The organism is Acinetobacter sp. 2JN-4, assembly GCF_003687745.1.
GTDB lineage: Bacteria > Pseudomonadota > Gammaproteobacteria > Pseudomonadales > Moraxellaceae > Acinetobacter > Acinetobacter halotolerans.
In genome coordinates, this window is the sequence record NZ_RDNY01000002.1 from 1 (window position 1) to 57,671 (window position 57,671).

The following is a 57,671-nucleotide window of genomic DNA, read 5'->3' on the forward strand; positions in this document are numbered from 1 at the left end:
TAGGCAATTTAGATATTTTTAAAACTTATTCTTAAACACAAGATTTAAATCTTTCAATCCAAATCCTTGTTTCTCAACAAGTTTTTATCCGCATCACCGCCGATGGATGTGCATTCTACAGCATTTCCAATACCACACAACCCCTTTTTTTGATTTATTGTGACGAGTGGGTGTTTTTTGAACTGACGAGTTACTTTTTATTCCTTTTCTTTGTAATTAAGAACTATTTTTAAACAATTAAGTCAAGTAGAATATGTTGATTGGTTCACACTTTTGGCATTTTTGATTGAAAATACGGTCTATTTTAAAAAAAACGCAATATTTATTGCTTGTAGTCTTATGTTCTACGAGCCAGTTTTCCTATGCCTCATCAAGTCATAACTTCTATGAGTTAGCTTTATCAATATTAAGTTATAGTAAATGGTCAAATACAACTCGCCCAACAATCTGCGTCATTGACAATTCTGAAGCAGCAGCTCAATTTCAAGTGAATATTCGACAGCTTGCGTATGATTATCAAGTGCAACCGATCAACGTGAGAGACTTTGTAAAAACAGATTGCCATGTCGTTTACTTTTCTACGACATCCCCACAACAGCAGCATAATTTAATTCAATCACACCCTTCTCGCTCGTTGCTGTCATTAAGCACCAACAATCCAGCTTGTGAGGTTGGGAGTATTTTTTGTTTATATAATAAAAAAACGTTTTCAACATTTAAGGTTAACTTGGATGCTTTGAGTGATTCCAAAGTTCATATTGATCCTCGAGTTTTACTCTTGGCAAAGAACACGGAGTAAACCGAGTGATTTCAAGTTTATACCAATCCACTTCTTTACATGCTTTATTCCGTAAATCCCAATTTACCATTTTTGCGATTACTTTTGTTATTTGCTCATTTACTTTTGCTACGATTTCTATGTTTACCATGGAAACTTACGCAAAACAGAATTTACAACTATTAAGCCAAACGGTACTCGAGCGGATTCAACCAGCGGTTGTTTTTAAAGATAAAGGCACGATTGATCAAATCCTAGCTGACTATACAACGGGACATGCCATTCGCAGTATTCATGTCTACGATCCTCAAAAAAAATTACTCGCCGAAAGTCACAAAACCATAGAACATACGTCTTTTCTACAAGATTTATTGGATAAATGGTTTTTACATGATCCAGTGCAGCTCAGTATTATTCATCATAAAAAGCAAGTTGGTGAGTTGGTACTATATGGTAGTTCTGAAAATATTTTACATTTTCTAAAAACCATCATCATTGGCTTAGCAATTTCAATGCTTTTTATTGTGATTGCATTGTTGTGGTCGATCAATCTGACCTATCGTCAAATTATGCAAGCGATTAAACCATTGACGCATATTGCTCAATTGGTGAGCGATCAAAAGGCTTATAATTTACGTTTCCCGAACAATCCGATTAGAGAGTTTCAAAATTTAAATACGGTATTTAACGAACTCTTAGAAGAAATTCAAATTTGGCATACACATTTGCAGAAGGAGAATCGCCAGCTTTCATTCCAAGCACATCATGATCAACTAACTGGTCTACCAAACCGCAATTATTTCTATCAAGAATTGTTCAATATTTTTGAAAACCCGCAATACCGTCATAACTCTGCACTGTTATTTTTAGACAATAACAAGTTTAAAATTATTAATGATCAATATGGCCATTTAGCAGGAGATGCAGTTTTAGCCGAAATGGCTTTACGCTTGCAACAATCTGTTCGCCAAGAAGACTTTATTGCTCGCTTAGGTGGTGATGAATTTGCAATTATTCTGCATGCCATCCACCACGCAGACCATTTACAAGCAATTGCAGAAAATCTACTTGCAAGTTGCAAAGAACCATTAATTTTTAATGATCAAACCATTCATTTTGGCTTTAGTTTGGGAATCGCCTTTTCTCAGTTTGCTGAGAACCCTGAAGATTTGGTGATGCAAGCCGATCAAGCCATGTATAAAGCTAAAAACTTAAACCCTCATTGGTTTCTTTATAAACCAGAAATTTAGGATATGTTATGCGCACTCACACCCTTAAAATTTCATTTATTGCATTACTTTGCCTAACATTGGCTGGCTGTTTGAGTTTTGGCCCTTTGAAGTATCGTCAGGTCAAAATGTTAAAACAAGAAGGTTTCGTTTTAACAGACGAAGGTTGGAGCCTAGGTCTACCTGAACGTTTACTCTTTGATTTTAATAAAGCAGACATCAAATCTGATCATGAGAAAGAGATTGCTCGCCTTGCGAAGCAGTTAAATAAATACAATCTGCAAAAACTTAAAATTGTGGGTCATACCGATGATGTTGGTAATGCAGAATATAATCAGAAACTTTCTGAGGAACGTGCTCAAAGCGTTTCAATGATCTTTCTCAATCAAGGCTTCAAGCAAAATAATTTAACCGTGATTGGTCGTGGCTCAAGTCAGCCTTATTTAGCAAATACCTCAGAGGAAAACCGTGCCAGCAATCGTCGAGTTGCTGTGATCATTATTCCTTAGTTCTACGATCAACTCCATTTCAAAAAAGCCGACTCAATTGCAGTTGGCTTTTTTATTTAAATCAATTCAATAATGTCTATCGTTGGTGGGACTCTGAAACGGAATGGTACTCCGACCATTCCTGTGCCTACAGTCACAAAAACATCGGCATGTTCATGTGAGTAAAAACCTTTTTTATGTCCAAGAATAGATACTTTTTTCATAATATAACTGGTGATCCATGGCAACTCGATTTGTCCGCCATGAGTATGACCAGAAAGCATCAATGGCCGTATCGGCAACTCTGGGACCATATCAACGGTATCTGGATTATGCGATAAAATTAACCATGGTTTGTCCTGAGGCAAATCTGGCATAAAGCGCATATTCGCCTTACCTGCCCATAAGTCGCCAACGCCAATCAAACGAAATTCTTCAAAATCAACGATCTTACTTTCAATATCAATAACATTATTTTGCGCCAATGCTTCACTTAACAGACTTTGAATTGGTGGACCTGGATATTGTTCATCATGATTTCCAGGGACAGAGTAAACAGGCATTTTTAGCTTCTTCAGAACTTCAAGTTCTTGAACCAATCGATTTTCTGGCTCATAAGTCCAATCACCAGCCACCACGACCAAGTCTGGCTGTGCTTTATTCAGTTTTTTGACAATACTTTTTAATTGCCGCTCATGGCCTGAAAACAATCCCACATGCATATCAGCAACCAATGCAACCTTAATGGGTTGCGTGAACTCACGTTTTGGATTTAAACGAAATTGATGGTATTTGACATGAATTTGATGTGGCTCAATAAAGCGAGCATAGACCAATAGGCTACTGAGTAGAAAAACGAAAGCAGCTTGATGTAAGTTGTAATATCCAGACCAACCCGCATAAAGACTAAAGAACCAAAGTGGTACCAGTAAATAGGAGAGATAGAAAGCAAGTAAATGTACAAAAGCTTTGAAAGGATGAATCGTTTCTGTACGTGCTTGATGGATCCACGCTTGAATAAATGCCCAAAGCGCTAGAATGGCAAAAATAAGATAAAAACCAATAATAATAGGATCTGAATTCGACATTAACGTCCTCTTTAACTTTACTTTAGGGACACCCCATCGCATCTTATATTTATCTTTTTCGATGAAATGGTATACTCAAGCCCAACTTATAACCAGTAACGATTATGGCGCAATTTTCTCATTTTAATCGTAAACATACAAAGATAAGCACAAGCGCTTACAATAAAAACATGCTTGCGATTTATTGCACCATTGTACTTACTACGACAGGTTGTAGCACTTTACCGAAACATAAAGCACTCCCAACTCCACAAGCGACTATTCAAGTTGATCACACCGAAACATCACTCGCGCAAATCATTCAACCCTTACAAGAACAACATCCAGACCTCACAGGCTACCATGTTTTATTTGAACCATTAGAAGCCTTATCTGCACGTTTGAGTTTAATTGACAAAGCTGAGAAAAGTTTAGATTTACAATATTATATCTGGGACAATGATAAAGTCGGTGCGCTCGCCTTACATGCATTGATTCGTGCCGCAGATCGTGGTGTCAAAATAAGACTATTAATTGATGACAATAATGCAAAAAAGACCGAAGGGATTTTCCTCGCTTTAGCGCAACATCCGAATATTGAAGTCAAATTATTTAATCCCTATCGTTTCCGCAAATATCGTGCCGTTGATATGGTCTTGGACTTAAAGCGTATCAATCGACGGATGCATAATAAAAGTTTTATTGCAGATCATCAGATTGCACTGATCGGTGGGCGCAATATGACCAACCAATATTATAATGTCAGTGAAAATTATCAGTTTTCTGATGTAGATGTCATGTTATTTGGTACGGCGGTAAAAGATATTTCTGAATCTTTCGACGATTACTGGAAGCACGAATATGCCTATGATGTGCGAGAGGTTGTTAAGCAACGTTCACACCGCCTGAGTTATGAAAGCTTAAAACATCAGCTTGATGAACATTACAAACTGGTCACAGTACAAAACTATTTAGACATCACCAATCACTCTCAAACCATTAATGCACTGATGAAGCAGGAGATTTCGCTTAATTGGGTCAAGGCAGAAGTCGTTAAAGACTCGCCTGACAAAATCAAGGCGAAAGCAAAAAAAGAAGAACATCTCAACTTCCAGTTACTCAATCATTTGGAACAGCCAGAAAAAAATATTGATTTAATTTCTGCTTATTTTGTGCCAGAGAAAAAAGGCACAAAAATCCTAACTGATTTGGCTCAAGATGGTATAGAGGTTAGAGTGCTCACCAATTCATTTAAAGCCAATGATGTTGCTGTCGTACATGCTTTTTATGGCAAATATCGTCAAGAATTACTTGAAAATGGCGTGCAACTTTATGAGTTCCTACCTGCCATAGACAAAAGTGATCTGGATAAGCGTACTGAAGAACTTGCTAAAAAAGCCAAAATCAGTATCAAAGGTTTAAGTCGTTCTAGTTTACATGCCAAGCTTATGGCTTTGGATGACAAACAAGTTTTTATTGGTTCTTTTAACTTTGACCCTCGTTCTGCCTATTTAAATACAGAAATTGGGGTGTTGTTGAATAGTCCTGCCCTAGCAAAAGAAGTGCATGCCACCATGGACCAAAACTTAACTAAATTTGCATATAAATTGGTCTTAGATGCTAACAACAAAATTACTTGGCATCGCCAAACTTCACAAGGACCTAAAATTTACAGCAAAGAGCCTAAAATGAAATGGTGGCGAAAAGCAGGAATGAAAATAGTTTCATGGCTACCAATCGAAGGTTTTATGTAGTTTATTGATCTTGCGGAAGTGTTGTGAGCACTTTCTGTTGCAATTGCTTTAACCCTTCGCGCATCCGTAGATCCACTTCTTTTGTCAGCGTTTCTACGGTATGTCCCTCTACAGGAATCGCGGGAAGCGTCAACAAATGTGCTGTCACTCTCGGCATTTCCAAAACACGTTGCACATGTTCCACAAAAGACATATTACCAATAAATGGCGCAACTAAATCTAGCTCCCCGTGTTGACTTTCATAGCAAATCACACAGATTTGTACAGGTCGTTGCGCCTCAATTGCCGCTCCTAATAATCGCCCATGTACTTTTTTGACATTCCGACCATCGGTTGTGGTTGCTTCGGGGAAAAACAGCACTGGAATGTCTTGTTTTAAAAACTCGGTAATCTGCTCTCGAATCCGCAGTGAATCACCCGAGCCACGCTTAATAAATAAAGTTCCGCCACCCTTAGCAATATTGCCCAGAATTGGCCATTTTTCCACTTCAGCTTTGGCCAAAAAGAAAACTCGAGCACCCGAACCCAGTACAGCAACATCTAACCATGAAATATGATTGCTCACCCATAACGCAGGTTCGCGCGGAATAACACCATGCACTTGTACATCAATATTAAAAACTTCACACAAACGGCGGCAGAAATATTGTACATAACGCGTATTTACAGGATTATTCGGATCTTTATATAAACCATGGCGATAAATAAGATAAAAGCCTTCACCAATGGTTTCTAAGCCTGAAGCCAACTTTCTACTATATAAATTAAATTTTGAGAATAAACTTAATGGTGAGTTGTCTTTTTCTACTGTTGCATCTTGAGTCATAAAATCATTAAAACCATAGAGTCAGTCAAAACTGAACATATATACATCGGATTGATCCAGTTATATCACGCCAATATCCACTTATAAAAGTTAGCTCGATAATAAAAACCGAATGTCAGCATAATTTTTTTCAATTTCAAATGACCTACCAGATCGATTATTGTAAATTGATCGAATTTACAGATTAATAGGTAGTCACATGAATCAACCTATCAACACAACTGAGCAACAAAACACAATACCTTATGGCTATGCTTTAAAAATGATTTTGGGTTGGTCTATTTTATATATGGGAAGTCTTGTTGCTTTTATTCAACTTATCTATCGCAATACAATATAAATCAACGAAGACTTTGCCCTTTGGTTTCAGTTTATCTTAGAATAGGACTTTAATGTCAAAGGTATGACAACAGCGTGGAATATTTAGAGCAACATCAAGGCGGTGAACGTGCAATTTTGGTGAGTGTATCTGTCCAATTGCTTGATGATCTTGATGCCGAGGAATTTCGGTTACTCGCTCAATCCGCAGGTGCTGACATCCTAGAACATATTTCTGTACAACGAAATAGACCCGATCCAAAATTCTTTATTGGTTCTGGCAAAGTCGATGAAATCGCAGAATTAGTCCAAAGCCTCGAAGCAGAATTAGTTATTTTTGACCATGCATTATCCCCTGCACAAGAACGCAATTTAGAACGCATCCTGAAATGTCGTGTCATTGACCGTACAGGCTTGATTTTGGATATCTTCGCATTACGTGCCCGTACTCATGAAGGTAAATTACAAGTTGAACTTGCTCAACTCAAACATTTATCGACACGTCTAATTCGTGGTTTTACTGGCAATCTAGAACAACAAAAAGGTGGTATTGGGCTACGTGGTCCAGGTGAATCACAATTGGAAACAGACCGTCGACTCATCCGAGTCCGTATTACTCAGCTCAAAGATAAACTGGTCAAAGTACAACAAACCCGTTCACAAGGTCGTGCTGCACGTCAAAAAGCAGCGATTCCCACGATTTCTCTAGTGGGTTATACCAATGCGGGAAAATCAACTTTATTTAATATTTTAGCAAAAAGCGATGTCTATGCAGCAGACCAACTTTTCGCAACACTAGATCCGACTTTACGTCGTCTCGATTGGGATGGCATCGGTGCCGTTGTGATCGCTGATACCGTCGGATTTGTCAGAAATCTACAACATGATTTAGTCGAATCATTTAAAGCAACATTAGAAGAAACACTGGAAGCAACCTTACTGTTGCATGTGATCGATAGCAGTAGCGAGAATATGGCTGAGCAAATCGAAGCTGTAGAATCTGTTCTGAAAGAAATTGGAGCGGACGCACCAATTTTGCATGTTTATAATAAAATAGACCTGAGCGGAGATACCGCAAAAATCCTGTATAAAGCACCTGATCTCCCAGATCGTGTGTATTTATCAGCTCATTCTGGTCAAGGATTGGAGTTACTCAGTCAGGCTGTACAGCAATGTTTGATGGGACAATTACAACAATTCGATTTAGTTCTAAAACCTGCTTATGGCAAACTACGTACACAGTTATATAGCCTCAACGTTATTCAATCTGAATATCATGATGATCATGGTGATTTGCATTTGTCGATCCGTATTGCGCCACAAAAATTGGAGCAACTGATTAAGCAAGCACATTTGCCTTTAGACGAAATTTTAGGAAAAAAAGCATCCTTGTTCCAGCGCACTTTGGAAGAGTTTGAGATACAGCATCCACCACTATAATTGCGATCAACCATCATTCAGATAGACGAGAGTAAGAGATCATATGAAAGAGATTGACTGGACCGCTTGGTTTTACACGATTTTATTAATTATTGTATTTCGTGAGGGTGCTGTCGCAATCACCAAGGTCTTTCATCATCCAGAATTAGGAAATCTCGTCGGACTGATTGCTTTACTGGCAACGTTATTGATTTGGAGAAAATATAGAAAAATTTCCAATCGTCTGATTGATACCAACAACAAGATCATGAAAGAAAGTGCCTTCGCATTCCTGCCTATTTGTGCGGGTTCATTGATCATGTTGGTTCACTTAGGTAAAGAAATTCCTGTATTTTTATTTATCTTAACCTTAAGTACGTTATTGCCATTGTGGATTTACGCCAAAATGGCAAAACGCTGGTTATAGAGGTCCTATATATGTTTATGATTATTTACGGCTTCGTTATTACACTTATCAGCTATCTCATCGCAAAACCGTTGAATAAAAAAATCCCTCAGATTCCCTTAATTGTTTTTGCCATGTTTATCGTGATTGGACTATTGTTGATTTTAGGCATTCCTTATGAACAGTATATGAATAGCGTCGATAGCACCTTTAATCATTTACTTGGCTATGTCACTGTTGCCTTAGCAATTCCTTTGGCAGCAATGCGTTATGATGATTTACCGATTAAATCCATGCTTGGAATTTTAGGCTTTGCAAGTATTAGTGCTGTAGCCCTCCCAATGGGACTGGCTTACTTATTACATATGTCTGAGCCAACGATCATGGCATTTGCAACACGCGCAGTAACCACTCCTATCGCACTGAATATTGCCACTTTATTACATGCTCCGTTAATGATGGTGACCCTGATCGTGATTTTATCTGGTGTTATTGGCGCAGCATTTTCACCTTGGATCTTGAAACACATTAATGATGAACGTGCTTCTGGTTTAGCTTTAGGATTAGCAGCGCATGCCATCGGCACTGCTCAAGCATGGCAACGAGGTCCAGTAACTGGGAGATATGCAGCATTCGGTATGGCTGTTAATGGGGTGTTTACAGCCATCTGGCTACCAACCTTTATTCTATCTTTATCATAATTTTTGTCACAAATCTCATATTAATGTTGAACTAGTTATTACAAATCACCCATAATAGAACACTTGAACATTAAATGGATTTTTGGTCATGGGGAAAAAATTAATAAGTGCTTTGTTTTTATCGACAGTCAGCAGTTTTGCTTTTGCAATTGATATTACAGGTATGTGGCAGAGTATTGATGACAAAACGGGTGCACCCAAAGCTTTAGTCGAAATTCGCCAAGAATCGAACGGAACTTATACAGGTAAAATTGTAAAACTGACACCTCGTATAGGCTATACACCAAAGGAAATATGTGTAGACTGCCCACCACCTTATACCAATAAGCCTATTGTAGGCTTAGATGTAGTTACAGGATTAAAATATAGTCAAGGCTTAAACTATACCAATGGTCGTATTCTTGATCCGAATACAGGCAAAATTTATAGTATGAGAGCTAAACTGAATGCCAACGGCAAGCGCTTACACTTACGTGGTTATTTAGGTGTTTCTGCGTTAGGTCGCAATCAGATTTGGATTCGTGCAGATTAAAATCGACCTCGTCCCGAAACAGAAAAGCCCTATTTTCAAATAGGGCTTTTCTTATGAGGGGAAATGACTAAATTAACGTCCTTGTAACTTGGCATAGTCTAGAAGCACATTGGCAGCTTCGGCCACAAAAGTCTCCTCTTCTGGCAATGCTGGGCGTTGATGCGCTTTCATCTTGGCACGCGATTCAACTAGCGCATCAATTGACGCTTGATAGCTTTCCCAATTTGCATACGGCTTTTGACCTGTTGCTAAACGACGTTGGTTTTCTGCATTTAATGTTTGTTGCTCTAAATCAATTAACTCTGCACGACGTTGATTGATATCCAAAACAACTTTCTTCTGAGCAGAGGTTTTCTGAGCGATCGCTTTACGTGTTTCTAAGTATTTGAACTGAGAATCTGCTGCAACACGTTGAGCAGAAAATTCAGATAACTTCGTTACATAAGGTTGTACTGAACCTTCACGTTTAAACGGTGCGGTTGGAATCGTATCCCATTTCAAAGCATTCTTCGCTTTACGCTCACCAAATTCTTCATTGTAAATATCAACCAGCTTAATGTCTGGAATCACCCCTTTATTTTGGGTACTTCCACCAGTAACACGATAAAATTTACGCTGTGTCAGGGTCGCTTGACCATAAGCCAATGAATCTAACTGAACCTGAGCCGTGCCTTTTCCTGTCGTCGTGCTACCAATCACGATGCCACGCTCATAATCTTGAATCGCCGCAGAATAAATCTCGCTCGCAGACGCAGAAGCCAAGTTGACGAGAACAGCTAACGGACCTGCATAAGCTTGTACGCCACCATCAGTGTCTTCAAATACATTGACATTGCCATTGCCATCACGGATCTGCACCACAGGACCAGATTTAATCACTTGGCCCAACATACGGGCAACTTCTTCTAAAGAACCACCTGGATCGTTTCGTAGATCAATTAAGATCCCTTCAACTTTCTTCGCTTTCAGTTCTTCTAAGGCTTTGGCAGTATCAACAGAAACCGAACGGTATTCTGTACCCGCACGACGTGAACGGTAATCAAAATAAAATGATGGAATCTCAATAACACCAAAGAGATGCTTTTTGCCATCGCGGGTGATTTCAACCGTACGTGAACGAACACCTGCATCTTCTTCTTGAATAATATCGCGAACTAAAGTGACATTACGTGCCTGACTCATTGCTGCGCCTGTGCCTAACAAGCGCACCACAACTTTGGTTCCACGTTTACCACGAATTAATCCTACAATTTCTGAACTCGGCCAACCAATCACATCCAGCATTTTCTCGCCATCTTGAGCAACCCCAATAATGCGATCTCCTGATTTCACTTGACCTGATTTACTTGCTGGACCACCTTCGACGATCGTTTCAATTCGTGTGTAATCTTCATTGCCACGCTCAGGACGAATCGAAACACCGATCCCTTCTAAACGCAAAGTGGTTTGACGATTCAACTCCATCGCATCAATCGGTGGATAATAATTGCTGTGCGGATCATAGGTCGCCAACATCGCATTCAATGTCTTTTCTAGCACATCATCACTTTTCACACGCCCCATTCGCTCTAACTGACGTGTATAGCGTTTAGTTAGGGTTTGAACAGGTGTTAAATCTTCTGGTCCAGTCAAATCTTGACCATTTGCAAGTGATGGATTCTCTTTTAATGCTTTTTGTTTGGCTTGCTCTTCTTCTTTGCTGATCGTTAAATTAATCAGTTGTGAAACCAGCATCTTTTGCCAGTGGGCTTGTTGTTCAGCTTTGGTATTAAAATAAGGTACTTTTTCACGATCGATATCCAAATACACATCTTTCTGCTGCAAGTTTTGCGGCTTTTTCAATTCAGCCAACATAAACTCATAGAACTCTCTTAGTCGCTCTCGATATTGCGCATGAATCGCAAAAGGACCCGTGAGGTTTCCAGCTTTAAGTGATCCACCAAAATTTGAACCATATTTATTCTTATAATCTTCAACTTCACTGCTTAAAAATAATGAATGATCTGGATCAAGACTATCAAGATACATATCTAAAATACGTTTTGAAGTCGTCGCATCTAAACGCATATTAAGATAATGCTGACGATCAACCAGTGTTGCTAACTGACGCGCGACCAATGCTTGTTCTTGTGATGGCTTGATCACCGTTGAAACGGCAGACGCTTCTGTCGCCGCAATAGCCTCATTCATGGTATGAGAGAAAAATAAACCACCAGTCGCAATTGCAACTGCACACGCTATCATTTGAAGTTTCATAAAATTTTGGTGCTTCCTTGGATATGGCAATTATTACACGCTGACCATATCAATATGAACATATTTCATTCAGTATTTATCAGCCTGTAAACTCGTCGGTTGTTATAAATAACGTCTCAACGAGTATTTATCATCAATATCATGTAGTTTTATCATATTCTGTACTGACAAAATGTAGCAAATCATTGCACAATTTAGCTATCGTTTTTTTCATCAAAATTCAAACGGAATCCATATGATCGGCGCGTTGATGCTAGATATAGCTAGCACAGAACTTACTCAAGAAGATATTGAACTCTTACAAGCGCCACAAGTCGGTGGCATGATTTTATTTGGACGTAACATTGAATCCCCTCAGCAAGTTCGTGCTTTAACCGATCATATGCGTCAAGTCCGCCCTGACATTCTGATTGCAGTCGATCAGGAAGGTGGTCGCGTACAACGCTTAAGACAAGGGTTTACTTTACTACCTGCAATGGGTCGACTCGGTGAACATTATATCCACAATCCTCAACAGACGATTGAACTGGCAGAACAATGCGGCTGGCTCATGGCGATTGAAGTACTTGCGGTAGGTATTGATTTTAGTTTTGCGCCTGTTTTAGACCTGAATGATGTCAGTGATGTGATCGGTGATCGTGGTTTTGCTAAAAACATGCAAGATATCGTACCACTTGCAGATGCCTTTATGCGCGGCATGAAAAAAGCAGGCATGGCAACCACAGGTAAACACTTTCCTGGACATGGTTCAGTCAAAGCAGATTCGCATGTCGCAGCAGCAATTGATAGCCGTTCATATCAAGAAATCTATGATAAAGACATGCAAAGCTTTATTCAGTTGATGCCACAACTTGATGCGCTGATGCCAGCCCATGTGATTTATGATCAAGTTGATCCAAACCCAGCAGGCTTCTCACCATTTTGGTTGCAAAATGTTTTACGCCAACAACTTAAATATGATGGCGTTCTCTTCTCAGATGATTTAAGTATGCAAGCGGCGTGTGTAGCGGGTGGTGCTGATGCGCGTATCCAAGCAGCATTAAACGCTGGCTGTGATATGGGGTTAGTCTGCAATGATCGCGCTGCTGCTTGTACCGCATTAGACGGGATCCAAGCACTTGCTTTGCCAAATCAACAGCGTTTGGAACGTATGCGTGGTAAAATCCCAAATATTCAGGTGGGTACAACACTGACATTAGATGAAAACTGGCAAACCGTCAGAAAAGCCATTGAAGAATTTAAGAATTCGTTTTAACTTTACTAAGATTTTTTAATCTTTTTATGAACATAATTGAATCTTGCCGAGTGCTCATCTGATTGAAGGATTTTGCCTTCGGCTCGACTTACTTTTCAGGGGTGAAAAGTAAGCAAAAATTTTCGCAGCTTTAGTCGCTGCTCATAGGCTGGGGATACATCCTGAGCAATTTCAAAGCAACGCTTTGAAAGCAGCGCAAGACCAGCCCAACGGCGGCATCCATGCCGCCCACGATGCTAAATAACAAACCTAAAATCGGATTTTGTGGAAAAATCTCAATTTTAAAAAGAGATTAATTTTATATACCCAAATTAGGAAAAATAGAGTCTAGGACAGATGACACAACAACTTTCGAAACATCGCCACATTTCATTTACAGCGCACTATACGGGGTATATTTGGTATCAAATGGGGATTTCACACCCTGCACTTGCAACCGCAAAGGGAAAAACGCTTGCGGCATTAGTCCATCCAATTGAAAGTTGGGCGGAAAAATATGTCGGCGGCAGCATGCGAACCACCTTAAAACAACGGCACACCATGCTCGATACACATTTAAAAGCATTAATCGAACAGCACCCACATTTACAAGTGCTCGAAATTGCGTGTGGCTTATCCCCTCGTGGTTGGTGGTTTAGACAACACTATCCAGATATCACCTTTCGCGAACTCGATTTACCTGACATGGCCGCAACAAAACAAGCTGCGCTACAACAGATTGAAACACATGCAGATGAAGTACTTTCTGTGGATTTATTCACGGATGCTTTTGCAACGGCTTTTGAAACATTTGATCCGAATCGCCCCTTGGTCATTATCAGCGAAGGATTGATTAACTATTTTGATAAACCCTTATTACAACAGCTCATCAAGTCAATCGCTATCTATGGCAATCGCTTTAAAGAATTACATTACTTAACTGATATTTATCCAGAACCAACTCAAAACAAACTTGCCACCATTATTTGGAATAGCAGCCGCTTACTAAAATGGATGTCACGCAGTGCCTTTAGTTTTCATTTCAAAACGCCAGTAGAAGTTGAACAGTTTTTTAATGAAGCAGGCTTTAAACAGGTGCAAGTGCTGCAACCCAAACAGTTTTTTGAGCAAGTAAAATTAGAAAACAATGACCAGCATTTGGGTGATCTGGTTTGGATGATTCAAGCAAGTAATAAATAGCCCCAATAAAAAAGAGGAGTGACTATTATTTAGTCACTCCTCTTTTTTTAAATCTGTTCATAATGGTTAAATCAAACGAGTTTTTGACGCTCAATAAAACGAGTTAAACGTTCAGCAACGTCAAAACTACCGTGTTTAAACAAGATACGTAGACCTTGTTCAGTTATATCAAAAATTAAGCATTCAATTTTAAACTCACCTTCCTTATCAGCCAAATGCAAGGCTAAGTCACGTGGATGCTGACGAATAAAATCAAGTTGATCCAAGTCATCGACTTTCAAATACACACCAAAGAAAGTGATATCTACAATTTTAACAGCAGCTTCAGTATCTAAATGACGATGTGTCAATTTTGAATCTGGTTGTAAAACAGCAATTCGCTCTTCACCACGACGCTCAATCTGTTCCATTTGTTCACGCGTCATCGAAATAATGCCATCAAGATTATCGATGGACTCACCTTTCAAAAATGAGGTAAACAAATTCATGGTTTCTTTACGGCGTTGCAACTGCGGTACGTGATCTGCATTGGCAATCAAAGCAAACTGCATATCTTGGCACTGCAAAGCAAAATCTGCATTTTCATGTGGCAAAGTAAAGCTATCGTACTGTCCTGCTGCAACCAATGTTTTGCATTGTGGTACAGGTACATTACTTAAGCGTAATAAACGATTACAGTTAATTTCATAACGTTCACGCTCAGTGCTACTAAAATCAGCCATTTGTCTAAAGAACAGACGCTTTGCTGTCGGCGACATTCGGGTTTTATCAAGCTTAGCATGATTGACTAAATACAAAATCACAGCTTGACCAAATTCTTCCATGCGATCTTCACGCATTAAATGCAATGATTCTTCAAGCAACATACGCCAGCTTTTACGTGTCTTTTGCATCACGCCCATCAACACCATATGATCCATGAGCTCTGGGCGCTGATCAGCAAATGAAGATGCGATAACAGACCCTAATGACATCCCCATCATTGAAACTTTATCAATTCCAACGATATCGAGCCATTGCCCAAGCATTTTAGACAAATCTGGTAATTCTAGTATTGAAGCTGACGCACCTGTATCGACATTACGAATTTGTTGATTTGAGCCCATTGAAGGTAAGTCAATCAAGATAACAGGACCACTCTCGAAGAGTTGTTCAACACAATACTTATAAGAGTTAAAGTTTTGAAATGCGCCCCCGACAATTACAATCGGCGTGTTGTGGATCGTTTTAGGATCTGCAATTGCCATATATTCAATTTTCCAACCATCAATCCACGTTGTACGCGCTGGTTGTTTAAAACTGTTTTTATTGTAGATGTCAAAAAAACCAAAGCCTGTGAAGCTATGATTTAAATCCGAGTCCATTTGGATAATGGAATTCATGTCCTTCCTCCATCCTTGTTTATTTTTCTGTTGCAAGCATGTCATTTTTAGCGACCCTGACCTGCAAGTTAACAAATTTATAAAATTTGTATTACATTTATCCTATACTTTTTCATTCTATACAAATGCATGTTTTATACGCAATCATTTCCTTAACCACTTATCTTGTTTAGACCAATAATCTTTTGCAAAATATGTATTCACATCCCGATATTCGGTATATTTATCGCATAAAAATAAAAAAAATTGCGCCAATTAACAATTTGTAATTTTTTTGAATTGTCAGTTCCGCCTATTCATTGTTCGGCATTTGACTGTTACTATCTTTATAAATACATGCAATCATCAAAATGCTATGCAAGACTCTATTCAAAACTATATGCAACAGGTAGGTACTCAGGCGCGCCAAGCGTCAAGTATTTTAATGAGTGCATCAACTCATTTGAAAAATCATGCTTTGTCTGCAATTTATACCGCTTTAGAAAACAATCAAGCGCAAATTTTGGCAGCCAATCAAATTGATATGAATAACGGACGTCAACGCCAATTAGACAACGCGTTGCTTGATCGTTTAGAGCTGACCCCTACGCGTTTTAAAGGAATGCTACAAGGCTTAAAAGATGTAATCGGCCTCATTGACCCGATTGGAGAGATTACAGATCTCGCCTACCGTCCATCTGGTATTCAGTTGGGTAAAATGCGTGTTCCGCTTGGTGTCGTTGGGATGATTTATGAATCAAGGCCCAATGTAACCCTTGAAGCTGCATCATTGGCATTAAAATCTGGCAATGCCATCATTTTACGTGGTGGATCAGAAGCATTGGAATCAAACAAAGCTATTGCTCTTGCAATCCAACATGGCCTACAAATATCAGGTTTGCCTGAACACGCCGTTCAAGTCATTGATACCCCTGATCGCGCAGCAGTCGGTCATTTAATCACGATGACTGAATTTGTCGATGTGATTATACCGCGTGGTGGAAAAAGCCTCATCGAACGTATCAGTCAAGAAGCGCGTATTCCTGTGATTAAACATTTAGATGGTAACTGCCATGTTTTTGTTGAAGCTCAAGCCGATCTACAAAAAGCTTTGCCTATCGCACTGAATGCCAAAACGCATCGCTACGGTGTTTGTAATGCCATGGAAACGTTATTGGTAGATGAAGCAATCGCTGAGGAGTTTTTACCCCGTATTGCAGAACTCTATGCTGAGAAGCAAGTTGAACTGCGTGGATGCCCTGAAACACAACGCATTTTGGGTATATCAGTTAAAACAGCGACTGAGGAAGATTGGTATACAGAATACTTAGGTCCAATCCTTGCAATTAAAGTTGTAACAGGAATGAATGAGGCGATTGAGCATATCAATAAGTACGGCTCTCATCATACCGATGCGATTATTACGGAAAACTTTAGTCTGGCACGTGAGTTCTTGGCGCGAGTTGATTCAAGCTCTGTAATGATCAATGCTTCAACGCGTTTTGCTGATGGTTTTGAATATGGTTTAGGCGCAGAAATTGGTATTTCTACCGATAAGATTCATGCGCGTGGTCCAGTTGGTTTAGAAGGCTTAACTTCTCAGAAATGGATCGTTTTTGGAGATGGTCAAATCCGCCAATAACCTAAACCATCTCATTTAAACTCCGACACGATAAAGCGCATTAAATTGATCTTTATCGTGTTTTTATATATTTTCATACAAAAATACGGCGAAAACCAACAGATTAATCAAAAGAACATGTTATTTACAAACTATACTAAATAGATTGATTTATAAAACAGTTGTATAGGCTAAAGTCTATTTTGCCAATGCAACACCACATGCTAAAACATAGCGCTTGTTACTGCTTATTAAATGCAGTCAAACCAAGCTCTCATCATAAAATTAGAACTTGTTAGGTGGTCAAACGTGGCGATATCTGTACTGGTAATAAACTGTGGTTCATCATCTATTAAATATGCGCTTATCTCAGAACGTCGTGAAGATCGTATTTATGGTCTAGCAGAAAACTTAGGCGCAGCCGATGCTCGGATTAAAGGTATCACGCTTGGTGGTGAAGCACTTGAACTCTCGATTCCGTATGCAGATCATGCCAAAGCTTTAGAAACCCTGCTCGCACGTTTATCTAATTACAATCCTCAGGCCATTGGGCATCGTGTGGTACATGGTGGCAATATGACCCATGCTGAGCAATTAACTCAACAAACGATTGATCGCATTCGTGATGCGATTCCACTTGCACCTTTGCACAACCCCGCAAATTTGATTGGGATTGAGGCAACCATGGCGTTATTTCCACAACTCCCTCAAGTGGCTGTCTTTGATACAGCATTCCATCAAACCATGCCTGAACGCGCCTATCGCTATGCCTTACCACAATTTTTATATGATCAGCACCAAGTCCGTCGTTATGGCTTCCATGGTACCAGCCATGCTTATGTGACAGAACGTGCCAGTGAGCTAGCTGGTCAGAAAAATCACGGCGGTTGGCTCAGTGCCCACTTAGGCAATGGTAGCTCAACTTGTGCGGTTTGGAATGGACAGAGCCTTGATACCTCGATGGGCATGACCCCACTTGAAGGGGTGGTCATGGGTACACGGAGTGGTGATGTTGATCCAAGCTTACCTTTATTTTTATCCAATAATTTAGGCTGGGATATTCAAAAAATTGACAGCATGCTCAATAAAGACAGTGGCTTACTCGGTTTGTCAGGGCTCTCCAATGACATGCGTACGTTGGTTGAAGCATCTGAAAATGGACATGAAGGTGCAACACTCGCGATCGAAGTCTTCTGCTACCGACTCGCAAAATCTTTATCGGCATTGAGTTGTGCCCTTCCTCGCTTAGATGGTTTAATCTTTACGGGTGGGATTGGTGAAAATTCTACCGATGTGCGTGAAAAAACCTTGGCATATTTACCCCATTTCGGTTTGCAGTTTAGTCAAGAGAAAAACAATACTTTAGCCCGTGGCACTGAAGGCCGGATCGACATGGGTACAGGTCCACAAATTTGGGTGATCCCGACAGATGAAGAAGGTCGGATTGCCAAAGAAACACGCCAAGTCCTTGAACAAGGTTCTGAATTCCTAAACTCTAAATAAAAAATAAGGTCATTATGAATACGATTTTACTCATTCCCACAGGTGAAGGTGTTGGTTTAACCTCTGCTTGTTTAGGTATGGTTTATGCACTGGACTGTAAAGGAATCAATGCTGGTTTCTTGAAACCTTTTTCTCAAATTGCAGATATAACCGTTGATCGTACCACTACTTTATATCGGCACTTATTTCAACATCACGCTGTAGAGCCGATAACCTATGATCGTTTAACCCAACTCATCGCACTGGGTGAAACCGATGAGTTGTTGGAAGAAGCCGTGGCATTACATCGCCAAATTGCGGCGGATCATGATGTTATTATTGTGGAAGGCCTTGTTCCCAATGGACAAGATCATTTTGTAATCGAGGTCAATGCCGCTCTCGCGCAAGCACTAGATGCTCAAGTGGTCTTGGTCAGTACCGCAGATTTAGCTGATCCACGCAAAACGGCAGAAAGAATAGATGCCCACTTACGTCAATTCGGTGGTGCAGCATCCACACGAACCACTGGCGTGTTATTCATGCGAACAAAGGGACTGCCTGAGGATACCGCTGCAATCCCTGTCACGCTTGATCCAAGTTTACGCTTAGATCAAAAAATAGCTGACTTTTCCTTAGAGCTTCAACACTACAATCGTTTTATCGGCACAGAAGCATTGCCGATTATTGGTTTAGTTCCTTTTAGTAATATTCTCAGCGTGCCACGAAGTTTAGACATTGCTGAAATCGTCAATGGTACATGGTTACATCAAGGTGATGCCAAACATCGCCGCATACTGCATACCAGTTTAATTGCATCCAATATTGAATCTGAATTACACAAATTTGTTGCAGGCGAGCTTATTATTAGCGCCTCTCAACGTACCGATACTTTGCTTGCTGCAAGCCTGGCTAGTAGTAACGGCACTCCATTGGCGGGTTTAGTACTCACCGAGAAATCCCCACCCTCAGAAAATGTATTAGAATTCTGTCAAAGTGCGATTAAACAAGGTTTACCAGTTTTACATACTCCACTTACGACATTAGAGGCACTAAAAAAGCTCAGTCGTTTTGGTAATGAAATTCCAATTGATGATACCGAACGAGCGGAACAAGTCACCCGATTTGTTTCCAGTCATATTGATAGCCAGTGGCTTGATCAACATACGCAAAATAATTTACATCCACGCCTATCTCCTTCCGCATTCCGTTATGAGTTAGTGCAAAAATCAATTGCAGCCAAAAAACGTATTGTGTTACCTGAAGGCGATGAGCCTCGCACCGTCCAAGCAGCTGCCATTTGTCAGGCACGTGGCATTGCACAGTGTGTGTTATTGGCTAAACCAGAATCGGTGGCAGAAGTTGCGAAAGCACGCGGAATTCAAATTCCAGAAGATTTGCAAATCATCGATCCTGATAGCATTCGAGAGCAATATATCGAACCGATGGTCGAACTGCGTAAAGGCAAATTGGATGCACTTCAAGCCATCGCCCAACTCCAAGACACGGTTGTACTCGGCACGATGATGTTGGCATTGGATGAAGTGGATGGTTTGGTATCAGGTGCGATTCATACCACGGCGAATACGGTTCGCCCTGCATTTCAACTCATTAAAGCAGCACCGAACTACTCATTGGTATCTTCCATCTTCTTTATGCTGTTACCAGATGAAGTCTTTGTTTATGGTGATTGCGCGATTAATCCCGATCCCACGGCAGAACAACTGGCTGAAATTGCGATTCAATCTGCTGACTCTGCCAAAGCGTTTGGGATTGATCCAAGAATTGCCATGATCAGTTACTCAACAGGAACCTCTGGCACGGGGGCTGATGTAGACAAAGTTCGTCAAGCCACTGAAATAGCGCAACAACGTCGACCAGACTTACTGATTGATGGACCACTACAATATGATGCGGCTTCGGTTGAAAGTGTTGGACGTCAAAAAGCACCTGATTCACAAGTGGCGGGGCGTGCCAATGTGTTTATTTTCCCTGATTTAAATACTGGGAATACCACGTATAAAGCGGTACAACGTGCTGCCAATGTGGTCAGTGTCGGTCCAATGTTGCAAGGCTTGAATAAACCAGTCAATGACTTATCTCGTGGTGCATTAGTTGATGATATTGTGTTTACCATTGCGTTAACGGCGATCCAAGCAGAATAACACCACCAAATCCAAATTACCGCTTTGATTAAAACAGCTATTTATCTCAATAAATAGCTGTTTTTCTTTAGATAAAGCGTGCCAACCAAACCGTATGCCCTGCACACTCAGGATCTTCCGCCACCATCCTGATTACTTCAAATCCATGTTGCTTTAATAAAAGACGATATTCATCTGCCGATAAACTGGCATGGTACAACGGCTCACCAAACATCTCGCCGATTGCCTCACCATGTGCAGGTCCACTGGTAAACATTAAAACTGTTCCGGTTCTGGCATGATGCGCAAAAGATGCAAACATTTTTCTTTGATCATTGTGCGTGAGATGAAAAAAACTATCCCAAGCAAAAATCCCTTGAAATTTCTGATCAGCGTAAAAATGACGAAAATCTTGCTGTATCCATCTCTGCTCAGGAAAATTTGATTGTGCCATTTCGATCATTACATCTGAGGCATCTACGCCTGTGATCTGATGCCCATGTTCAATCAAATATGCCGCGATGGGTTTGGCTGAGCCGCAACCCAAATCCAAAAGCTGGGAATGTGATGGGATCAAAGCAAGAAATTGATCTAACCATGTTTTTTCATATAAATGGTTGCCTCGACGCTCCGTCCAAGCACGGCCATGTTTTTTATAAATATCAATAATATTTTTTGCCAAATCTGCTTGCATTCCTGTACTCCTGTTCAGTCTGGGCTAAGCCTGTTTTGACCGGGTCAGCACGTTTGGCTGTGGGCTTTTAATAAAGAAAATCGCATTGCCACATAGAATCAAAATCACACCTATCATGGCATTGATATGCCATTGATAACCTTCCCATATCGTTGAAATGACCAAAGCCACCAAAGGAAATAGCAATGTACTATATGCTGCCTTTCCTGCACCAATACGTCCAATCAAATAAAAGTAAGCCGTAAATCCAATCACAGAACCAAACACTGCTAAATAGAGTAAAGCTGTGATTGCGCTCAATTGCATACTTGGGAAGAAGTTATCTTGCTTAAAGCCCGAAATCAATGCCATTAATATCGCACCATAAAGCATGCCATAAGCATTAGTGGTGAAGATATCCAAACCCTGCTTTTGATGTCGAGTACTGATCATATTCCCCAGAGAGAAACCATAAGTGCCTAATACACACAACCCAATCCCAATCAGAGTATTACGATTTAAGTCAGCTCCGATCACATCATGCCAAAATAGAGCAATGATGCCGAGCAAGCCCAACAAAGCAGCGGGATAAAAACGTGCTGAAACCTGTTGAGCAAAGAACAGTTTGGCGTTGATGACATTAAAGATCATCGCCATAGAAAAAATAACAGCTTCTAAACCACTGCTAATATATTGAACCGCGTAATAAAAACAAACGAAATTCAAGCCAAAAACGCATAAGCCTTGTAGTAAACAGAACAAGTGATCTGTACGATTTAGCTTTTGCAGTTTTCTACTCAAGATGACAAAAACAAATAATATCATCGCAGAAATAAAGAAACGCCAAAACACGGCAACATTGGCTGCGATGCCACTTTGCTGTTGCAAGCTAATCGCAATCCATGTTGTGCCCCAGATCATCACAACCGAAGCATATAACAGCGCATTCATATTTTCTAAACCCAAAATCATTTGCACTATTTTGCTTTGTCTTAGATCACGATAGCTTGCATCATCTTGCGTTCACTATCACCAACTTGCGGTTTTCTATTTCTTCTGTTGCATCGATAACAATTATGTATTAAAAATCGCTACACTAGTCACATATCTAAAGCTTTGAGTAGAAGATGAAATATCAGATTCTAGATCAATTACAACAATATAAAGCCCAATTACTCGACTCGGTAGAGTTGGGTTCAGGCATGCAATTGGCAATGTGGCAAAACAACCAAGATCGTGTCAATGTCTGTAGTAACCATCACACTTTAAGTATGTATATTCAAGGCGGCTATCAGAGTTATCAGAAGACTGCTCAAGGTTGGCACAATGGCGGCGGGCCAGATCGTATGTGCCTCATGCCACAAGATTTTGACTCAACATGGGATCTGCGTGATTCACTCACGTTTGTGCATCTTTATTATACTCAACAGCATTTACAACGTGTGGCGGAACAAGTCTGGGATCGAGAGCCAAGTCAAATCACGCTCAACCCACAAATCTTTGTATCTGACCCACATATCTCGATGATTTACCGACATTTCCTACTTAACGGGGCATGGGGTAATCACGAAAACCATTTACAAATGAGCACCGCAACCACGCTATTACTCAACCATCTCATTAAAAATTATAGCCACACACAATGGCAAGTACCTGTGGTAAAAGGAGGCCTATCACCTTATGTGCTAAAGCAACTTTTAGAATGGATCGATCAGCATTTATATCTCAGCCTCACACTGTCTGATTTGGCGCAACAAACGCAACTCAGTGAATATCATTTTGCACATATGTTTAAACAATCCATGCAGATGCCACCACATCAATATGTGATGCAACGTCGCCTAGAACTGGCGCATCAAGCCCTACAGACCACCCGCTTAAATCTCACCGAAATTTCTGCGCAATATGGCTTTAGTTCAAGTAGTCATTTTAGTAATCGCTTTAAAAAGTATTTCGGCTACTCTCCCTCTCAATTGAGAATGAAATAAGGTCAATTTATATTGCCAATAAACGACGTTCATGATGATTGAGCCGCTTTGCGTTTCCCCATCGGGAAGAACATAAGAGATTTAGCAAGAAACCGAAACTCACATCTTTCAACCATTAGCCAAATACATGCTAAAACTCCCACAATGCAGACTTTTTGTCATATAATTTAGCCCGCCAGCTAATCGCCCGCTCAAGAGAATTTTGATATGACAACGATCATCAAACAAGATGACTTGATTACATCAATCAAGGATGCCCTGCAGTTTATTTCTTACTATCACCCACAAGACTTCATCCAAGCGATGAGCCGTGCTTATGATCGTGAAGAAAACCAAGCTGCAAAAGATGCAATTGCCCAGATCCTCATCAACTCACGTATGTGTGCTGAAGGCCATCGACCAATCTGTCAAGATACAGGGATTGTCAATGTTTTCCTTGAAGTGGGTTTAGACGTTAAATTTGATTTAAGCATGAGCTTAGATGATGCAATCAACGAAGGTGTTCGCCAAGGTTACTTAGAGAACTCAAACGTCCTCCGTGCTTCTGTTTTGGCTGATCCAGCTTTTGGTCGTAAGAATACTAAAGACAACACCCCTGCCGTGATCCACTACAAACTCGTACCGGGTAACAAAGTGGATATTACCGTTGCAGCGAAAGGTGGCGGTTCAGAAAATAAATCTAAACTTGCCATGCTCAACCCATCTGATTCAATCGTAGACTGGGTACTTAAAACTGTTCCAACCATGGGTGCAGGCTGGTGTCCACCGGGTATGCTCGGTATCGGTATTGGTGGTACTGCTGAAAAAGCCATGATGCTTGCAAAAGAAGCGCTCATGGAAGAAATCAACATGGACGAATTACTTCGTCGTGGTCCACAAAACAAGATGGAAGAACTCCGTATCGAGATCTTCGAGAAAGTGAATGCACTTGGTATTGGTGCACAAGGTCTTGGTGGTTTGACCACAGTTCTTGATATTAAAATCAAAGACTATCCATGCCACGCTGCGGGTAAGCCAGTCGGTATGATTCCGAACTGTGCGGCAACACGTCACGCGCACTTCCAACTTGATGGTACTGGTGTTGCACATATCCAAGCACCAAAACTTGAAGACTATCCTGCTGTTACTTGGGATTCTTCAAAATCAACACGTGTGAATCTGGATACCATTACCCAAGAAGAAATGAATGCTTGGAAGCCGGGCGATACTTTATTGTTAAACGGTACGATCTATACGGGTCGTGATGCTGCACACAAGCGCATGGTTGACATGTTGAACAATGGTGAAGAACTACCTGTTGATTTAAAAGGTAAATTTATTTACTACGTGGGTCCAGTCGATCCAGTGGGTGATGAAGTGGTTGGTCCTGCTGGCCCGACAACTGCAACCCGTATGGACAAGTTTACCCGTCAAGTGCTAGAAGCAACTGGCTTATTCGGTATGATCGGAAAAGCGGACCGTGGTCCGGCTGCGATTGAAGCGATCAAAGACAATCAAGCAACCTACTTGATGGCCGTTGGTGGTGCAGCATATCTCGTATCGAAAGCAGTACGCGAAGCTGAAGTGGTTGCATTTGCTGACTTAGGTATGGAAGCGATCTATAAGTTTGTGGTTGAAGATATGCCTGTTTCTGTCGCGGTTGATGTGAATGGTACATCGATCCATGCGACAGCACCAAAAATCTGGCAAGCAAAAATTGGAAAAATTCCAGTGGTTGATGCAGCACAAGCTTAAACTCTCGCGTATAAACAAAATATAAGTGCTATTCACTTTTAAGGCATTGAGGCTAGCCTCAATGCCTTTTTAAATGTTTGATATTTGAAAATACGACAAAAACTCTATTACACTGCTTAAACATCAAAAAAGGAGAACTCTCAATATTATGCTTTATCAAAGATTTTTACTTTTATCTTCACTTGCTATTTGCTCTAGCAGCTATGCTCATACTGAACCTGACTTACAGCAACAAATAAATAGCCTAAAACAACAACTTGCTGCACTCGAAACCAAACTACACCAACAACAAACCAAAGCATTAGACGAACAAGCTGAGACCACTCGCACTGAAGCAAAAAAAAGTAAAGTCGATGTTGGCGGTGCAGTTCGTGCCAATTTAGGCATTAACTCATACGAAAAAGGTAACAAAGACCGTCATGGCGATTTTGACTTCGATATGATCGCACTCAAATTTAATGGCAATGTCGATGACATTCTACTCGGTGCAGAACTGCGTTTTTATGACTACATGACAACCGTCAAATATGCTTGGCTAGGTTATGAGTTCATACCTAATTGGGAAATTAAAGCCGGGATTACACCTGTTCGCTTTGGTAATCAACCCTATAATTCTCATAGCTACTATTTCAGTCCAAACTACTATATTGGTTTAGAAGATGACTTTGACCTTGGGATCCTCGTTTCACGCCAAATGAAAGATAATTGGCGACTCGATTTAGGTTTTTATAAAAATGATGAATTAGGGGGCGTTGACGGTTATGTCGATGATCGTAGTAAACGCTACTCATATGATGTTGTTGGCGTACGAGCTAACGATGAAGATATTTATGCTGAACCAACGCAAAAAATCGGTGAATACAATACGCTTTCAGGTCGCGTAGGTTATCAATTTGATCTCGGTGGGATCTCCAGTGAAATCGGAACATCTGCACTTTATGGTGGACTGCATGACAACCAAAAACGCGTCGGAAACTACCATGCATGGGCAGTTCATCTCAATAGTAATTATCAACGCTGGAACGTTCAATTACAGCACAGTCAATATGACTACAATGTCAACAACAATGCGGATCGTATGATTGTTGGCGCATATGGCTTCTATGACTCCATTGCAGCACAAGCCAAATCCTTAAGTGCCAATGTTGCCTATACGCTGCCCGTTTCTTTGGGTCCGATTTCACAACTGCAATTTTATAATGATTACGGCATGATTTATGACAAATCTGATAATAGCCGTGACACCTTTATGAACACTACCGGTGTTGCTGTTTCTGCAGGGAATTTCTTTAGTTACGTTGATTTTGTCAATGCAAAAAATCAACCTTTTATTGGGGGAAGCGTTGCAGGCGATAGCTCTAAAACTGAACAACGCTTTAATATTAATCTAGGCTATTATTTCTAAGCCTTAAACTTTTGCAGAAGGCACAACCGAATTGTGCTTTTCTGCATAGATAATTATGAGAACATTACCAAGTCAAAGGATTCCATAACTTAAATGGTTTGACCAAATGTACCTCTGATTTTTCATCATATTTTTCAGGTTTAAGCTCTTGAGGCTTAGAACGGATCTTGCCAGATTCATCCTGTGCCACAAAATTATAGCTTGATGATTTTAAGCGTGTAAATGCAATTTCTTGACGAGCAACTTTTTCAGGCGTTGGCATAAATGGACCACTCGGCTCACTTCGAGAAATCTTATTTTCTTCATCATATTTAATGAAATAAGTTTGCTCAGCATCAACGCTAAAATCGATGTATTTCGGTTTTTGAAAATGTAATCCAACCAAAGGACGGCTCACGCTCAATCTGTAAGTGCCTGCGGGTAATTCTAGCCAATAATAATGATTGTGCAACAAACTTGGAATACGATGACCATTGATAAATAAGTTTGCAGCAGCGATTTCCTGACGATTCCATCGCGTATCTGGACGATAGAGATAGACCACCGCTGCTTGTTGATTTTGTGGCTTAATCGGTGAGAAATGTTGCCCTAACTTTTGATTAACCCAACCTCCGACAGTAAAACCACCGATGTGGTATTGATCAAATAAACCAGGTTCTTTTTCAGTATCAACAGGTGGTAGCGTTGCGGTCAGTGCTGTTGGATTCTGTTCAACTGCCTTTTGACTCTGACAGCCAGCCAATACCCCTGCACAACATAATGACAATATTAAATAACGCATGACATCCCTCAAGGCGTTTTCTTGGATTTATTTTTAACTACGCAACACTATGCGGTTTTTTCAATTTTTTAAGATTAACACCTCAATGCCCAATTGCAAATAAAAAAAGCATGAAAAGCTAAGCCTTTCATGCTTTTTTAGATAAACGATAGATCTTTGGCGTTACGCCGATTTAGAATCTATCACTTTTAAATCTTTCTTTTCACTGACTTCAGAATTCGTCACTTGCGGTAAACGCTCTGCTTTAAACGTCGGTTTAGCTGTACCATTGATCACAGCTTCATCCACAATCACAGTGCCCACATCTGTACGACTTGGCAAATCATACATGGTTTCAAGCAGTACATTTTCTAAAATAGAACGTAGACCACGCGCACCAGTATTACGCTCAAGTGCTTTTTTTGCCACAGCACGTAATGCAGATTCATCAAAGACCAAGTCCACATCTTCCATCGTAAACAGATGTTGATATTGACGAGTTAACGCATTTTTAGGTTCTGTCAGAATCTGCATAAGCGCTTCCTCATCCAGTTCCTCTAAAGTTGCGATCACAGGCAAACGACCAATAAACTCAGGAATCAACCCAAACTTCACAAGATCATTTGCTTCTACCTGACGGAATAATTCTGATACTTTCTTCCGATCATCTTTATTCTTCACATCAGCAGTGAAACCAATACCGCCCTTTTCTTGACGTTGTTGGACGATTTTTTCCAAACCTGAAAATGCGCCACCACAAATGAAAAGAATATTGGCAGTATCAATTTGAATAAATTCTTGTTGAGGATGCTTACGACCACCTTGTGGTGGGATAGAAGCAACAGTCCCTTCAATCATTTTCAATAATGCTTGCTGTACACCCTCACCCGATACATCACGAGTAATGGAAGGGTTTTCAGATTTGCGTGTAATCTTATCGATTTCATCAATGTAAATAATACCTTTCTGGGCTTTCTCTACATCATAATCTGCTTTTTGCAACAGCTTCTGCACGATATTCTCAACATCTTCACCGACATAGCCTGCTTCAGTGAGTGTGGTCGCATCTGCCATCGCAAAAGGAACATCAAGTAAACGAGCAAGTGTTTGCGCAAGTAAAGTTTTACCCGAACCTGTAGGTCCAATTAGCAAAATATTACTTTTCGCAATTTCAATTTCTTGATCTTTATGACCTGATTGACCCGCTTTCAAGCGTTTATAATGGTTATAAACTGCTACAGATAAGGTTTTCTTTGCAATATCTTGTCCAATAACATACTGATCTAAGGCAGCACGTATTTCATGTGGTTTAGGCAAGGCTTTGCTTGCCCAATCACCAGCTTCGACCTGTTGACTGGTTTGTACCAAATCCAAGCAGACATCCACACACTCATTACAAATATATGCGTCCTCACCTGCAATCAGTTTCCCGACTTCAGACTGCGTTTTACCGCAAAATGAACAATGTTTTTGTCCTTGAGGATGTTCGGACATATTTACTCCAATTCTTGAATCTTTAGAAAATTACGGGCGCTTACTTAAGACTTGGTCAACTAAACCATATTCTTTAGCTGCATTTGCAGTCATGAAATTATCACGATCTGTATCACGAGCAACAGTTTCATAGTCTTGACCACTATGCTCGGCCATTAGACGATTCAAACGTTCTTTAATAAAGAGTATTTCACGTGCGTGAATTTCAATATCTGAGGCTTGACCACGGAAACCACCTAATGGTTGATGGATCATCACACGCGCATTTTCAAGACAGTAACGCTTGCCTTTGGCACCTGCATTTAACAGGAATGCACCCATTGACGCAGCTTGGCCCATACAATAAGTCACTACATCAGGTTTAATAAACTGCATAGTGTCATAAATCGCCATCCCCGCAGTCACAGAACCGCCAGGGGAATTGATATATAGATGAATATCTTTTTCTGGGTTTTCAGCTTCTAAAAACAGCATTTGCGCAACGATTAAGTTGGCCATGTTGTCTTCCACTTCCCCGGTCAAGAAAATGACACGCTCGCGTAACAAGCGTGAAAAAATATCAAATGAACGCTCACCGCGAGATGACTGCTCAACGACTACTGGAACTAAAGCATTATCAATTGTTGGAACATACATACGTTTACTTATTCCTAAATTATTGTGACACGATCTATGCCAACAATATGAGGGATAATCAATGAAATTGCAAAAGGTTCAATCTGAAATATTCGATTATTTAGACTAAAATCTGGCAATTTTTTGACAAATTAACACTTTCATAACATAGACAAAGACCGATAAAAAAAGGCGCTTACGCGCCTTTCTTCTCAACTCTTGATAGATTAGCCACGGCGAGCTTGTTGCTCTTTCAATAAGTCTTCATAGCTTACCGCTACTTCATTTACTTTAGCAGCTGCTAAAATATGATCAACAACTTGGTCTTCTAAAACCACAGCTTCAATTTGAGCACGTTGCTGTTTGTCAGTTTTAAAGTATTCAACAACTTCTGTTGGATCTTCATAAGAAGAAGCCATGTCATCGATATAAGCTTCTACACGCGCTTGATCAACTTCAAGTTTCGCATCAGCCATTACTTTGCTAACCAACACACCGAGTTTAACTGATTTTTCAGCTTGTTCTTTGAATAGCTCATCAGGAAGCATGCTGCTATCAAATGATTGCGCACCTTGAGCACCAAACTGTTGGGTAAACTGTTGGATCATTTGTTGACGTTGACGGTCAATTTCTTGAGCAACCATTGAAGCTGGTACTTCAATTTCGTTTGCAGCAACAAGCGCATCAAATGCAGCTTGTTTAATTTGGTTACGAAGACCGTTACGAACTTCACGATCCATGTTCTTGCGAACATCAGCTTTTAACTTTTCTAAGCCTTCTTCTTCAGTCACACCAAAAATCTGTAAGAATTCAGCATCAATTTCAGGAAGCTTTGGTTTTTCAACTTGCTTCACTGTGATTTTGAATTGAGCAGCTTTACCAGCCAAGTTTTCAGCTTGGTAATCTTCAGGGAAAGTCACGTCAATAACTTTCTCTTCGCCTGCTTTCATGCCTACGATACCATCTTCAAAACCTGGGATCATACGACCTGAACCAAGTACCAGTTTAAAGTCTTCAGCCGTACCGCCTTCGAACTTCTCACCATCAACAGTACCTTCAAAGTCGAAAGTCACTTGCATGTCTTTCTTCGCCATACCTTTGGTTACAGCCCAAGTTTGACGTTGTTTTTGCAAGTTTTCGATCATGGTATCAACGTCTTTATCGTTGATTTCTGATGATTTACGCTCAATTTCCAAATCAGCAAAAGCTTTCACTTCAACTTCTGGATAAACTTCTACAGTTGCTTCGTAAACTAAAACATCATCTTTGTTTTCAACTTTTTCAATGTTCGGCATACCGACAGCATTGATTTTTTCTTGTTGAATTGCTTCAAAAACGGTGTCACGAATGATGTCATTCACAACTTCTTGATAAATGCCCGCGCCATATTCACGGCGCACTACATTTAAAGGCACTTTACCTGGACGGAAGCCGTTGATCTTCACAGTTTTGGCAGTGCGCTGTAAGCGAGCTTCAAACTGCTCGTTAACACGGCTCGTCGGTACAGAAACATTTAAACGACGGGCAACGCCCGAAACCGCTTCAGTCGTTACTTGCATGGCTTCCTCGATATATAAGTAGTAACAATTTTAAAAGTGCCACATTATATGACAACTTTGCTGATATACAAAATTAGTCAGGCATTCTAGCAGCAAAAGTGAATCCGAGCATCTCTACCAACTCGCCTCTTTTAATTAATTTCAGTGATTATTCTAAATAGGTGAAAATTGCATATACGCAAGGTTAATTACTCCACCATAAGAAATGATCGTATTTTAAACAATTAAAATCCACACGAACTTACACTTTATTACACTATTCTATTTCTTTTTCCAAAGTTATATGATCTAAGATCGTTAAAACCAATCCCAAACAATTGCATATAAAAATAAGAATAATTATTATTTGCATGAATTTTAAGGTTTACATGGATACGATATGTCTTCTTTTATCAGAACACGTAAGAAATTTGTTTCTTCTGCAATTGCATCTTCTCTCTCAATGATCGCAACAACAGCGATTGCTCAAGATAAAAGCCAAGTGGTTCAGCTTCCAACGATCCATGCAGAAGCAACTGTTGATGAATTAAAAGTCGATAAATCTGCAAATGCAAAGTATGTAGCTCCGTTAAAAGATACACCAAAAACTATTTCGGTTCTTTCTCAAAAACTTTTAAAAGAAACCAATTCAAATACATTATTAGAAGCATTACGTAATGAGCCTGGTATTACTTTAGGGGCTGGTGAAGGCGGTGCACCTTATACAGATATCCCATATATTCGTGGTTATAATGGGCAAAGCGCAATCTATGTTGATGGTGTGCGTAACTCAACCACTCAAAATCGCGATATGTTCGCAATCGACCAAGTAGAAATCACCAAGGGGGCAAGTTCTGCACTTACTGGTGGTAGTGGCGTGGGTGGTAGCATCAACTTGATTCCTAAAGTTGCTCACGAGGGTGATGAATATCAAGGCACTGTTGCTGGTGGCACTGATAACTATAAACACATCGTACTTGATACAAATAAAGACTTTGGTAATGGTATCGCAGGTCGTGTCATTGCAATGGGTCACGAGAATGAAAAATCAGGCCAACACAATGGTGCAGAATATGCACGTGTCGGCTTAGCGCCAAGTATTGCATTTGGTTTAGGTAGTGACAATCGTGCAACGCTGAGCTATTACTTCTTGAAAAGCAATGATGAGCCAGATTCTGGCATTCCATTTGATGGAAATAACGGTGGCAAACCAGTTAACGTCAAACAAGGTTCATATTATGGCTGGAAAGATCGTGACTTTGATAAACGTGAAAATCACATCGGTACTTTAAAATTAGAACACGATTTTAATGATGATCTAACTGTAACGAATACAACTACATATAGTCGCTCAAAAGCAGACTACATGTATACCAATCCAGATGACTCAAAAGGTAACATTTATAACGGCAAGGTTTATCGTCGTGCAACTCAGTCAATTCGTGACACAGAAGCATTTACCGATCAGTTGTCTTTAGCTGGTAAATTCAATACAGGTACACTCGCTCATAGCTTTAATGTGGGTGCAGAATACAACCGCGAAAAAACTAATCGTGGTAACTATGATATGACTTACTCTGGTTATAAGGGTTCAACCACTGCTGGATTTAACGCTGACTGTGCAAATAATGATGGCTGGTGTACAGATCTCGATAACCCAACACCAAACGATGCTTGGCTAGGTTCACTGAATCCAAATAAGAAACAAACCACTCTCACCAATCAAACTGTGTCTATTTATGCATTAGATAGTATTGAGTTCAACAAGTACTGGTTACTCAATCTCGGCGTACGTTGGGATCAATTTGATACCAACTTAAAATACAATAAAGATGTAACAAGTCGTGGTAATACCATTACTGCTGGCACAGAGTATTCAAACGATACAGATTACTTCTCTTATCAAGCTGGTGTGGTATTCCGCCCTACTGAACATGGTAGTATTTATGCGAGCTACGCAACATCAGCCAACCCTGTAGGTATCGACCCTGATATTGATAGTTTAAGTGAATCAACAAAGAACTTAGAGCCTGAAAAAGCACGCACCTATGAAATCGGTACAAAATGGAGTCTTTGGGAAAATCGTGCCAATGTAACTGCTGCGATCTTCCGTACAGAAAAACAAGATACTCGTATTACCGATAGCTCAGGCTTTTCTACAAATGCAGGTTCAAGCAAAGTTGATGGTTTTGAAATTGGCTTGACAGGTCATATCACTGATCAATGGGAAATGGCGATTGGCTATAGCTACTTAGATAGCAAACTTGAAGAAGGTGGGATCGTCAGAAATGAGCAAGTTCAATCAGGTGGCCCAATTCCATTTGTCGCAAAAAACAGTGCAAACTTGTGGACAACCTATCAAATCTTACCGCAATTCACTGTAGGTGCAGGCGTGCAGTACCGCGATAGAGTTTACACATACCATGACCAGAGCCGTGTATTGCCAACATTTATGATTTACAATGCAATGGCTAAATATAATGTTAATGACAACATAGATTTACAGCTAAATATCAACAACCTCTCTGACAAACGTTACTTCACGAGTGCACATGCTCGCCATTATGCAAATGAAGGTGATGGTCGTAACGCTGTATTTGCGATCAACTTTAAATACTAAGACTAAATCCCATAAGTCTATTATGGAATTTATCTAAGTTAATATAAAATAGCCTCTACTAAGAGGCTATTTTTATCACTATCTATTCAAAAGGATATGTTCTGTGATTCATCATATACCTAATGTATTAAGCAAAGAACAAGTTGCAGAATTCCGCAAAGTGATGGAAACAGCAAACTGGATTGGCGGTAAAGTAACAGCGGGTACACTCTCCGCATCTGTTAAAAAAAATCAGCAACTTTCAGAACAAGACCAGCTTACCCATCATTTAAGTGAAATCGTGATGCAAGCCATTTGGAAACATCCAACTTTCCAAGCCGCAGCTCTACCACGACAGATTATTCCCCCATTATTTAATCGCTACGATGAACATGAGACTTTTGGTTTTCATGTCGATAACTCCATTCGTTTGATTCGTGGTACGAGTCAACAAATTCGAACAGATTTATCTTGTACACTTTTCTTGAGTGAACCAGAGGAATATGATGGCGGCGATTTAGTGATTGAGGATACTTATGGTTATCATGAAGTAAAACTCCCTGCGGGTGATGTCGTTCTCTACCCCTCCACCAGTTTGCACGAAGTCAGTAGCATCACGCGTGGCACTCGCTTTGCTTCTTTTTTTTGGGTACAAAGCCTCATTCGCGAAGACCAAAAGCGTCATATGCTATTTAATTTAGATGAAAGCATCCGCCAGCTCCGCAAAGATCACGGCGATGACTATTCAGAAGTGATGAAACTCACCAATCTCTATCACAACCTCATTCGTATGTGGTCAGAACTATAAAGTTCTAGTGTTAAGAAATAATTTATTTTCCCATTTTTATAGAAATTATGGGAAATTTTTCTCATAATTCTTAGAATACTGCAAAAAATAGAAAAACATTTCCCACTTGTTCAAATTAAAATGTTTTATAGACCTTTGCAGTCGCTTGTATTTTCACCTAGACTGATTTTGATTAGATGATTAATATAGTTGCAAAACCAAATAACTGATTTGAATGGTAGATAATGAAAACAAATCACGGCGTTACCGATCCGTCATATACAAAACATCTCGCTGCTCTCCTGATGCTGCGCCTCGCGCGCGTATAAATCTTTTTGCCTAGTTCTTTAGGCACTCGAAACACAAATCCTCTTTAAATTGATTCTGATAGACACCATATATATTTATAGTAGGTTGCATTTAGACTAAACATGCAACCCTTGCTATAACAAGGAGTTACCTAATGATGTTGGCTGACCCAAGCAAAAAATACCGCCGTATGTACCAACAAGTGGATTTACCAGATCGTCAATGGCCGAATAATGAAATCAACCAAGCACCGATTTGGATGAGTACAGACCTTCGTGACGGTAACCAAGCGATTTTTGAACCGATGAACATGGAACAAAAATTCAAAATGTTCAACATGTTGGTCAAAATTGGCTTCAAACACATTGAAATTGGTTTTCCATCTGCATCTCAAATTGACTTCGACTTTGCTCGTAAATTAATTGAAGAAAACTTGATTCCAGATGATGTCTATATCGAAGTTTTGGTTCAAGCGCGTGATCATTTGATCGAACGTACTTTTGAAGCATTAGTCGGAGCAAAACGCGCGATTGTGCATATCTATAACTCAAACTCACCGACCTTCCGTCAAAAAGTATTGAATGTCGATGCAAACGGCGCGAAACAACTTGCGATGAATGCGGCTAATAAAGTCAAAGAATATGCTGCACAATATCCTGCAACTGAATGGATTTTCCAATACAGTCCAGAATGTTTCTCTGCAACTGAATTAGAAGTCGCGAAAGACGTCTGCGATGCGGTTACTGAAATTTGGGAAGCATCACCAAGCAATAAAGTCATTTTGAACTTGCCTGCAACGGTTGAGGTTTCAACGCCAAATGTCTATGCCGATCAAATCGAATGGATGCATCGCAACTTGGCACGTCGTGAGGGCGTGATTATCTCGGTTCACTGTCACAATGACCGTGGTTGTGGTATTGCTGCGTCAGAATTAGCGATTATGGCAGGTGCTGACCGAGTCGAAGGCTGTGTCTTTGGCAATGGTGAACGCACAGGAAATGTTGATGTTGCGGCGATGGCATTGAACATGTATAGCCAAGGTGTTGCGCCAAACTTAGATTTTTCAAATATCAATGAAATCATTGCCACTGTTGAAGAATGTACTGGCTTACCTGTGCATCCACGCCATCCATATGCAGGCGATTTGGTCTTCACGGCTTTCTCTGGTTCTCACCAAGATGCCATCAAAAAAGGCTTCGAATTCCAAAAAGACCAAGAAATGTGGGATATGCCTTACTTACCAATTGATCCGAAAGATTTAGGCCGTGACTACGATGCGGTGATTCGTGTCAACAGCCAATCAGGTAAAGGTGGTATTGCATACTTGTTAGAGTCGAATTACAACGTGGCTTTACCGCGACGCGTGCAAATCGAATTTAGCCAGATCGTACAACAGTATACCGATGAAAATGAGACTGAAATCAGTGCCCATCAGATTTGGCAATTATTCCAAGACACGTATGTAGATGTGAAAAACAGTCATTATCAAACTAAACATTATCAATTGTCTGATATCAATGGCAAACAAATCATTGAGTTAGATATTGAAATCGAAGGCGAAGTTCAACGTCTCCGTGGTGAAGGAAATGGTCCAATCTCTGCCATGTTAGATGCCTTACAATTACCAATCGATGTGGTGAACTACGAAGAACGTAGTATCAGTTCTGGTGCAAATGCAAAAGCACTTGCGTTGATCGAAATCCAAGTCAAAGGTACAGGTAAGAGTGCATTCGGTGCAGGCGTTCACGACAATATTGTCACCGCATCTATCGAAGCCATTATTGCATGTACCAACCGATTGATTGAGCAAGGCGTATTGACCACTGAACAGGTGGTTGCCGCAGCCATCTAAGGTGTTGATGATTCAACCTATTTAAATATCGAAAAAATGACTTTTGAAAGGGTACCTGAATTGGTATCCTTTTATTATTGATTAAGAAACTTTATACAAGGCGAATCATTCTCGTGTCTTTTCCATCGGATTCAGTGGGTTTAGTCACACCACAAAAAATTTCATTTGAAGCTCCATTAGAGCTTGAGTGCGGACGGATTTTGCCTCGTTTCGACCTGATGGTTGAAACCTATGGAACACTCAATGCAGATCACTCCAATGCAATCTTAGTCTGCCATGCATTGTCAGGACATCATCATGCTGCTGGATTTCATCATGAAGATGATAAAAAAGCAGGTTGGTGGGACGGATGTATTGGACCTGGGAAAGCAATTGATACCAATCACTTTTTTGTGGTGTCTTTAAACAATATCGGTGGATGTAACGGCTCAACGGGTCCGACATCGCCAAATCCAGAAAATGAAAACCGTCCCTATGGTCCAGACTTCCCGTTAGTGACGGTTCGTGACTGGGTCAAAACCCAAGCCATGTTGTCTGATCGTTTAGGCATTGACATTTGGTATGCCATTATCGGTGGCTCACTCGGTGGAATGCAGGCCTTACAATGGTCTCTCGATTATCCAGATCGCCTAAAAAAATGTGCAATTATCGCCAGTGCACCAAAGCTTTCTGCACAAAATATTGCCTTTAATGAAGTTGCACGCCAGTCTATTCTTTCCGATCCAGATTTCCATCATGGACGCTATTTGGAAAATGATAGTTATCCAAAACGCGGTTTGATTTTGGCGCGGATGGTTGGTCATATCACCTATCTATCTGAAGAAGCCATGAAACAAAAATTTGGTCGCGATCTAAAATCGGGCAAATTTATGTATGGTTTTGACGTTGAATTTCAAGTCGAAAGCTACTTGCGTTATCAAGGCGAACAATTCAGTCGCAATTTTGATGCAAATACTTACTTGATTATGACCAAGGCATTGGATTATTTTGATCCCTCTCGCGAATATGAGCATTCATTAACGAAAGCAATGCGTAAACCGAAATGCCAATTTTTAGTGATTTCATTTACCACCGATTGGCGTTTTAGTCCAAGCCGATCTCAGGAAATCGTGGATGCCTTGATTGATAATCATCAGCCTGTCAGCTATTTAGATATTGATGCTGAACAAGGTCATGACTCTTTCTTGTTCCCGATTCCGCTGTATGTGAAAACATTACGCGCATTTTTAGGTGGAGAGCAGCAGTTGCAATCGACCCATTTGGAGGCAATCTAATGCGTATAGACCAACAACTTGCCGAAAAATGGATTACTCCAAATACCAGCGTGCTCGATTTGGGTTGCGGGGATGGTGAATTATTAGCTCATATGAGCAAACAACACAATATTCGCGCTTATGGCTTAGAAATTGATCAAGAAAAGATTGCAATTGCCATCAGTCGGGGGTTAAATATTATTCAACAGGACTTGAATTTAGGTTTAAGCCGGTTTGCTGACCAATCTTTTGACTCAGTGGTTATGGCACAAGCTTTGCAAGCTGTAGATGCACCTGATGTATTACTTCGTGATATGGTGCGTGTTGGCAAACAGGCGATTATTACTTTTCCGAACTTTGCGTATTGGAAGACGCGTTCTTTTCTTGCGTTAAAAGGGAAAATGCCTGTTTCGGAAGCGTTGCCTTATATGTGGTATAACACCCCGAATATTCATTTATGTACTTTCCGAGACTTTGAAGCATTATGTGCTGAGAATCGGATTAAAATTATTAATCGACTTGCCGTTAATGGTGACCAACAAGGTAGTGTGCTCAGCAAGCATATGCCGAACCTATTTGGTGAAGTCGCAATTTATCGAGTGAGCGCACTATGAAAAAGACATTTATCAGCACCTTTTTGTTTGGTCTGATCAGTATACAAGCGCATGCTGACTATGTTGCTCAACCCCAATCGGTTGCAACACAAGCAGCACGATACTCAGTGATGAGTATCGGTGAATTACAAAGCGCAGCCAAAGCTGGTCAGGCAGGAGCACAATTTTATCTCGCAACACGCTACCAATATGGTAAAGATGTTGCAAAAGATGAGAAACAAGCATTTGCGCTATTTAAAGCCGCAGCCGATAAAGGCATCTCAGCAGCTCAGCTCAATGTGGGTCGCATGTATGCAGATGGTATTGGTATCAAAAAAGATGAAGTCTTAGCGCGTAAGTATTTTGAAAAAGCGGCAAGTAATGGTGATAACCGTGCCAGCTTTAATCTTGCCATGATGGAAGAACAGAAGAAAAACTATATGGGTGCTTATCAATGGTATGAGCTTTCAACGCGTGATGGCATGCTTGATACTAAAGTAATTAGCCTTTCTGAAGGTAAAAAAACAGCTTTGGCTGCAAACTTGACTCAAGAACAGATTCGTACTGCGCGTGATCGTGCTGATCGATGGATTCAAGCACAGTAATTATTATATTTTGTTGTACTAAAACCGACGGATTAATGAAGTCGGTTTTTTAATACGTGAGAAAACCTTGCAGATCAGTTCAGTTTTCCACTGAGTCCTCGCGTATGATAATAGTCTGCTGAGTATCCTTTTAAATGACTTTCTTAAACGCAAAACGTAAAAAAAGCACTATAAAGTGCTTTTTTTGAATGCTGGGTTACTTATTAAAGAGCAACGATATTCACAGCATTTGGGCCTTTTTGACCTTGAGCGATACTGAATGAAACTTGTTGGCCTTCAAACAAAGTTTTAAAACCTGAGTTTGCAATTTCGCTGAAATGAGCGAAAACGTCTGGACCTGATTCTTGTTGAATAAAACCAAAACCTTTAGTTTCGTTAAACCACTTCACTGTACCAGTAACTGTTGTAGTAGACATAATATATCCTATTGAATTTTAACATTTTAGCCATGTTATTACGGCTAATGATAACTTTGAAAAATAATGAAGAATTGAGCTTGATATCTGTAAAAAACGAAGGATTATGACTAAAACTGCGATACTTAGAGAAGATTAACCAAAACAATAATTTTTCTAGTTAAGTGAATCATACATGAAAAAAATAAATATTCAAGTTTTTTTATATCTTATATTATCTAATTAAATAAATGATAAAAAATAAAATCAATTACTTTAACCTTTTCAATGCACTTGCACGCTTTCGCGTTAAAACATTTTTTCTCAACATCCCCAATCTCCTACTCATTAAGATAATTTAACTACTCTCATACTTAAAAAGTCACTAAAATCTTCGCTATTCAATCTAGATATTCTGATCAAACATGTCTACTCCACATTGGCTACAACACGGTAGTCTCGTCCTTGCGAGCAATAACAAAGGTAAAGTTGCCGAATTTGAGCAGCTGTTTCAGCAACTCGATCTACCTATCGACATTATTCCTCAAGGTAAACTCGATATTGAAGATGCCATTGAAGATGGTTTGAGCTTCGTTGAAAATGCCATTATCAAAGCACGTCATGCAGCAAGAATTTCTGGCAAACCAGCAATTGCAGATGACTCAGGTCTATGTGTACCGATTTTAGGCGGTGCACCTGGGATTTATTCTGCACGTTATGCAGGTGAACATGGCAACGATGCTGCTAACAATCAAAAACTGTTAGCTGATCTTAAACCATTGCGTAAAAACGATCAGACCATTGAAGGAATGTTCGTTTGTGTGTTGGCTTTAGTCACGCATGCCGAAGATCCTCTTCCACAAATTTTCCAAGGGATTTGGAAAGGTGAGATTCTAGAAGCCGCACGTGGTGAAAATGGTTTTGGTTATGACCCATTATTCTGGGTATCTGAACTGCAGCTTTCCAGTGCAGAACTCAGCAAAATAGAGAAAAATAAAATCAGCCATCGTGGTCAGGCGATGCAACTTTTTAAAGCGAGCTTACGCTAACATTGACAGAAGCCCGAAACATATATTCGGGCTTCTTTCTTTTTATAAAAATCATTCCTCTATTCATTGTCTTAAAATTGCAATATTAGTGTCACACCGCTGTCATGCCAAACTGTTGAGATATAACCAAAGTTTTATAGGAATATAGTTATGGCTGGTTTATCAATTTGGCATGTACTTATTTTTGCAGTAGTGGTTATTTTACTGTTCGGTACATCAAAGCTTAAGAACTTAGGTAAAGATGTTGGTGGCGCTGTGAAAGATTTTAAAAAATCGATCAAAGAAGACGAAGAAGCCACAACTGCTCTAAATGAACCTCGTACCATTGATGCTCAAGTCAAAAGTACTGAAAGCTCAATAAAAAGCTAAGCGAGCGCCATTATGCTGAATTTGGGAATGTCCGAACTGCTTGCGTTCGGCATTATTGCTTTACTGGTACTCGGGCCTGATAAGCTACCTGAAGCCGCTCGTTTTGTGGGGAAATGGTATGCAAAAATTAAGCGTCTGGTCAGTAACGTTCAAAATGATATCGATCGTGAATTACGCTTGTCTGAGCTACGTGAACAAATGCAAAAAGAAATGCAACGTATCGCTGAACTTGAGCAAAAGATGCAAGCTCAGATGACCTCATTTGAACAGCAAAAAGTCTCTTTAGAAGATGAACCTCAAACTGCTGTATCCAAAAACAATCGCACACCACTTCATTACCATTATTTATTACATCCAGTGGCATGCATTTATCTACCGAAGTTTGCACTCTTACACATGGCATCTCCGACTCCGCATTCACAATTTGATTTAACCTCTTCAACTCCTGAATTAAAGGTGGCGGTATGAGTTCACCATCAAGCTCTCCATTAACCCAAACCACTTTGGGGAATGATGATCAAGACGCTAAGCTTGAAGAAATGCCGATAACCAAGCATCTCATGATTTTGCGTCGACATTTATTTAAAATCGTTGCCGCAATACTGGTTCTGTTTTTCTGTTTGTTGCCTTTTGCAAATCGGACCTACCAAATACTTTCAGAGCCGCTAAGAGCGCAGTTACCCGTCAGCTCATCCATGATTGCGACCGATGTCACCGCGACATTTATGGCACCCTTTAAATTGAATTTCTTTGTCGCACTGATGCTGGTTATGCCCTTTATCATTTATCAAATTTGGTCCTATGCCAAACCTGCACTGTATGAAAAAGAAAAATCATTGGCTCTGCCCTTATTGATTAGTAGCATTGCTTTGTTTTATATCGGTATTGCGTTTGCGTATTTCATCGCCTTGCCTTCTATTTTGCATTTCTTTATCAGTGTCTCGCCTGAAACCGTAGCACCAATGACAGACATCAACAGTTATTTGGCTTTTTGTTTGAAGCTATTTATCGTGTTTGGTCTAACTTTTGAAATTCCAGTGATTACCTTATTGCTTATTTTAATTGGTGTAGTCACTACCCAAAGTCTGATCGAGAAACGGCGCTTTATCATCGTAGGTTGCTTCTTCGTCTCCATGTTTGTTACGCCGCCTGATGCCATTTCTATGATTATGTTGGCTGTACCGATGTGGTTACTTTTTGAATTGGGTTTATTCTTTGGAAGAATCATCGAAAAAAGAAAAGAAGTATAATTTCCGCTGTATAAAAACAAGTGGTTTTCCAAACAGGTCTAAGACCTGTTTTTTTTGACCAGATTTTAAATTATTAATTGATTTTTAATGTATTTGTCACATAAGTGTCAAGGCAACGTCACAATTTCAATCTAAGTTAAAGGCGGGAAATTTTTTTAATGCACTTATAAACTTAGGATGATTCCATGACACAGCTGACGCCATATCATGAAGACCAAGAACTGGATAATAACACTTCGGCTAATATCCATTTCCGTGACATTTTAGAACAACACATTAGTCGTCGTAGCCTCATCACCAAAACAGCAAGTGGCGCTGTCGCATTGACATTGGCATCAACATTAACCGGCTGTAATGATAGCGATAATAACAATAACGGTAGTGGTACAACAACGCCTGTTGATCCTAATAAAAAACCAGAAAAACTCAATTTCACCGCTGTACCAAAAAATCTTAACGATATTGTCACCGTACCAGAAGACTATCAAGCAGATGTGATTTATGCCTTAGGTGATTCAATTAATCCAAGTTATGCAGAATGGGATGACAACAGTATTCCATCAGGGCCAAGCTTTCAGTTCCGTTCAGGTGACTGCCATGATGGTATGAGCTATTTTGGATTAAATACTGCAACTGGTCGTTATGATGAACAACAATCTAATGATGGCTTGTTAGTCCTCAACCACGAATATATCAACCCAACATTCTTGCATCCTCAAGGTCCAACCAAAGTAGATGGTCGCCGTCCAGAAGATGAAGTGATTCGTGAAGTAAATGCACATGGTGTCTCAATCATTCATGTTAAAAAAGATACCAAAACTCAAAAGGTTGAATTGGTAAAAAACTCTGTGTACAACCGTCGTATCACAGGTTCAACCTTGATGGAATTTGCTGGTCCTGCGGCAGGCAATGCACTATTAGCAACCAAATTCTCACCATCAGGTGTACAAACACGTGGCACGCATAACAACTGCGGTAATGGTTATACCCCTTGGGGAACCTACCTCACAACTGAAGAAAACTTTATTGGTTATTTCCAACGTTCAGGTCAAGATGAATATGCACGTTCAGATGCAGAAAAAACTGCGTTAAAACGTTATGGTCTAGGCCTAAAAAAGGATGAACCATATCTATATGAGACAGATGAAAATGGTTCGCCGAAGAAAGATGCTAAAGGTGAAATCATTTATAAAAAAGATGAAAATGGCAATCGAATACCAAACGTTGATAATCAAGGTCGTCAAATCTATTTAGGAGCAAGTTCCCGCTATGAATGGGAAACAGCTATTGGACGAGTAGACTCACAAGACTTATATGATCGCTGGAATGCTGATGTAAAAGCAGAACAGGCGGCACAAGACTATCGTAATGCACCAAACACCTTTGGTTGGATGGTGGAAATTGATCCATTTGATAATCGCCAAGCCCCTGTAAAACGTACTGCTCTCGGACGTTTTGCTCACGAAGACTGCCGTACCAGTCGAGTAATTGAAGGCGAAAATTTAGCTTTCTATATGGGTGATGATTCAAAAGGTGAATATATCTATAAATTCGTTTCTGATGCGAAATGGGATCCAAAAGATATAAATGGTGGTTATCGCGCTGGCGATAAGTATATGAATGCTGGAAAGTTTTATGTTGCTAAATTCAACGCTGATGGTACAGGTCAATGGGTTGAGCTTAGCTATGGTAAAAATGGCTTAAATGAAAGTAATGCAGCATACCCATTTAAATCACAAGCAGATGTGGTGACCTTTGCCCGTTTAGCTGCGGACGCAGTTGGCGCAACTAAGATGGACCGCCCAGAATGGTGTGCAGTCAACCCAGTCAATGGTGAAGTGTATGTGACATTGACCAACAACTCAAATCGTGGTTCAAGCTACCCAACCGATGCAGCCAATCCGCGTCATTATGAAGATATGAAAGGCGGCAGCACATTACAGGAAGGTAATGTCAACGGACATATCATACGCTTCCGTGAAGCTGAAGATAAAACCACAGCTGAAAGCTTCCAATGGGACATCTACCTGTTTGGTGCGGAAGCAGCGATGGCAGCCAATATCAACCTTTCTGGCTTGACTGATCAGAATGACTTTTCATCGCCAGATGGTATGTGGTTTGACCCTCGCGGCGTGCTTTGGATTCAAACTGATGATGGTGCTTATACCGATGTCACCAACTGTATGATGCTTGCTGCTTTACCAGGTCAAGTCAGTGATGGTAGTAAAGCTACAACCTCGAATGGAACTGAAACGATTGTCGGTGCCAAAGTGAATGATGAAAATCTACGCCGCTTCCTTACAGGTCCTAAAGAGTGTGAAATTACAGGTGTTACCATGACACCTGACTACAAAGCTATTTTCATCAATGTTCAACATCCTGGTGAAAGATCTAAAAGCTATGCAACACCAACTAGCCATTGGCCTGCCACTCAAACCAATCCAAACACCACTGCCCGCCCGCGCTCAGCAACGGTGGTAATCACACGTAAAGATGGTGGTGTGATTGCTGGCTAATCGCCAACCTCACCCAACAAACATTACAATGCCAACCTTCGGGTTGGCATTGGCTATTTCAGTAGCGTAATGTGTTGACGCACAATATTTCCTTGCTGCTCCCCTTGTTGTTCTTTTTCTAACCATTGCCATTGTTTTGGTGTCATGCGTAAAAAATTTGAACAGCGTGTGCCATAAATGGGGCTTTGAATAAACGTTGAAGAAAGTAAAGCTTCCATCTCCGTGCTAATACCCGTATCGGGTAACAACTCTGGGATAACTTTACGTTCATCTTCTAAAATATCCCAGATGGCATATTCCAAATCTGTATCTGAAATCTTTGGTTGCTGTAACATCGGCAAAAACTCTTGGGTAAAGCGCTTGCGCAAATGCATGGTTTTCTTCCAATCTTCAGACATCAAACCATTGGAAACCACATAAACGCCTTTGGCCAAAACTTGTGGCGATTCTCCGCGATTGCTCATATAAACAGCTTGTTGTGTATCCCCCACAAATAAATTAAAGCCCGCATAGTCTTGTTGTCTTTGTTCTAGCATTTGAGCATAACGAATCGGCGCTAAATCGCTTTCAAGGAAATCTTGAATCAAATGTCCTCTTGAGGTCTGATACTGCTGCTGATCACGACCGTTACGAAAATTGGTCACGATCGCCCAACGACCAGATGCCGTCACCCCCATCCATGTGCCGCCTGATTGCAAGTCCTGCCCTGCTACAATCGAACTATTTTCCCATGCATGCAAAGCAGAACTTGGTCGGTGATAAAACTCATCCCGATTTGAAATTAAACACAGTGGCAGATCCTCCAGAACATGCCAAGCAAAAGCGACAATACACATTGATTTTGTTCTCACATCTTAAAGGCTGTTGACTTTCACATTGAATGTACAACATTTTTCACATCATTCCGCTACAATTTGCTCAAAACTTAATTTCAAATTCTAAACTGAGGAACAGCGATGCTGACCTATCCAAATATTGATCCAGTTGCACTGAGCTTAGGACCAGTACAGGTGCACTGGTACGGACTCATGTACTTGTTGGCTTTTTTATGTGCTTGGGGGCTTGCCTCTTATCGCGCAAAGCAACGTGATGGCTGGACGGGAGATATGGTTTCAGATCTCGTCTTTTACGGTGCACTCGGTGTGGTGCTGGGCGGTCGTGTGGGCTATGTACTGTTTTATGAGTTTGCGAAGTTCTTAGAAAATCCACTGTGGTTATTCCAAGTGTGGACAGGTGGCATGAGCTTCCACGGCGGCTTTCTCGGCGTGGTAATTGCCATGTTATTTTGGTGTAAAAAATACCAAAAGACATGGTTTCAGACCTTGGACTTTATTGCGCCCTGCGTACCAACAGGTTTGATGTTTGGTCGTATTGGTAATTTTATTGGTGGCGAACTGTATGGCCGTCAAGTGCAAGACCCAAGTTATCCATTTGGCATGATTTTCCCAACAGATCCATTAGGTTTGGTCCGCCACCCCTCACAAATTTACCAAGCGATTTGTGAAGGCTTAATTCTATTTATTGTGCTGTGGTGGTTTAGTGCTAAACCTCGTCCGCGAATGGCAGTTTCAGCAGTATTCTTGGTGGGCTATGGTGTTGCACGTTTCTTTATGGAGTTTTTCCGTCAACCCGATGCAGATCAAGGCTTCATCTTATTTGGCTGGATGACCAAAGGTCAAATCCTCAGTTTCCCGATGATTATTATTGGACTCTGGATGATTTGGTATGCATACCGTAAAAATATCTATGATTGGCAACTGAAAAAATAAAAATCATGGGAGCAGATGCTCCCATTTTTTATGACTTTAAAATAGTTTTTTAACCACTTCACCCAAGCGTTTGCCTTGTGCCTCACATAAGATTTTTTCATCTTGACTCATGCCCTGATCATGACGAGGTCCACTGACATGACTTGCGCCATAGGGAGTACCGCCTGTTTTGGTATTTGACAATGCAGGGATAGAATTTGGCAGACCTAAAATCATCATGCCATGATGAAATAACGGCGGTAACATACTCAACAAAGTGCTCTCTTGCCCACCATGCATCGACCCCGAAGTCGTAAATACACAAGCAGGTTTACTATGCAAAGCACCATTGAGCCATAGGCTAGTGGTTTGATCCCAAAAGTATTTCATCTCACTGGCCATATTGCCAAAACGCGTGGGTGAACCCAAAGCCAATCCTGAACAATGCGTGAGATCATCTAAGCTACAATAAAGATCACCCTCTTCTGGAATACTTGCTTCAGCTTGCGTCACAACTGTTGCCAGATTGGGCACTGTTCGGATACGTGCTGTCACACCTACAGACTCAATCCCATCTGCAATCAGATGTGCCATTTGCTTGGTTGAACCGTATTTACTGTAATAAAGAACAAGAATGTAAGGTTGCATCGGTTTCAAGGTTTTTGTTAACTTAAAGAAGATATTATACGATTAATGCCAATTTATTCGCTGTTTTGTGTATTGATCAATCCAAAAATCTTCCCGAAGCCCTCTTTCAAAAGAGGAAGATTTGAAAAATAACTAGGATAGAACCCATGATCTTAAACCGTTATCTAAAAAAACTGAATTTTTTAGAAAAAACATGGTTTCAATTTATTGTCTTTGTATTACGTCGTTTTGAGGCTGATCGCTGTCGAGAACAAGCAGGATCCTTGACCTATACCACCCTGTTTGCAGTCGTCCCAATGCTTACCGTATTTTTGGTGATTATTTCTTCGATTAAAGCTTTAGAGCCTGCTAGGCAGCAACTACAACAACTGATTTATAGTAACTTTTTGCCAAAAAGTACCATTGCCTTTGATAAGGCCTTGAGTGCTTTTACTGATAAATCAAGTAATCTCACCATCATCGGTGTCTTGTTTTTATTTGTTACCACAGTACTAATGCTGTCATCGATTGAAAATGTGTTTAATCGCATTTGGCGTGTGAAAGAGACACGTTCGGGTCTAGTCGGTTTTATGCGTTACTGGACTATTATTTCTTTAGGTCCAATCCTTTTAGGCAGTGCATTTGTACTTTCTTCAGCTGTCGCATCCATGAATATCCTCAGCAATAATTTTGCAGGCTATCAACTTGATGGTGCTTTTCTATTATGGCTAATTTCTTTTTTATTAACGGTCTTTGGTTTCTTTATTTTATATTGGACCATACCGAATCGTAATGTGCCGATTGTCTCCGCGATCATCGCAGCTTGTTTTAGTGCGACTGTGTTTGAAATCTTAAAGCGTTTATTTGGCTGGATCATGAGTAATTTCACCAGCTATGAAATTGTGTATGGTGCTTTCGCGGCGATCCCCATTTTTCTACTTTGGATTTTTCTGTCTTGGAATATCATCTTATTAGGCGTAGAAATCAGTTATGCGCTAACCGCATTCCATTCGGGCAAAGAACAAAAACGTCATCCAATCATGATGTTATTGGATATCTTAGAGTTGTTCTATAAAAAACAGCAAATTGGTAATAGTGTGAACGAGCATGAGCTACTCGATATTGTAGGCCGTGGTGAGCTCGGGCGTTTACCCTCATATATCTTGCAATTAGAAGCGCAAAATCTGATTAAACGAACCGATAACGATGAGTATGTATTGGTACGTAATCTAGCACAGGTTGATTTTTGGAGTTTCTTTACCGCACTCCCTTATCCGCTTCCCTTACGCGATGATGTATCCAATGTGCATCAGGATGATGAGTGGATGGAAAAAATCGGGCCCGCGCTCATTGAAAGCAATGATTATTTGGCTGCCAAGTTATCGATTCCCCTTTCAACGATTTTTGAATCGAAGTAACGTAAAAGACCTCGATATGAGGTCTTTTTTTATTTCCTTAACCAGCCTTGCAAGCTCACCACCATGATGCCCATCAATACCAGAATTGAACCAAGTACGAAATTAGGTTCAATTCGCTCACCTAACAACCACATCCCAAACACAATACCGAACAACGGTGTTAAAAAAGAGAATACGCCTAAGCGAGATGCTAAATAATTTCTAAGCAACCAAAACCAAGCTAAAAAGCTCGCAAAAGACACCACCAACGTATGGAATGCCAAGCTGCCGATCACTAAGGGAGTAAAATGAATACTCGCTTGTCCTAAAAATACCGCCAATCCAAACAGTAAAATAAAACTACCAGCCAATTGGTAGAATAATGTTTGTGTCACAGCAGCTTGCGCCAAAGAAGATAAGCGTACGGTGATCGTAGTTGCTGCCCAAGCAATACCCGCTGCCAATGCCAACAAATCCCCCCAAAGCATTTGTTGCTCGATCAGCGAAGCAGTTCCTTGTTGCCCTCGGATAAACGTCACGACGATTCCAATAAAAGCCAGAGCAATGCCACTCCATTGCAACAGACTTAAACGCTCAGAGGGTAGTTTCCAGTGTAAACCTAAAGCCACAAAAATCGGTGCGGTATACAGCAAAACCACAGCATGTGAAGCCGAAGTCCATTGCAATGCCTGCGCCAATAAGAAGAACTCTAAAGAAAATAAAAAAGCAACCAAAGCACCTGCTTTCAGGTTCTGTCGATTAAAGAGCTCAGCCGTTTTATCCAGACACAATAAAGGCAATAGTAGGATTGCAGCTAAGCCCGAACGTAAAGCAATTTGCATTAAGGGAGAAATATCAGGCGCAGCCATTTTTAAGATGACTTGTTGTAGCCCCCAAATCATACAAAGACCGATCATAAGACCTGATGCTCGTGCATCTAATGTTTTACGCTCATCCATTGCCAGCTCTCAATTTTATAATTAGAACGTCAATATAAAGCTGTCTTATTTTGATGATATAGTGAAATTCGGACAATGCATGCATGTTTTCAGGCAATTCTCATATTATGAAAAAATCAGCACAACGCATCCAAGATTTTCATGAACTTCCTGCATACGATGATATTCCTGCATCATTGTGGTTACGTATTCGTGATGCACCTGCTGAAACGTTTTATCCAAAACATGCGCACGCATGGGGCGAGTTTATTTATACTTTTGATGGGGTACTTGAGGTCAGTATTGATCAGATTCACTATCTTACTCCTCCTCCGTACGGCATTTGGCTGCCTCCTCATTTACAACATAGTGGTATCAATCGTAATGAAGTGACGCACTGTACTTTATATGTACATGAAAGCCTGTGTCAAAATATGCCGCAACAAGCTGGCATTTTACTGACAGCACCACTGGTTCCTGCATTGTTGGAACATATTCGTAAACAGCTATTTTCAGAACAAGATCCAGAATATTTAAGGTTGCTGCAAGTATTATTAGATTCACTCACACATGCTGAACTGGTCGGAAGTTATTTACCCACCACACAACATCCTTCCCTATCAAAAATATTAAGTCACTTACACCAATATCCAGCCGATAATAGTACGCTGCAACAACTTGCGGAAATGATTAACATGACCGAACGAACCTTAGCGCGTTATAGCCAAAAGGAGCTTGGCATGTCACTGCACGAATGGCGGCAACGCCTCAAAGTGATGAAAGCAATGTCGATGCTCAATCAAGGTAAAACCATTGAAAACATTGCATTCGATTTAGGTTATGCCAGTTCATCCGCTTTTATATATATGTTTAAACGCTGGATGCACTTTACCCCAGACCAGTTCCGCAAGTTATATCAAGGTCGCTAATTAAGGCAAATCAAAACGCTTTAAATTATCTTGCTCATATGGCGAATCTTCGGCGGGATAACGTAGTTTGATATGTCCTTGTTGTTTTGCCAGTGACCAAACAATGCTTTCGCCAGCAGGTAAAACCATTGAAGTACGCTGATATAGCGGATCGGTATAAGCTTTTTCACTGTCAATCAACTGCCAACCGTGTTGTTTAAATGCAGTGATCACATCATCCAAAAAAGCAGCATTAATTGCATTTACATGTAGTAACAGCACATGCTTTGGCGAATAACCAATTGTATCCGCTGCCAACTGATCATAATAATCAGCTCGATCTAGCAAATGATGAATGTATGCTTGCTTTAGTTTCTCAAGTTGCACAGTCTGATTATATTTTTGATATGACAGATATTTCTGGTTATAAAACCAATCACTGGCATCAATACTTACAGCACCCGACTGATAGCCATGTTGTTTAAGATATTCAACAACCGTATCTCTTTTCTCTCGCGTATCACCTTCTTTCAGAAAAGGATAACGGTATCTTGCAACCCAACCCTGTAACGGTTGAAATACATGCTCTGCTCGTCGAATCCCATCAATGTATTGTTGGCTACTGGTACTGTCTTTATTTAAGTTAAGGTGAAGTTCACTATGGTTAGCAATTTGATGACCTTGTTTCCCCCATTCAGCAACCAACTGTAACCCTGCATAATCACCGATCTTAATCACACTTGGATAAATAATACTTTTCAGTTGATGTTGATGGAGTTGTTCTAAAATACGCTGATTAATGGGTGTTGCCTGAACATTTAAATCAGGATTTACACCGTCATCAAAACTTAAAGCAAGCTGCTTGGCATGACCGAGGGTGGTGATCAAAAACAGTGTCAGGCATAGCCATATTTTCATTCTATTCTTCTCATTTTCTAACAATAAAAAAGGCGCTGATATCTGAATATCAGAGCCATATCATTGACGCTTATGCTTTAACAAATGTATCCCAGTCATATTCACCCGTTTGGGTAATCAATTTCATCGTCAGTTGATCATTTGGATGAAGTGCACCAACACCTGCTGGTGTCCCTGTCATAATCACATCGCCCGCTTCCAAGCTAAAAGACTGATTGATTTCAACCAATAACGCCCCGATATCAAACAACATATCTCGGCTAAAACCATGCTGACGTTCTTCGCCATTGATCATCAGAATAAGCTCTAATTCTTGTAGATCACCGATCTCATCAGTTTCGACCCAATCTGCAAGTATACATGCACCGTCAAAAGCCTTAGCACGCTCCCACGGTTCTCCTTTGCTCTTTAAATCACTTTGCAAATCACGCAACGTTAAATCTAATCCCAGCGTAATCGCACCAACTGCTTCTAAAGCTTTTGCCTTATCTGTTTCTTGAGATATCGGATGAGCAATGTGCAAACAGATTTCACATTCAAAATGACACTCGCCCAATGCCTGATTCCAACTTACGCCTTGTGCTAGTGAACCCAAGCTACTCGGTGGCTTCATAAATAAAATCGGACGGTCTGGGATCGCATTACCCAATTCTTTCGCATGCTCAGCATAGTTTCGACCAACACAGACAATTTTTGAAGGACGTGTATTCATGGAAGCTCCTTGTTCTTTTAAACTGTTATTTATTTTTTAAAACTATTTTCAAATTTACTTTGATCAGCAGGACTTGAAAAAGCACGTTTAGGTATAATCACCACTGTTTTCGTTTTTAGTTCTAACATATAAGTCAGCTTACCAGTAATGAAAGACTGTACTTCATTATAAGCTGCAGTTTGCTTTTTACCCGCGGCATAAAGTTCAAAGTGGTTTTGGTATAAATCAATGCCTTGTTCACTTTTGCCAAATTGATAACGCACAAATTGACGCTTGAATAACAGAGGCAATAACCAAAATCGCATGATCGCTTGCATGATCAAAAAGAAAACACCAAGTGCCACATAGTAGCGCCCCACGCCAGTAAAACCTAAATAAATCCCCCAAAGGATAATTCCGATACTAATTGCGGGTGTTAGAAAACGAGTGATCGGTTTTTTGCCAAACGTAATCAAAGCAAAACCATCTTGAGATTCTTCTAGATTTAGATAATAGCGCGCAGAGAGTGTTGGACGTTGTTCAGACATAACATTCAATAGGTTGATCATAGACAGACATAGATACTACACCAGTTTATTGTCATTCATGTCGTTTTACATAAACGTGCTATTTCCCTAACCTAAAAAAGTTATAAATTAGATGACTTTCATGATTTTTTGCCTCTTTGTATTATTTTGATTGGGAGAAACAAAAGGGGTTTATGAAAGAAAGCTATTGTTGTCGTTGAAATCACCTATAAAAATCAAAGGAATGTGATGTCTCGTTTTATTGCTTTTTTTACAATTTTTTTATGTTGTTCCGCGCAGCATAGCTTTGCACAGCTCATTACATGGACGGATAATATCCCTAGTGCTTTGCAGCCCTTTCAAAATAAACCACAAATTTTGGCAGGCTATACGCAAAACCATATCTTTATCTATGGACATCCAGCCACAAAAACGGCTGTTCCAACCTTAAAAAACAATCCACAACCCACAGCAAACTTTACTTCAGCTGCGATTATTGTTCCCGTGAACGCACAACAAGTCGCCAAAACTCTAACTGACTATAATCAATATGTTGGTCTTTTCCCGACCCTCAAATCTGCAAAAACATTGGTGCAATCAGGCAATACCACCCAAATGAAATATCGCGTGTCGATCCCCACACCGATTCCTGTACTGAACTTTAATGAAGATGTCACCATGCAACATCAGCTTGCAGCCAATAGTATTTCAACCTTGGTAATTGATGCACCCATTCCCTATGGCGTCGGTAAATTTGAATGGTTTGCACTGGATGAGAACAGAACATTAATCACCCTGACGCAATGGAGTGACTTAAATCAACCACAAGGTTTTTTATTTAAAAAAATTCTAAATGCAATACCTGAAGTAAAACTTGGTATTCCGAGCAGCGGCAGCGCTTTTATTTTAGAGTCTTTAAGAAAGCGTTTTATTGGATCAAATAGTACGCCACTTGCTGCAGGTCAAATTCCAAACCCTCAGCTTACAAGCATCCAACTGGCAAAAGTTGCTCAACTGAGCCAAGCCGCGCAGCAGCCTGTTAGCTTTCTACACGCACCGACTACGTTGCCTTATACACATGGGCGGGAATCCATGCGATTTACCACAACCTATCAATTTTATAAACAGCCCCCTCAACAGCTACAAAAATGGCTTGTTCCAAGTGCTTATCAAGCCTTATTTCCACGTCAGATCAAAAAAATCAGCACTACACCCCTCCAAAACAAAAGTCAGGAGGCGGATATTCACGTCAATGTCGGTTTGGGTGTGATTAGTATTCCATTTTCATTTAAATTGCATTTTAACTATCCACAAAGCACTGAAAATAATTTTCATGCCAATGGTGGAGATTTACGCTATATCAAAGGACAAATGATCTTAAATGAAAACGATCAAGGATCTTTATTGAAAATGACCACAGCCATGAAGATCGACGAAAAAGCACCTTTTTTATTGAGAGCAATGCGCAGTCTCCCCTACCATGACACGTTGCCAGCAATTGGGGGCAATGCTGTGTTCGTACAGAAGATAAAAACGAAGATGTAGGGTCTATTCACATAAAAAATAGGCACAAAAAAACCGCAATTAAGCGGTTTTTTCTATTGATCAAATTGGTGCGCTCAGAGAGATTCGAACTCCCGACCCCTTAGTTCGTAGCCAAGTGCTCTATCCAGCTGAGCTATGAGCGCATATTTGATGTTGGGCATTATACGCATTTTTTCCCAATTGATAAGCGCTTTTTCACGACTTCACTATCGTTTGGCTATAGATTCAGCAGCTGCTATGTTTTAAAAAGTGTTTTCTTGTTTATAACACTGGTCTTTCTATGTTGAATTTATGTAAAGCCTTTGTATGTCATTCATATCTTTATCATCAGGACATACTTTTAGCAATAAGCACTAGATCAGTTTTTTTTCATTACAATTCAGTATCATATTAAAATTAACAAAGCCAACTTCAGTTCTATGAATTATGCAATTTTTATGAACAATCTGATTTAACTTATACGATATATGTAGAAATTCTAATAAATATCTGATCATCAAAAAGTAGAGGGCTGATTTATATAATATTTACAACCAACACAAATGTGACATATCAAGCAATATTGACACAATAATAATAACCAATAAATACTATTGTATAAGTTATGATACAGGAGTCACACAATTATTAAGGTAAATAAAACAAAACTCCAATAATTATAGGTATATCGACATGTTATTTAAAAATATTTTATCACCCATTACAAGCATACTATCTCTTGGGAGTAGCAATAGCCAAGGAACATCATCTTCTGTCAATACAGTATCGACAATAAAACAAGTTCATGTCGAAGAGAGTACAACCACAAATAATAGTAACAGTGGTACTCAAGTTGATGATGGCATATTCAATGGAATTGCAGCGGGTAATGGCGATCAGAACTACGGTGTTGGTGTGGGTAACGGTGATCACCTAAACTTCACTTATCCATTCACAACGGCTTTTCATTCACTCGGAAATTCTTATTCTTGGCTTGGTGATGCCTCACCAGTCACTTCCGTCAATACTTCAACCACCTCATCGTCAGTCCACGTTCAGGACAACGACACCACAGACAACAGTAATTTAGGCATCGCTGCTGGCAATGGCAGTAACGGTGGTTTCTTAAATGGTATCGGTTCAGGCAATGGCGAACATAACTACGGCATTGGAAATGGCAATGGTGATGGTGATGACGTTAATGTCACCACGCCTGTCACTGTGCCATTTGAAGCATTAGGCAACTCTTTCGCTGCAATTGGTGGTGGAGATGTCAACTCTATCAACACCACGCCGACGAGCTCGACGACCGTGATCGAAGACAATGACACCACCAATAACAGTAATAGTGGTGTTGGTGCTGCGGGTAACGGTAATGGCGGTGGTCTGCTCAATGGCGTTGCTGCAGGTAATGGCGAACATAACTATGGTATCGGCAATGGTAACGGTGATGATGTGAATGTCACTGTGCCTTGGACAACCCCAGTACAAGCGGTAGGTAACTCAATTGCAGGGGTTGGCGGTGGAGACGTCAACTCTATCAATACAGCCCCAACCACCTCATCCACTCATATTCAAGACAATGACACCACCAACAACAATAACAATGGGACTGGCACTGCGGGTAATGGTAATGGCGGCGGCTGGTTAAATGGTATTGGTGCTGGTAACGGTGAACAAAACTATGGAATCGGTAATGGTAACGGCGATGATGCCGATATCACCATGCCAGTCACAGCACCATTTCAGGCACTCGGCAATTCAGTTGCAGGCATTGGTGGTGGTGACGTAAATTCAGTCAATACTGCACCAACCACAACCTCCAATGTGATTGAAGACAACGATACTATCAACAACAGTAACAATGGTGTCGGTGCTGCGGGTAATGGCAATGCAGGCGGATTACTCAATGGTGTTTCTGCTGGAAATGGCGAACACAACTATGGGATCGGCAATGGAAATGGCGATGATGCCAGCGTCGTTGCACCATGGACGACTCCTGTCCAAGTGTTAGGTAACTCATTCGCAGGGATCGGTGGTGGTGAAGTAAACTCCGTCAACACAGCACCAACCACAACCTCAAATATCGTCCAAGACAATGACACCACCAATAACAGCAACAACGGTACAGGTGCAGACGGTAGTACTGGCAATGGTATCGGTGGCTGGGGCAATGGTCCAGCATCAGGCAATGGCGAACAAAACTACGGCATTGGTAACGGAAATGGCGACGATGTCGGCATCACTGCTCCAGTGACTTCACCATTTAATGTCCTCGGTAACTCATTGGGTGGCACAGGTGGTGGCGGTGTTTCATCCACCAATACAGCGCCAACAAATACACTCAATCATGTCCAAGACAATGACAGCACCAATAATAGCAATAGCGGTACTGGCGTTGATGGCGCAACTGGCAATGGTATCGGTGGACTATTGAATGGTGTAAGTGCGGGTAATGGTGACAAAAACTATGGTATTGGTAATGGCAACGGTACTGATGCAGATTGGACCTCTCCAATCGTGACACCAGTCAACGTGATGGGGAACAATGCTTCATGGTTTGGCAATTCAGATCCCGACCAAACCACCAACACATCAACCAATATCGCATCAACCAACACAACCAATATTGTTGAAGACAATGACAGCATCAACAATAGCAATAGCGGAACAGGTACTGCGGGTAATGGCATTGGTGGCTGGGGCAATGGACCAGCATCAGGCAACGGCGAACAAAACTACGGAATCGGCAACGGCAACGGCGATGATGTTGGTATCGTAATGCCGATCACCACACCATTAAATGGTTTAGGTAACGACTTCTCATTCTTTGGTAACTCACATAACGCATCGACCAATGATGCCTCTACAACCACCTCTAATTTTGTATTTGATAACGACAGTACCGACAACAGCAATAGTGGTACTGGTGTTGATGGTGGTGCAGGCAATGGTATTGGTGGTGGCTTACTCAATGGTGTCAGTGCAGGTAACGGTGAACACAACTATGGTATCGGCAATGGAAATGGCGATGATGCCAGTGTCGTTGCGCCGATCACTATGCCAGTCAATGGCTTAGGTAACTCCTTTGCAGTCTTTGGAGACTCTACCAACGACTCAGTCAATAATGGCTCGACTACGACCATCAATTATATCGAAGACAACGATAGCATTGACAATAGCAATAGTGGTACAGGCGTAGGCGGTGCCTCAGGTAATGGTATCGGTGGCTTACTCAATGGCGTAGGCTCAGGCAATGGTGAGCAAAACTACGGTATCGGCAATGGAAATGGCGATGATGCCAGTGTCGTGATGCCAATCACAGCTCCAGCCAATGCACTCGGCAACTCCTTCTCTATCTTTGGTAACTCGACCTCTAACTCTGTCAATGACTCATCCACAACGGCAGTCAACCATTTTGAAGACAATGACAGCACCAATAATAGCAATAGCGGTACTGGCCTCGTTGGTGATGGCAGTGCAGGTAATGGTATAGGCGGTTGGGGCAATGGTGCAGCAGCAGGTAATGGCGATCATAACTATGGCATCGGGAATGGTATAGCCAACGATGCTGCTGTGGTCGCACCGATTACCACTCCGATCAGTGCCAATGGTAATGCCTTTTCGATCTTTGGTGATGCGACCTCTAACTCTGTCAATGACTCATCAACCACAACCTCAAACTTTTTCCAAGACAATGACAGCATTGACAATAGCAACAGTGGCGGCGGTGTCGGTGGCTCATCTGGCAATGGTATTGGTGGTCTATTAAATGGTATCGGCGCAGGTAATGGCG

50 protein-coding genes and 1 tRNA gene (1 of these 51 running past the window's edge) are annotated in these 57,671 nt (G+C 40.6%); 33 read left to right on the forward strand and 18 right to left on the reverse strand.

The genetic code is table 11. The features are described from left to right. The first annotated feature begins 325 nt into the window (after positions 1–325). The 3 genes from EAH57_RS02890 to EAH57_RS02900 are packed head-to-tail and all read left to right on the forward strand — an operon-like array spanning position 326 to position 2,516. The gene (locus EAH57_RS02890; protein WP_121929120.1) at positions 326–799 is read left to right on the forward strand and encodes a YfiR family protein; all 474 of its coding nucleotides are present in this window, start codon (positions 326–328) and stop codon (positions 797–799) included. 5 nt (positions 800–804) lie between these two features. Then, complete coding sequence (locus tag EAH57_RS02895) at positions 805–2,028, forward strand: diguanylate cyclase domain-containing protein (protein ID WP_121928776.1); 1,224 nt, start codon at positions 805–807, stop codon at positions 2,026–2,028. An 8-nt stretch (positions 2,029–2,036) separates the two neighbouring features. Continuing rightward, a complete protein-coding gene (locus EAH57_RS02900) occupies positions 2,037–2,516 on the forward strand; it encodes an OmpA family protein (RefSeq protein WP_121928777.1) in 480 nt (159 codons plus the stop codon). Between the two features lie 56 nt (positions 2,517–2,572). Here EAH57_RS02900 and EAH57_RS02905 read toward each other — a convergent pair whose 3' ends face one another. Continuing rightward, positions 2,573–3,583, reverse strand: a complete 1,011-nt coding sequence (locus tag EAH57_RS02905) for a metallophosphoesterase (RefSeq protein WP_121928778.1) — start codon at positions 3,581–3,583, stop codon at positions 2,573–2,575. Positions 3,584–3,687: 104 nt separating this feature from the next. On the opposite strand from EAH57_RS02905, the gene EAH57_RS02910 reads away from it, so the two are divergent. Continuing rightward, positions 3,688–5,316 carry a phospholipase D family protein gene (locus EAH57_RS02910; RefSeq protein ID WP_121928779.1) on the forward strand — a complete coding sequence of 543 codons (1,629 nt, stop codon included), beginning with the start codon at positions 3,688–3,690 and terminating at the stop codon, positions 5,314–5,316. 1 nt (position 5,317) lies between these two features. On the opposite strand, the gene EAH57_RS02915 is transcribed toward EAH57_RS02910, so the two are convergent. After that, positions 5,318–6,142 (reverse strand): lysophospholipid acyltransferase family protein, encoded by an 825-nt coding sequence (locus EAH57_RS02915; RefSeq protein WP_121928780.1) that lies wholly within the window; start codon positions 6,140–6,142, stop codon positions 5,318–5,320. Positions 6,143–6,341: 199 nt separating this feature from the next. Here EAH57_RS02915 and EAH57_RS15925 point away from each other — a divergent pair, with 199 nt between their 5' ends. The 5 genes from EAH57_RS15925 to EAH57_RS02935 all read left to right on the forward strand — a co-directional run bounded on the left by EAH57_RS15925 (position 6,342) and on the right by EAH57_RS02935 (position 9,518). Then, positions 6,342–6,482, forward strand: a complete 141-nt coding sequence (locus tag EAH57_RS15925) for a hypothetical protein (RefSeq protein WP_171407365.1) — start codon at positions 6,342–6,344, stop codon at positions 6,480–6,482. A gap of 74 nt (positions 6,483–6,556) precedes the next feature. Further along, positions 6,557–7,900, forward strand: a complete 1,344-nt coding sequence (gene hflX / locus EAH57_RS02920; RefSeq protein ID WP_121928781.1) for a ribosome rescue GTPase HflX — start codon at positions 6,557–6,559, stop codon at positions 7,898–7,900. A gap of 43 nt (positions 7,901–7,943) precedes the next feature. Then, positions 7,944–8,306, forward strand: a complete 363-nt coding sequence (locus EAH57_RS02925; protein WP_004672872.1) for a hypothetical protein — start codon at positions 7,944–7,946, stop codon at positions 8,304–8,306. Between the two features lie 11 nt (positions 8,307–8,317). Beyond that, positions 8,318–8,986 carry an LrgB family protein gene (locus EAH57_RS02930; RefSeq protein WP_121928782.1) on the forward strand — a complete coding sequence of 223 codons (669 nt, stop codon included), beginning with the start codon at positions 8,318–8,320 and terminating at the stop codon, positions 8,984–8,986. A gap of 88 nt (positions 8,987–9,074) precedes the next feature. Then, positions 9,075–9,518, forward strand: coding sequence for a DUF2147 domain-containing protein (locus EAH57_RS02935; protein ID WP_121928783.1), 444 nt, complete (start codon positions 9,075–9,077; stop codon positions 9,516–9,518). Positions 9,519–9,590: 72 nt separating this feature from the next. On the opposite strand, the gene EAH57_RS02940 is transcribed toward EAH57_RS02935, so the two are convergent. Then, a complete protein-coding gene (locus EAH57_RS02940; protein WP_121928784.1) occupies positions 9,591–11,774 on the reverse strand; it encodes a carboxy terminal-processing peptidase in 2,184 nt (727 codons plus the stop codon). Positions 11,775–12,009: 235 nt separating this feature from the next. On the opposite strand from EAH57_RS02940, the gene nagZ reads away from it, so the two are divergent. Then, the gene (gene nagZ, locus EAH57_RS02945; protein ID WP_121928785.1) at positions 12,010–13,029 is read left to right on the forward strand and encodes a beta-N-acetylhexosaminidase; all 1,020 of its coding nucleotides are present in this window, start codon (positions 12,010–12,012) and stop codon (positions 13,027–13,029) included. A gap of 336 nt (positions 13,030–13,365) precedes the next feature. Then, the gene (locus tag EAH57_RS02950; protein WP_121928786.1) at positions 13,366–14,208 is read left to right on the forward strand and encodes a class I SAM-dependent methyltransferase; all 843 of its coding nucleotides are present in this window, start codon (positions 13,366–13,368) and stop codon (positions 14,206–14,208) included. Between the two features lie 71 nt (positions 14,209–14,279). Here the strand turns inward: EAH57_RS02950 and EAH57_RS02955 are convergent, their stop codons facing one another. Further along, positions 14,280–15,590, reverse strand: coding sequence for an alpha/beta fold hydrolase (locus EAH57_RS02955; RefSeq protein WP_121928787.1), 1,311 nt, complete (start codon positions 15,588–15,590; stop codon positions 14,280–14,282). Positions 15,591–15,945: 355 nt separating this feature from the next. Between EAH57_RS02955 and EAH57_RS02960 the strand changes: the two genes are divergently transcribed. From EAH57_RS02960 to pta, 3 genes are all read left to right on the forward strand, one after another. Continuing rightward, on the forward strand, positions 15,946–17,211 hold the full coding sequence (locus EAH57_RS02960; RefSeq protein WP_121928788.1) for a glutamate-5-semialdehyde dehydrogenase: 1,266 nt from the start codon (positions 15,946–15,948) through the stop codon (positions 17,209–17,211). 288 nt (positions 17,212–17,499) lie between these two features. After that, the gene (locus EAH57_RS02965; protein WP_121928789.1) at positions 17,500–18,693 is read left to right on the forward strand and encodes an acetate/propionate family kinase; all 1,194 of its coding nucleotides are present in this window, start codon (positions 17,500–17,502) and stop codon (positions 18,691–18,693) included. Positions 18,694–18,707: 14 nt separating this feature from the next. Further along, the gene (gene pta / locus EAH57_RS02970) at positions 18,708–20,834 is read left to right on the forward strand and encodes a phosphate acetyltransferase (RefSeq protein WP_121928790.1); all 2,127 of its coding nucleotides are present in this window, start codon (positions 18,708–18,710) and stop codon (positions 20,832–20,834) included. 67 nt (positions 20,835–20,901) lie between these two features. Here the strand turns inward: pta and EAH57_RS02975 are convergent, their stop codons facing one another. Continuing rightward, a complete protein-coding gene (locus tag EAH57_RS02975) occupies positions 20,902–21,507 on the reverse strand; it encodes a class I SAM-dependent DNA methyltransferase (protein WP_121928791.1) in 606 nt (201 codons plus the stop codon). Between the two features lie 24 nt (positions 21,508–21,531). Beyond that, positions 21,532–22,437: a DMT family transporter gene (locus EAH57_RS02980; protein ID WP_121929121.1), complete on the reverse strand. Its 906-nt coding sequence runs from the start codon at positions 22,435–22,437 to the stop codon at positions 21,532–21,534. A gap of 176 nt (positions 22,438–22,613) precedes the next feature. On the opposite strand from EAH57_RS02980, the gene EAH57_RS02985 reads away from it, so the two are divergent. From EAH57_RS02985 to EAH57_RS02995, 3 genes are all read left to right on the forward strand, one after another. Continuing rightward, complete coding sequence (locus tag EAH57_RS02985) at positions 22,614–23,474, forward strand: helix-turn-helix transcriptional regulator (protein ID WP_121928792.1); 861 nt, start codon at positions 22,614–22,616, stop codon at positions 23,472–23,474. A 207-nt stretch (positions 23,475–23,681) separates the two neighbouring features. Further along, positions 23,682–25,208, forward strand: coding sequence for a fumarate hydratase (locus tag EAH57_RS02990; RefSeq protein ID WP_004672888.1), 1,527 nt, complete (start codon positions 23,682–23,684; stop codon positions 25,206–25,208). Between the two features lie 148 nt (positions 25,209–25,356). Next, the gene (locus EAH57_RS02995; RefSeq protein WP_121928793.1) at positions 25,357–26,613 is read left to right on the forward strand and encodes a carbohydrate porin; all 1,257 of its coding nucleotides are present in this window, start codon (positions 25,357–25,359) and stop codon (positions 26,611–26,613) included. 64 nt (positions 26,614–26,677) lie between these two features. On the opposite strand, the gene EAH57_RS03000 is transcribed toward EAH57_RS02995, so the two are convergent. The 4 genes from EAH57_RS03000 to tig all read right to left on the reverse strand — a co-directional run bounded on the left by EAH57_RS03000 (position 26,678) and on the right by tig (position 31,041). After that, positions 26,678–27,394: a DUF2846 domain-containing protein gene (locus EAH57_RS03000; RefSeq protein ID WP_121928794.1), complete on the reverse strand. Its 717-nt coding sequence runs from the start codon at positions 27,392–27,394 to the stop codon at positions 26,678–26,680. 162 nt (positions 27,395–27,556) lie between these two features. After that, positions 27,557–28,867 carry an ATP-dependent Clp protease ATP-binding subunit ClpX gene (clpX, locus tag EAH57_RS03005; protein ID WP_121928795.1) on the reverse strand — a complete coding sequence of 437 codons (1,311 nt, stop codon included), beginning with the start codon at positions 28,865–28,867 and terminating at the stop codon, positions 27,557–27,559. 30 nt (positions 28,868–28,897) lie between these two features. Next, positions 28,898–29,503, reverse strand: a complete 606-nt coding sequence (clpP, locus tag EAH57_RS03010; protein WP_004672895.1) for an ATP-dependent Clp endopeptidase proteolytic subunit ClpP — start codon at positions 29,501–29,503, stop codon at positions 28,898–28,900. 206 nt (positions 29,504–29,709) lie between these two features. After that, positions 29,710–31,041: a trigger factor gene (gene tig, locus EAH57_RS03015; RefSeq protein WP_121928796.1), complete on the reverse strand. Its 1,332-nt coding sequence runs from the start codon at positions 31,039–31,041 to the stop codon at positions 29,710–29,712. Positions 31,042–31,420: 379 nt separating this feature from the next. Here tig and EAH57_RS03020 point away from each other — a divergent pair, with 379 nt between their 5' ends. From EAH57_RS03020 to EAH57_RS03045, 6 genes are all read left to right on the forward strand, one after another. Continuing rightward, positions 31,421–33,640 (forward strand): TonB-dependent receptor, encoded by a 2,220-nt coding sequence (locus tag EAH57_RS03020; protein ID WP_121928797.1) that lies wholly within the window; start codon positions 31,421–31,423, stop codon positions 33,638–33,640. Between the two features lie 103 nt (positions 33,641–33,743). After that, positions 33,744–34,427 (forward strand): Fe2+-dependent dioxygenase, encoded by a 684-nt coding sequence (locus tag EAH57_RS03025; protein WP_121928798.1) that lies wholly within the window; start codon positions 33,744–33,746, stop codon positions 34,425–34,427. A gap of 442 nt (positions 34,428–34,869) precedes the next feature. After that, positions 34,870–36,567 carry a 2-isopropylmalate synthase gene (gene leuA / locus EAH57_RS03030; RefSeq protein ID WP_121928799.1) on the forward strand — a complete coding sequence of 566 codons (1,698 nt, stop codon included), beginning with the start codon at positions 34,870–34,872 and terminating at the stop codon, positions 36,565–36,567. A gap of 113 nt (positions 36,568–36,680) precedes the next feature. Next, positions 36,681–37,841: a homoserine O-succinyltransferase MetX gene (gene metX / locus EAH57_RS03035; protein ID WP_121928800.1), complete on the forward strand. Its 1,161-nt coding sequence runs from the start codon at positions 36,681–36,683 to the stop codon at positions 37,839–37,841. After that, positions 37,841–38,434 carry a methionine biosynthesis protein MetW gene (metW, locus tag EAH57_RS03040; protein WP_004672910.1) on the forward strand — a complete coding sequence of 198 codons (594 nt, stop codon included), beginning with the start codon at positions 37,841–37,843 and terminating at the stop codon, positions 38,432–38,434. Before metX ends, metW begins: the two co-directional genes overlap by 1 nt. Next, positions 38,431–39,018 carry a tetratricopeptide repeat protein gene (locus EAH57_RS03045; RefSeq protein ID WP_121928801.1) on the forward strand — a complete coding sequence of 196 codons (588 nt, stop codon included), beginning with the start codon at positions 38,431–38,433 and terminating at the stop codon, positions 39,016–39,018. Before metW ends, EAH57_RS03045 begins: the two co-directional genes overlap by 4 nt. Before the next feature lie 203 nt (positions 39,019–39,221). On the opposite strand, the gene EAH57_RS03050 is transcribed toward EAH57_RS03045, so the two are convergent. Beyond that, positions 39,222–39,434, reverse strand: coding sequence for a cold-shock protein (locus tag EAH57_RS03050; protein WP_004672913.1), 213 nt, complete (start codon positions 39,432–39,434; stop codon positions 39,222–39,224). Positions 39,435–39,838: 404 nt separating this feature from the next. Between EAH57_RS03050 and rdgB the strand changes: the two genes are divergently transcribed. The 5 genes from rdgB to EAH57_RS03075 all read left to right on the forward strand — a co-directional run bounded on the left by rdgB (position 39,839) and on the right by EAH57_RS03075 (position 44,597). Continuing rightward, the gene (rdgB, locus tag EAH57_RS03055) at positions 39,839–40,462 is read left to right on the forward strand and encodes an RdgB/HAM1 family non-canonical purine NTP pyrophosphatase (protein ID WP_121928802.1); all 624 of its coding nucleotides are present in this window, start codon (positions 39,839–39,841) and stop codon (positions 40,460–40,462) included. 150 nt (positions 40,463–40,612) lie between these two features. Beyond that, positions 40,613–40,831, forward strand: coding sequence for a Sec-independent protein translocase subunit TatA (gene tatA / locus EAH57_RS03060; RefSeq protein ID WP_004672915.1), 219 nt, complete (start codon positions 40,613–40,615; stop codon positions 40,829–40,831). A 12-nt stretch (positions 40,832–40,843) separates the two neighbouring features. After that, positions 40,844–41,299, forward strand: a complete 456-nt coding sequence (gene tatB, locus EAH57_RS03065; RefSeq protein WP_121928803.1) for a Sec-independent protein translocase protein TatB — start codon at positions 40,844–40,846, stop codon at positions 41,297–41,299. Next, positions 41,296–42,081, forward strand: a complete 786-nt coding sequence (gene tatC, locus EAH57_RS03070; RefSeq protein WP_121928804.1) for a twin-arginine translocase subunit TatC — start codon at positions 41,296–41,298, stop codon at positions 42,079–42,081. Before tatB ends, tatC begins: the two co-directional genes overlap by 4 nt. 185 nt (positions 42,082–42,266) lie before the next feature. Then, positions 42,267–44,597, forward strand: a complete 2,331-nt coding sequence (locus tag EAH57_RS03075) for a PhoX family protein (protein WP_121928805.1) — start codon at positions 42,267–42,269, stop codon at positions 44,595–44,597. Positions 44,598–44,650: 53 nt separating this feature from the next. On the opposite strand, the gene EAH57_RS03080 is transcribed toward EAH57_RS03075, so the two are convergent. Beyond that, positions 44,651–45,433 carry an NRDE family protein gene (locus tag EAH57_RS03080; protein WP_121928806.1) on the reverse strand — a complete coding sequence of 261 codons (783 nt, stop codon included), beginning with the start codon at positions 45,431–45,433 and terminating at the stop codon, positions 44,651–44,653. Between the two features lie 120 nt (positions 45,434–45,553). Between EAH57_RS03080 and lgt the strand changes: the two genes are divergently transcribed. Next, positions 45,554–46,366 carry a prolipoprotein diacylglyceryl transferase gene (gene lgt / locus EAH57_RS03085; RefSeq protein WP_121928807.1) on the forward strand — a complete coding sequence of 271 codons (813 nt, stop codon included), beginning with the start codon at positions 45,554–45,556 and terminating at the stop codon, positions 46,364–46,366. A gap of 36 nt (positions 46,367–46,402) precedes the next feature. Here the strand turns inward: lgt and wrbA are convergent, their stop codons facing one another. After that, positions 46,403–46,993 (reverse strand): NAD(P)H:quinone oxidoreductase, encoded by a 591-nt coding sequence (gene wrbA / locus EAH57_RS03090; RefSeq protein WP_121928808.1) that lies wholly within the window; start codon positions 46,991–46,993, stop codon positions 46,403–46,405. A gap of 146 nt (positions 46,994–47,139) precedes the next feature. On the opposite strand from wrbA, the gene EAH57_RS03095 reads away from it, so the two are divergent. Continuing rightward, positions 47,140–48,390, forward strand: a complete 1,251-nt coding sequence (locus tag EAH57_RS03095) for a YihY family inner membrane protein (protein ID WP_121928809.1) — start codon at positions 47,140–47,142, stop codon at positions 48,388–48,390. Between the two features lie 29 nt (positions 48,391–48,419). On the opposite strand, the gene EAH57_RS03100 is transcribed toward EAH57_RS03095, so the two are convergent. Further along, positions 48,420–49,328 (reverse strand): DMT family transporter, encoded by a 909-nt coding sequence (locus EAH57_RS03100; protein WP_121928810.1) that lies wholly within the window; start codon positions 49,326–49,328, stop codon positions 48,420–48,422. Positions 49,329–49,435: 107 nt separating this feature from the next. Between EAH57_RS03100 and EAH57_RS03105 the strand changes: the two genes are divergently transcribed. Beyond that, positions 49,436–50,236, forward strand: coding sequence for an AraC family transcriptional regulator (locus EAH57_RS03105; protein WP_121929122.1), 801 nt, complete (start codon positions 49,436–49,438; stop codon positions 50,234–50,236). Here EAH57_RS03105 and EAH57_RS03110 read toward each other — a convergent pair whose 3' ends face one another. The 3 genes from EAH57_RS03110 to EAH57_RS03120 all read right to left on the reverse strand — a co-directional run bounded on the left by EAH57_RS03110 (position 50,237) and on the right by EAH57_RS03120 (position 52,372). Beyond that, a complete protein-coding gene (locus tag EAH57_RS03110; RefSeq protein WP_121928811.1) occupies positions 50,237–51,133 on the reverse strand; it encodes a polysaccharide deacetylase family protein in 897 nt (298 codons plus the stop codon). A gap of 70 nt (positions 51,134–51,203) precedes the next feature. After that, positions 51,204–51,845 carry a fumarylacetoacetate hydrolase family protein gene (locus EAH57_RS03115; RefSeq protein WP_004672931.1) on the reverse strand — a complete coding sequence of 214 codons (642 nt, stop codon included), beginning with the start codon at positions 51,843–51,845 and terminating at the stop codon, positions 51,204–51,206. Positions 51,846–51,874: 29 nt separating this feature from the next. Next, positions 51,875–52,372: a YcxB family protein gene (locus EAH57_RS03120; RefSeq protein WP_121928812.1), complete on the reverse strand. Its 498-nt coding sequence runs from the start codon at positions 52,370–52,372 to the stop codon at positions 51,875–51,877. Between the two features lie 228 nt (positions 52,373–52,600). On the opposite strand from EAH57_RS03120, the gene EAH57_RS03125 reads away from it, so the two are divergent. Further along, a complete protein-coding gene (locus EAH57_RS03125; protein ID WP_121928813.1) occupies positions 52,601–53,896 on the forward strand; it encodes an SRPBCC family protein in 1,296 nt (431 codons plus the stop codon). A 66-nt stretch (positions 53,897–53,962) separates the two neighbouring features. On the opposite strand, the gene EAH57_RS03130 is transcribed toward EAH57_RS03125, so the two are convergent. After that, positions 53,963–54,039, reverse strand: a tRNA-Arg gene (locus EAH57_RS03130). A 529-nt stretch (positions 54,040–54,568) separates the two neighbouring features. On the opposite strand from EAH57_RS03130, the gene EAH57_RS03135 reads away from it, so the two are divergent. Beyond that, positions 54,569–57,671: the 5' portion of a beta strand repeat-containing protein gene (locus EAH57_RS03135; RefSeq protein WP_121928814.1), read on the forward strand. It continues 2,462 nt past the right edge of the window; only the first 3,103 of its 5,565 coding nucleotides appear in the window; it begins with the start codon at positions 54,569–54,571; its stop codon lies off the right edge, out of view.

Excerpts from the sequence above, each read along its gene's own strand:
- metW (WP_004672910.1), top strand. The coding sequence starts at position 37,841 with ATGCGTATAGACCAACAACTTGCCGAAAAATGGATTACTCCAAATACC.
- EAH57_RS02955 (WP_121928787.1), bottom strand. The coding sequence starts at position 15,590 with ATGAATTCCATTATCCAAATGGACTCGGATTTAAATCATAGCTTCACA.
- wrbA (WP_121928808.1), bottom strand. The coding sequence starts at position 46,993 with ATGCAACCTTACATTCTTGTTCTTTATTACAGTAAATACGGTTCAACC.
- EAH57_RS02925 (WP_004672872.1), top strand. The coding sequence starts at position 7,944 with ATGAAAGAGATTGACTGGACCGCTTGGTTTTACACGATTTTATTAATT.
- EAH57_RS02915 (WP_121928780.1), bottom strand. The coding sequence starts at position 6,142 with ATGACTCAAGATGCAACAGTAGAAAAAGACAACTCACCATTAAGTTTA.
- EAH57_RS02990 (WP_004672888.1), top strand. The coding sequence starts at position 23,682 with ATGACAACGATCATCAAACAAGATGACTTGATTACATCAATCAAGGAT.
- EAH57_RS03000 (WP_121928794.1), bottom strand. The coding sequence starts at position 27,394 with ATGCGTTATTTAATATTGTCATTATGTTGTGCAGGGGTATTGGCTGGC.
- pta (WP_121928790.1), top strand. The coding sequence starts at position 18,708 with ATGAATACGATTTTACTCATTCCCACAGGTGAAGGTGTTGGTTTAACC.
- EAH57_RS03115 (WP_004672931.1), bottom strand. The coding sequence starts at position 51,845 with ATGAATACACGTCCTTCAAAAATTGTCTGTGTTGGTCGAAACTATGCT.
- clpX (WP_121928795.1), bottom strand. The coding sequence starts at position 28,867 with ATGTCCGAACATCCTCAAGGACAAAAACATTGTTCATTTTGCGGTAAA.
- EAH57_RS02950 (WP_121928786.1), top strand. The coding sequence starts at position 13,366 with ATGACACAACAACTTTCGAAACATCGCCACATTTCATTTACAGCGCAC.
- EAH57_RS02985 (WP_121928792.1), top strand. The coding sequence starts at position 22,614 with ATGAAATATCAGATTCTAGATCAATTACAACAATATAAAGCCCAATTA.
- EAH57_RS02905 (WP_121928778.1), bottom strand. The coding sequence starts at position 3,583 with ATGTCGAATTCAGATCCTATTATTATTGGTTTTTATCTTATTTTTGCC.
- EAH57_RS02980 (WP_121929121.1), bottom strand. The coding sequence starts at position 22,437 with ATGAATGCGCTGTTATATGCTTCGGTTGTGATGATCTGGGGCACAACA.
- EAH57_RS03095 (WP_121928809.1), top strand. The coding sequence starts at position 47,140 with ATGATCTTAAACCGTTATCTAAAAAAACTGAATTTTTTAGAAAAAACA.
- EAH57_RS15925 (WP_171407365.1), top strand. The coding sequence starts at position 6,342 with ATGAATCAACCTATCAACACAACTGAGCAACAAAACACAATACCTTAT.
- EAH57_RS03050 (WP_004672913.1), bottom strand. The coding sequence starts at position 39,434 with ATGTCTACTACAACAGTTACTGGTACAGTGAAGTGGTTTAACGAAACT.
- tig (WP_121928796.1), bottom strand. The coding sequence starts at position 31,041 with ATGCAAGTAACGACTGAAGCGGTTTCGGGCGTTGCCCGTCGTTTAAAT.
- EAH57_RS02900 (WP_121928777.1), top strand. The coding sequence starts at position 2,037 with ATGCGCACTCACACCCTTAAAATTTCATTTATTGCATTACTTTGCCTA.
- EAH57_RS02995 (WP_121928793.1), top strand. The coding sequence starts at position 25,357 with ATGCTTTATCAAAGATTTTTACTTTTATCTTCACTTGCTATTTGCTCT.
- rdgB (WP_121928802.1), top strand. The coding sequence starts at position 39,839 with ATGTCTACTCCACATTGGCTACAACACGGTAGTCTCGTCCTTGCGAGC.
- EAH57_RS03045 (WP_121928801.1), top strand. The coding sequence starts at position 38,431 with ATGAAAAAGACATTTATCAGCACCTTTTTGTTTGGTCTGATCAGTATA.
- EAH57_RS03120 (WP_121928812.1), bottom strand. The coding sequence starts at position 52,372 with ATGTCTGAACAACGTCCAACACTCTCTGCGCGCTATTATCTAAATCTA.
- tatB (WP_121928803.1), top strand. The coding sequence starts at position 40,844 with ATGCTGAATTTGGGAATGTCCGAACTGCTTGCGTTCGGCATTATTGCT.
- EAH57_RS03105 (WP_121929122.1), top strand. The coding sequence starts at position 49,436 with ATGAAAAAATCAGCACAACGCATCCAAGATTTTCATGAACTTCCTGCA.
- EAH57_RS02935 (WP_121928783.1), top strand. The coding sequence starts at position 9,075 with ATGGGGAAAAAATTAATAAGTGCTTTGTTTTTATCGACAGTCAGCAGT.
- leuA (WP_121928799.1), top strand. The coding sequence starts at position 34,870 with ATGATGTTGGCTGACCCAAGCAAAAAATACCGCCGTATGTACCAACAA.
- EAH57_RS03075 (WP_121928805.1), top strand. The coding sequence starts at position 42,267 with ATGACACAGCTGACGCCATATCATGAAGACCAAGAACTGGATAATAAC.
- clpP (WP_004672895.1), bottom strand. The coding sequence starts at position 29,503 with ATGTATGTTCCAACAATTGATAATGCTTTAGTTCCAGTAGTCGTTGAG.
- EAH57_RS03020 (WP_121928797.1), top strand. The coding sequence starts at position 31,421 with ATGTCTTCTTTTATCAGAACACGTAAGAAATTTGTTTCTTCTGCAATT.
- EAH57_RS02960 (WP_121928788.1), top strand. The coding sequence starts at position 15,946 with ATGCAAGACTCTATTCAAAACTATATGCAACAGGTAGGTACTCAGGCG.
- nagZ (WP_121928785.1), top strand. The coding sequence starts at position 12,010 with ATGATCGGCGCGTTGATGCTAGATATAGCTAGCACAGAACTTACTCAA.
- tatC (WP_121928804.1), top strand. The coding sequence starts at position 41,296 with ATGAGTTCACCATCAAGCTCTCCATTAACCCAAACCACTTTGGGGAAT.
- lgt (WP_121928807.1), top strand. The coding sequence starts at position 45,554 with ATGCTGACCTATCCAAATATTGATCCAGTTGCACTGAGCTTAGGACCA.
- EAH57_RS02910 (WP_121928779.1), top strand. The coding sequence starts at position 3,688 with ATGGCGCAATTTTCTCATTTTAATCGTAAACATACAAAGATAAGCACA.
- tatA (WP_004672915.1), top strand. The coding sequence starts at position 40,613 with ATGGCTGGTTTATCAATTTGGCATGTACTTATTTTTGCAGTAGTGGTT.
- EAH57_RS03080 (WP_121928806.1), bottom strand. The coding sequence starts at position 45,433 with ATGTGTATTGTCGCTTTTGCTTGGCATGTTCTGGAGGATCTGCCACTG.
- EAH57_RS03125 (WP_121928813.1), top strand. The coding sequence starts at position 52,601 with ATGTCTCGTTTTATTGCTTTTTTTACAATTTTTTTATGTTGTTCCGCG.
- EAH57_RS02975 (WP_121928791.1), bottom strand. The coding sequence starts at position 21,507 with ATGCAAGCAGATTTGGCAAAAAATATTATTGATATTTATAAAAAACAT.
- EAH57_RS03100 (WP_121928810.1), bottom strand. The coding sequence starts at position 49,328 with ATGGATGAGCGTAAAACATTAGATGCACGAGCATCAGGTCTTATGATC.
- EAH57_RS02940 (WP_121928784.1), bottom strand. The coding sequence starts at position 11,774 with ATGAAACTTCAAATGATAGCGTGTGCAGTTGCAATTGCGACTGGTGGT.
- EAH57_RS03110 (WP_121928811.1), bottom strand. The coding sequence starts at position 51,133 with ATGAAAATATGGCTATGCCTGACACTGTTTTTGATCACCACCCTCGGT.
- EAH57_RS02930 (WP_121928782.1), top strand. The coding sequence starts at position 8,318 with ATGTTTATGATTATTTACGGCTTCGTTATTACACTTATCAGCTATCTC.